This window comes from Rhodomicrobium sp. Az07 (genome assembly GCF_018619475.1).
In the GTDB taxonomy this organism is placed as follows: domain Bacteria; phylum Pseudomonadota; class Alphaproteobacteria; order Rhizobiales; family Rhodomicrobiaceae; genus Rhodomicrobium.
This window is the reverse complement of record NZ_JAHFZG010000004.1, coordinates 113,999-170,140: the sequence shown is the minus strand read 5'-3', so window position 1 is coordinate 170,140 and position 56,142 is coordinate 113,999. Positions and strand designations below refer to the sequence as shown.

52 protein-coding genes (2 of these 52 only partly in view) are annotated in these 56,142 nt (G+C 63.5%); 29 read left to right on the top strand and 23 right to left on the bottom strand.

Annotated elements, in window-relative coordinates; all coding sequences use genetic code 11:
- The 3 genes in view from pufL to pufC are tightly spaced (at most 12 nt apart) and all read left to right on the top strand, a layout consistent with a single transcriptional unit that may run on beyond the window.
- Positions 1–365 carry the final stretch of a photosynthetic reaction center subunit L gene (pufL, locus tag KKP04_RS04645; protein WP_215027457.1) on the top strand. The gene continues 460 nt to the left of window position 1, outside the view, so the window shows 365 of its 825 coding nt (coding positions 461–825); its start codon lies off the left edge, out of view; the stop codon is at positions 363–365.
- 12 nt (positions 366–377) lie between these two features.
- Positions 378–1,355 carry a photosynthetic reaction center subunit M gene (pufM, locus tag KKP04_RS04640; RefSeq protein WP_215027455.1) on the top strand — a complete coding sequence of 326 codons (978 nt, stop codon included), beginning with the start codon at positions 378–380 and terminating at the stop codon, positions 1,353–1,355.
- Entirely contained in the window at positions 1,352–2,416 is a 1,065-nt protein-coding gene (gene pufC, locus KKP04_RS04635; protein WP_215027453.1) for a photosynthetic reaction center cytochrome PufC, read from the top strand. The genes pufM and pufC overlap by 4 nt, the downstream gene beginning before the upstream one ends.
- 449 nt (positions 2,417–2,865) lie before the next feature.
- Here the strand turns inward: pufC and proB are convergent, their stop codons facing one another.
- The 4 genes from proB to KKP04_RS04615 form a co-directional block, all read right to left on the bottom strand.
- Positions 2,866–4,035, bottom strand: a complete 1,170-nt coding sequence (proB, locus tag KKP04_RS04630) for a glutamate 5-kinase (protein ID WP_215027451.1) — start codon at positions 4,033–4,035, stop codon at positions 2,866–2,868.
- Between the two features lie 34 nt (positions 4,036–4,069).
- The gene (locus KKP04_RS04625) at positions 4,070–4,570 is read right to left on the bottom strand and encodes an Lrp/AsnC family transcriptional regulator (RefSeq protein WP_215027449.1); all 501 of its coding nucleotides are present in this window, start codon (positions 4,568–4,570) and stop codon (positions 4,070–4,072) included.
- A 110-nt stretch (positions 4,571–4,680) separates the two neighbouring features.
- A complete protein-coding gene (locus KKP04_RS04620) occupies positions 4,681–5,424 on the bottom strand; it encodes an MBL fold metallo-hydrolase (protein WP_215027447.1) in 744 nt (247 codons plus the stop codon).
- 7 nt (positions 5,425–5,431) lie between these two features.
- On the bottom strand, positions 5,432–6,043 hold the full coding sequence (locus tag KKP04_RS04615; RefSeq protein WP_215027445.1) for a glutathione S-transferase: 612 nt from the start codon (positions 6,041–6,043) through the stop codon (positions 5,432–5,434).
- 164 nt (positions 6,044–6,207) lie between these two features.
- Here KKP04_RS04615 and KKP04_RS04610 point away from each other — a divergent pair, with 164 nt between their 5' ends.
- Positions 6,208–7,722, top strand: a complete 1,515-nt coding sequence (locus tag KKP04_RS04610) for a HAMP domain-containing sensor histidine kinase (RefSeq protein WP_215027442.1) — start codon at positions 6,208–6,210, stop codon at positions 7,720–7,722.
- Between the two features lie 52 nt (positions 7,723–7,774).
- On the opposite strand, the gene KKP04_RS04605 is transcribed toward KKP04_RS04610, so the two are convergent.
- Positions 7,775–8,704 carry a PRC-barrel domain-containing protein gene (locus tag KKP04_RS04605; protein WP_215027440.1) on the bottom strand — a complete coding sequence of 310 codons (930 nt, stop codon included), beginning with the start codon at positions 8,702–8,704 and terminating at the stop codon, positions 7,775–7,777.
- 96 nt (positions 8,705–8,800) lie between these two features.
- On the bottom strand, positions 8,801–9,394 hold the full coding sequence (locus KKP04_RS04600; RefSeq protein WP_215027438.1) for a hypothetical protein: 594 nt from the start codon (positions 9,392–9,394) through the stop codon (positions 8,801–8,803).
- Between the two features lie 401 nt (positions 9,395–9,795).
- Between KKP04_RS04600 and KKP04_RS04595 the strand changes: the two genes are divergently transcribed.
- Positions 9,796–10,218, top strand: a complete 423-nt coding sequence (locus KKP04_RS04595) for a dihydroneopterin aldolase (RefSeq protein WP_215027436.1) — start codon at positions 9,796–9,798, stop codon at positions 10,216–10,218.
- Positions 10,219–10,281: 63 nt separating this feature from the next.
- Positions 10,282–11,073, top strand: a complete 792-nt coding sequence (locus KKP04_RS04590) for a hypothetical protein (RefSeq protein ID WP_215027434.1) — start codon at positions 10,282–10,284, stop codon at positions 11,071–11,073.
- A 196-nt stretch (positions 11,074–11,269) separates the two neighbouring features.
- Here the strand turns inward: KKP04_RS04590 and KKP04_RS04585 are convergent, their stop codons facing one another.
- A complete protein-coding gene (locus tag KKP04_RS04585) occupies positions 11,270–12,958 on the bottom strand; it encodes a hypothetical protein (RefSeq protein WP_215027432.1) in 1,689 nt (562 codons plus the stop codon).
- A gap of 425 nt (positions 12,959–13,383) precedes the next feature.
- Between KKP04_RS04585 and KKP04_RS04580 the strand changes: the two genes are divergently transcribed.
- The 3 genes from KKP04_RS04580 (at position 13,384) to KKP04_RS04570 (ending at position 16,511) form a co-directional block, all read left to right on the top strand.
- Positions 13,384–14,577: an FAD-dependent monooxygenase gene (locus tag KKP04_RS04580; RefSeq protein WP_215027430.1), complete on the top strand. Its 1,194-nt coding sequence runs from the start codon at positions 13,384–13,386 to the stop codon at positions 14,575–14,577.
- A 173-nt stretch (positions 14,578–14,750) separates the two neighbouring features.
- Positions 14,751–15,650 (top strand): lysophospholipid acyltransferase family protein, encoded by a 900-nt coding sequence (locus tag KKP04_RS04575; RefSeq protein WP_215027428.1) that lies wholly within the window; start codon positions 14,751–14,753, stop codon positions 15,648–15,650.
- Positions 15,651–16,082: 432 nt separating this feature from the next.
- The gene (locus KKP04_RS04570; protein ID WP_215027426.1) at positions 16,083–16,511 is read left to right on the top strand and encodes a DUF2267 domain-containing protein; all 429 of its coding nucleotides are present in this window, start codon (positions 16,083–16,085) and stop codon (positions 16,509–16,511) included.
- Positions 16,512–16,583: 72 nt separating this feature from the next.
- Here the strand turns inward: KKP04_RS04570 and KKP04_RS04565 are convergent, their stop codons facing one another.
- On the bottom strand, positions 16,584–16,922 hold the full coding sequence (locus tag KKP04_RS04565) for a hypothetical protein (RefSeq protein ID WP_215027424.1): 339 nt from the start codon (positions 16,920–16,922) through the stop codon (positions 16,584–16,586).
- A gap of 346 nt (positions 16,923–17,268) precedes the next feature.
- Between KKP04_RS04565 and KKP04_RS04560 the strand changes: the two genes are divergently transcribed.
- Complete coding sequence (locus tag KKP04_RS04560; protein WP_251133901.1) at positions 17,269–17,652, top strand: arsenate reductase ArsC; 384 nt, start codon at positions 17,269–17,271, stop codon at positions 17,650–17,652.
- Between the two features lie 135 nt (positions 17,653–17,787).
- Here KKP04_RS04560 and KKP04_RS04555 read toward each other — a convergent pair whose 3' ends face one another.
- Both KKP04_RS04555 and KKP04_RS04550 read right to left on the bottom strand, forming a co-directional pair.
- Entirely contained in the window at positions 17,788–18,684 is an 897-nt protein-coding gene (locus KKP04_RS04555) for a transglutaminase family protein (protein WP_215027420.1), read from the bottom strand.
- On the bottom strand, positions 18,681–21,242 hold the full coding sequence (locus KKP04_RS04550) for a circularly permuted type 2 ATP-grasp protein (protein ID WP_215027419.1): 2,562 nt from the start codon (positions 21,240–21,242) through the stop codon (positions 18,681–18,683). The genes KKP04_RS04555 and KKP04_RS04550 overlap by 4 nt, the downstream gene beginning before the upstream one ends.
- Before the next feature lie 231 nt (positions 21,243–21,473).
- Between KKP04_RS04550 and KKP04_RS04545 the strand changes: the two genes are divergently transcribed.
- The 3 genes from KKP04_RS04545 to bluB all read left to right on the top strand — a co-directional run bounded on the left by KKP04_RS04545 (position 21,474) and on the right by bluB (position 23,208).
- Positions 21,474–21,890: a TIGR01244 family sulfur transferase gene (locus KKP04_RS04545; protein WP_215027417.1), complete on the top strand. Its 417-nt coding sequence runs from the start codon at positions 21,474–21,476 to the stop codon at positions 21,888–21,890.
- Positions 21,891–22,027: 137 nt separating this feature from the next.
- Positions 22,028–22,549 carry a TIGR01244 family sulfur transferase gene (locus KKP04_RS04540; RefSeq protein WP_215027415.1) on the top strand — a complete coding sequence of 174 codons (522 nt, stop codon included), beginning with the start codon at positions 22,028–22,030 and terminating at the stop codon, positions 22,547–22,549.
- A gap of 5 nt (positions 22,550–22,554) precedes the next feature.
- Positions 22,555–23,208 carry a 5,6-dimethylbenzimidazole synthase gene (gene bluB, locus KKP04_RS04535; protein ID WP_251133900.1) on the top strand — a complete coding sequence of 218 codons (654 nt, stop codon included), beginning with the start codon at positions 22,555–22,557 and terminating at the stop codon, positions 23,206–23,208.
- Positions 23,209–23,256: 48 nt separating this feature from the next.
- On the opposite strand, the gene purL is transcribed toward bluB, so the two are convergent.
- Positions 23,257–25,470: a phosphoribosylformylglycinamidine synthase subunit PurL gene (purL, locus tag KKP04_RS04530; RefSeq protein ID WP_215027408.1), complete on the bottom strand. Its 2,214-nt coding sequence runs from the start codon at positions 25,468–25,470 to the stop codon at positions 23,257–23,259.
- 236 nt (positions 25,471–25,706) lie between these two features.
- Positions 25,707–26,114 (bottom strand): hypothetical protein, encoded by a 408-nt coding sequence (locus tag KKP04_RS04525; protein WP_215027406.1) that lies wholly within the window; start codon positions 26,112–26,114, stop codon positions 25,707–25,709.
- Positions 26,115–26,189: 75 nt separating this feature from the next.
- Here KKP04_RS04525 and KKP04_RS04520 point away from each other — a divergent pair, with 75 nt between their 5' ends.
- Positions 26,190–26,444, top strand: a complete 255-nt coding sequence (locus KKP04_RS04520) for a hypothetical protein (RefSeq protein WP_215027404.1) — start codon at positions 26,190–26,192, stop codon at positions 26,442–26,444.
- On the opposite strand, the gene purQ is transcribed toward KKP04_RS04520, so the two are convergent.
- From purQ to purC, 3 genes are read right to left on the bottom strand one after another with little or no spacing between them, the layout of a single operon-like run.
- A complete protein-coding gene (purQ, locus tag KKP04_RS04515) occupies positions 26,441–27,124 on the bottom strand; it encodes a phosphoribosylformylglycinamidine synthase subunit PurQ (protein WP_215027402.1) in 684 nt (227 codons plus the stop codon). The two genes, KKP04_RS04520 and purQ, sit on opposite strands and share 4 nt — an antisense overlap.
- Complete coding sequence (purS, locus tag KKP04_RS04510; protein WP_215027400.1) at positions 27,121–27,360, bottom strand: phosphoribosylformylglycinamidine synthase subunit PurS; 240 nt, start codon at positions 27,358–27,360, stop codon at positions 27,121–27,123. Before purS ends, purQ begins: the two co-directional genes overlap by 4 nt.
- Before the next feature lie 29 nt (positions 27,361–27,389).
- On the bottom strand, positions 27,390–28,166 hold the full coding sequence (gene purC / locus KKP04_RS04505) for a phosphoribosylaminoimidazolesuccinocarboxamide synthase (protein ID WP_215027398.1): 777 nt from the start codon (positions 28,164–28,166) through the stop codon (positions 27,390–27,392).
- 282 nt (positions 28,167–28,448) lie between these two features.
- On the opposite strand from purC, the gene KKP04_RS04500 reads away from it, so the two are divergent.
- A complete protein-coding gene (locus KKP04_RS04500) occupies positions 28,449–28,772 on the top strand; it encodes a DUF1476 domain-containing protein (protein WP_215027396.1) in 324 nt (107 codons plus the stop codon).
- A 64-nt stretch (positions 28,773–28,836) separates the two neighbouring features.
- Here the strand turns inward: KKP04_RS04500 and KKP04_RS04495 are convergent, their stop codons facing one another.
- Together KKP04_RS04495 and KKP04_RS04490 are read right to left on the bottom strand one after the other, a co-directional pair.
- Positions 28,837–29,910: an NAD(P)/FAD-dependent oxidoreductase gene (locus KKP04_RS04495; protein WP_215027389.1), complete on the bottom strand. Its 1,074-nt coding sequence runs from the start codon at positions 29,908–29,910 to the stop codon at positions 28,837–28,839.
- Positions 29,911–29,924: 14 nt separating this feature from the next.
- A complete protein-coding gene (locus KKP04_RS04490; RefSeq protein WP_215027387.1) occupies positions 29,925–30,245 on the bottom strand; it encodes a 2Fe-2S iron-sulfur cluster-binding protein in 321 nt (106 codons plus the stop codon).
- Positions 30,246–30,691: 446 nt separating this feature from the next.
- On the opposite strand from KKP04_RS04490, the gene KKP04_RS04485 reads away from it, so the two are divergent.
- Complete coding sequence (locus KKP04_RS04485; protein WP_215027384.1) at positions 30,692–33,784, top strand: hypothetical protein; 3,093 nt, start codon at positions 30,692–30,694, stop codon at positions 33,782–33,784.
- Between the two features lie 466 nt (positions 33,785–34,250).
- Positions 34,251–36,200: a DUF4139 domain-containing protein gene (locus KKP04_RS04480; protein WP_215027382.1), complete on the top strand. Its 1,950-nt coding sequence runs from the start codon at positions 34,251–34,253 to the stop codon at positions 36,198–36,200.
- Positions 36,201–36,345: 145 nt separating this feature from the next.
- On the opposite strand, the gene KKP04_RS04475 is transcribed toward KKP04_RS04480, so the two are convergent.
- Both KKP04_RS04475 and KKP04_RS04470 read right to left on the bottom strand, forming a co-directional pair.
- Complete coding sequence (locus tag KKP04_RS04475) at positions 36,346–37,746, bottom strand: hypothetical protein (RefSeq protein WP_215027380.1); 1,401 nt, start codon at positions 37,744–37,746, stop codon at positions 36,346–36,348.
- Between the two features lie 185 nt (positions 37,747–37,931).
- Positions 37,932–38,717: a methyltransferase domain-containing protein gene (locus KKP04_RS04470; protein WP_215027378.1), complete on the bottom strand. Its 786-nt coding sequence runs from the start codon at positions 38,715–38,717 to the stop codon at positions 37,932–37,934.
- Positions 38,718–38,805: 88 nt separating this feature from the next.
- On the opposite strand from KKP04_RS04470, the gene gloB reads away from it, so the two are divergent.
- From gloB to KKP04_RS04445, 5 genes are all read left to right on the top strand, one after another.
- Positions 38,806–39,609 (top strand): hydroxyacylglutathione hydrolase, encoded by an 804-nt coding sequence (gloB, locus tag KKP04_RS04465; RefSeq protein WP_215027376.1) that lies wholly within the window; start codon positions 38,806–38,808, stop codon positions 39,607–39,609.
- 51 nt (positions 39,610–39,660) lie between these two features.
- Entirely contained in the window at positions 39,661–40,722 is a 1,062-nt protein-coding gene (locus KKP04_RS04460) for a DNA polymerase III subunit delta' (RefSeq protein ID WP_215027374.1), read from the top strand.
- A 48-nt stretch (positions 40,723–40,770) separates the two neighbouring features.
- Positions 40,771–42,342: a methionine--tRNA ligase gene (metG, locus tag KKP04_RS04455; RefSeq protein ID WP_215027372.1), complete on the top strand. Its 1,572-nt coding sequence runs from the start codon at positions 40,771–40,773 to the stop codon at positions 42,340–42,342.
- A gap of 91 nt (positions 42,343–42,433) precedes the next feature.
- A complete protein-coding gene (locus KKP04_RS04450; protein ID WP_215027370.1) occupies positions 42,434–43,243 on the top strand; it encodes a TatD family hydrolase in 810 nt (269 codons plus the stop codon).
- A complete protein-coding gene (locus KKP04_RS04445) occupies positions 43,240–44,040 on the top strand; it encodes an MBL fold metallo-hydrolase (protein WP_215027368.1) in 801 nt (266 codons plus the stop codon). Before KKP04_RS04450 ends, KKP04_RS04445 begins: the two co-directional genes overlap by 4 nt.
- Before the next feature lie 21 nt (positions 44,041–44,061).
- On the opposite strand, the gene KKP04_RS04440 is transcribed toward KKP04_RS04445, so the two are convergent.
- Together KKP04_RS04440 and KKP04_RS04435 are read right to left on the bottom strand one after the other, a co-directional pair.
- Positions 44,062–44,529: a MaoC family dehydratase gene (locus KKP04_RS04440; RefSeq protein ID WP_215027366.1), complete on the bottom strand. Its 468-nt coding sequence runs from the start codon at positions 44,527–44,529 to the stop codon at positions 44,062–44,064.
- 163 nt (positions 44,530–44,692) lie between these two features.
- Positions 44,693–45,655, bottom strand: a complete 963-nt coding sequence (locus KKP04_RS04435) for an L-threonylcarbamoyladenylate synthase (protein WP_215027364.1) — start codon at positions 45,653–45,655, stop codon at positions 44,693–44,695.
- A gap of 475 nt (positions 45,656–46,130) precedes the next feature.
- Between KKP04_RS04435 and KKP04_RS04430 the strand changes: the two genes are divergently transcribed.
- Positions 46,131–50,924, top strand: a complete 4,794-nt coding sequence (locus tag KKP04_RS04430; RefSeq protein WP_215027362.1) for an NAD-glutamate dehydrogenase — start codon at positions 46,131–46,133, stop codon at positions 50,922–50,924.
- Positions 50,925–51,009: 85 nt separating this feature from the next.
- Complete coding sequence (locus KKP04_RS04425; RefSeq protein WP_215027361.1) at positions 51,010–51,396, top strand: Rid family detoxifying hydrolase; 387 nt, start codon at positions 51,010–51,012, stop codon at positions 51,394–51,396.
- Positions 51,397–51,469: 73 nt separating this feature from the next.
- Here the strand turns inward: KKP04_RS04425 and KKP04_RS15480 are convergent, their stop codons facing one another.
- Positions 51,470–51,679 carry a hypothetical protein gene (locus tag KKP04_RS15480; protein ID WP_251133899.1) on the bottom strand — a complete coding sequence of 70 codons (210 nt, stop codon included), beginning with the start codon at positions 51,677–51,679 and terminating at the stop codon, positions 51,470–51,472.
- Between the two features lie 154 nt (positions 51,680–51,833).
- Here KKP04_RS15480 and KKP04_RS04415 point away from each other — a divergent pair, with 154 nt between their 5' ends.
- The 4 genes from KKP04_RS04415 to trxA all read left to right on the top strand — a co-directional run bounded on the left by KKP04_RS04415 (position 51,834) and on the right by trxA (position 55,721).
- A complete protein-coding gene (locus tag KKP04_RS04415) occupies positions 51,834–52,319 on the top strand; it encodes a hypothetical protein (protein ID WP_215027357.1) in 486 nt (161 codons plus the stop codon).
- A 34-nt stretch (positions 52,320–52,353) separates the two neighbouring features.
- Complete coding sequence (locus KKP04_RS04410) at positions 52,354–52,779, top strand: hypothetical protein (protein ID WP_215027355.1); 426 nt, start codon at positions 52,354–52,356, stop codon at positions 52,777–52,779.
- Between the two features lie 248 nt (positions 52,780–53,027).
- Positions 53,028–55,202, top strand: a complete 2,175-nt coding sequence (locus tag KKP04_RS04405) for a murein L,D-transpeptidase (protein WP_215027353.1) — start codon at positions 53,028–53,030, stop codon at positions 55,200–55,202.
- A 189-nt stretch (positions 55,203–55,391) separates the two neighbouring features.
- Complete coding sequence (gene trxA, locus KKP04_RS04400; RefSeq protein WP_215027351.1) at positions 55,392–55,721, top strand: thioredoxin; 330 nt, start codon at positions 55,392–55,394, stop codon at positions 55,719–55,721.
- Between the two features lie 163 nt (positions 55,722–55,884).
- On the opposite strand, the gene KKP04_RS04395 is transcribed toward trxA, so the two are convergent.
- Entirely contained in the window at positions 55,885–56,040 is a 156-nt protein-coding gene (locus KKP04_RS04395; RefSeq protein ID WP_215027349.1) for a hypothetical protein, read from the bottom strand.
- A gap of 18 nt (positions 56,041–56,058) precedes the next feature.
- Between KKP04_RS04395 and KKP04_RS04390 the strand changes: the two genes are divergently transcribed.
- Positions 56,059–56,142, top strand: partial view of a Do family serine endopeptidase gene (locus tag KKP04_RS04390; RefSeq protein WP_215027347.1) — the 5' portion only. 1,509 nt of this gene lie beyond the right edge of the window; only the first 84 of its 1,593 coding nucleotides appear in the window; its start codon is at positions 56,059–56,061; its stop codon lies off the right edge, out of view.

The window sequence follows — 56,142 nt, the reverse complement described above, 5'->3', positions numbered from 1 at the left end:
ATCTAGATTGGGTATCCAACACTGGATATCAATATCTGCACTTCCACTACAACCCGGCCCATATGCTAGCGATCGCGTTCTTCTTCCTGACGACGCTGCTTCTGGCAATGCACGGTGGTCTCATTCTCTCGGCCCTCAACCCGGGCGGCCGCGATGTTGTGAAGACGCCCGAGCATGAGAACGCCTTCACCCGCGATCTTCTGGGTTACTCCATCGGCACCATCGGCATTCACAGGCTCGGCGTTTTCTGCGCGATCATGGCGGTTCTCTTCAGCGCCCTGTGCATCGTGTTGAGCGGACCCTTCTGGACCAAGGGTTGGCCCGAGTGGTGGAACTGGTGGTTCAATATCCCAGTCTGGCGCTAGGGGAAACAGACCATGGCCGAATATCAAAATATCTTTACGCAAGTTCAAGTTAAGGGGCCGGCCCATCTCGGCGTTCCCCTCTACCGCGACCAATACGGCCGCACCGGCAAACCGTTCCATGTCTATCTGCTCGGCATCATCGGTGACGCTCAGATTGGCCCGATCTACCTCGGTTTGACCGGCGTTGCTTCGCTCATCTTCGGGTTCATCGCTATCGAGATCATCGGCCTCAACATGGCCGCCTCGGTGGACTGGAGCCCGGTGCAGTTCGTGAAACAGCTCCCCTGGCTCGCGCTTGAGCCGCCGGCGCCTGAGAACGGGCTCAAGATCCCGCCGTTGAACCAGGGCGGCTGGTGGCTCTGGGCTGGCTTCTTCATGACGGCGTCCGTGATGCTCTGGTGGGCTCGCACCTATCTGCGCGCTCGGCAGCTCGGAATGGGCACGCATATCGCCTGGGCGTTTGCCGCCGCGATCTTCCTGATGCTGTCGTGCGGTCTTTTCCGCCCGGTGCTCATGGGAACGTGGGGTGAAGCGGTTCCGTTCGGTATCTTCCCGCACCTCGACTGGACGGCGACGTTCTCCATCCGTTACGGGAACCTTTACTACAACCCCTTCCACATGCTCTCGATCGTCTTCCTGTACGGCTCCACGCTTCTTTTTGCGATGCATGGCGCCACGATCCTCGCGGTCAGCCGCTTCGGCGGTGAGCGCGAAATCGAGCAGTCGACCGATCGCGGCACGGCGCTTGAGCGTGCTGGTCTCTTCTGGCGCTGGACCATGGGCTTCAACGCTTCCATGGAATCGATCCATCGCTGGGCTTGGTGGTTTGCGGTTCTTTGCCCGATCACCGGCGGTATCGGCATCCTTCTGACCGGAACTGTCGTCGATAACTGGTATCTCTGGGGCATCAAGCACGGTTTCGTGCCGGTTTATCCCGAGACGCTGCCCGTCATCGTTGACCCGGCCCTTCTTCCGGGAGCTCCCAAATGAGTTACAAGCAACGAATCCTGACCCTTGCCCTTGCGGGCGCGGCACTGGCGGTCTTTCTGGTCGTGTTTGCCTACTACACGCTGCAGCGCCCTACGGTTGAGTGGCTGCAGTGGGGGTATCGCGGAACGGGCTTGGTCCACCTCGTCAACTCCCGCGACATCCAAAACCAGCAGCGGGAGGGTCTGCATGCCGTTCCCGCCGCGGATGAGACAATCGATCCGGCTGGCACGAAAGCTTCCGAAGTGTATCTGAACGTCAAGGTTCTCGGCGATCTCGACTCGAACGAGTTCCTGCGGTTCATGACGGCGATCACCAAGTGGGTGGCGCCGGTGCAGGGCTGCGCATATTGCCATAATGAGGCGGATTTCGCCGACGAGAATGTCGTTACAAAGATCGTCTCTCGTCGCATGATCCAGATGACTCAGGATCTCAACGCGAAATGGAAATCTCACGTTGCGATCAATGGCCAAGGCGTGACCTGCTACACCTGCCATCGTGGTAATCCGATCCCGAAGAACGTCTGGTATACCCCGGTCGAACCCCGGTTCTCGCAAGCTCTGCTCGGCAATCTCGCCGGCCAGAACCAGCGCGCTACCGCCGTCGGCCTGACGTCACTGCCGTTCGATCCCTTCACGCCCTTCCTAGTGAAGAGCGATCAGATCCGCGTGGTGGGCAAGACCGCTCTGCCGACGACGAACCGTATGTCGATCAAGCAGGCGGAATGGACCTATGGGTTGATGATGTCGATGTCCAAGTCGCTCGGCGTCAACTGCACCTACTGCCACAACTCCCAGAACTTCCAGTCTTGGGGAGCGAGCAGCCCGCAGCGTGTGACTGCCTGGTACGGCATTCGTATGGTGCGTGACATCAACAATAACTACATCAACCCGCTCACGCCGCTTTATGCGAACGTTGCCGGCCGCAAAGGTCCGGCTGGCGACATCGCGAAGGCGAACTGCGCAACCTGCCATCAGGGCGCTTTCAAGCCCCTCTACGGCGTAAGCCAGCTGAAGGACTACCCGGTGCTTGCGGGTCCCTCCAGTGCGGTGAAGACGCAGTAACTTTGAGAGCGGTGTCGGCGCCTGGTGCCGACACCTTTTGCCATTGCTCGAACAGGAACCCCCGCTCCGGCGGGGGTTTTTGTTTTACAGCCTCGTAGGTGTTTGTTGTCGATCAGTTTTTCTACTCAAATCGTGTCCGATTAAAAGGCAGGCTGATCTAAGCCTTGGTTCAACGCCCGCTACTCAACCGGAAACCTCCCCGCGCATGCGGAGCGGAGGGCGTTCAGGGCGAAACAGGGCCGCAGGGTTTTGAAATCTCCCCGCGCATGCGGAGCGGAGAAGTTGCGCGTCAAGTTCTGCAAAATCGCCCGGCCATAGCTCGGAATGTTTCCTAGACTACAGCCCGTTCCGATCCGATTGAATCGCAATCAGATCGGTAAAACGGTCTCTTCTTGACGTTTAGAGCCGGATCCGATCAGGTTGGGTCAACCTGATCGGTGGATCCGGGTCTAGTCCAGCTCGTGCAGGAACGCCAAATCGTCGCGATGAATGAGCGCCGCCCGCCCGGCATAGCCGAGCGTCGCCTCGATTTCGTGGGAACTGCGCCCGGCGATGCGCGCGGCTTCGTCGGCGCTGTAGGCGATGAGCCCGCGCCCGATTTCGCAGCCGTGACCGTCGCGGATGATGACCGCCTCGCCGCGCTCGAATGCGCCGCTGACGCCGGTGACGCCTGCGGGCAGGAGGCTGCGGCCGGAGCGCAACGCACGCGCCGCGCCGTCGTCGATGAGCACGACGCCCTTCGGTTCGAGCGTGCCCGCGATCCAGCGCTTGCGGGCCGCGACCGGGTTCGCCGAAGCGAGAAACCATGTGCAGCGCGCGCCGTTGGCCAGCGCCCGCAGCGGATGAAGCTCCTTGCCGCTCGCGATGACCATATGCGTGCCGGCCGAGACGGCCAGCTTCGCGGCGGTGATCTTCGTCACCATGCCGCCGCGCGAAAGCTCGGTGCCCGCGTCGCCCGCCATGGCCTCGATTTCAGGCGTGATCTGCGTGACAACATCGATATGGCGCGCGTCGGGGTTCTTCGCGGGCGGCGCGGTGTAAAGACCGTCGATGTCGGACAGGAGAACGAGGCAGTCCGCCGTCATCATGGTGGCGACGCGCGCGGCAAGGCGGTCGTTGTCGCCATAGCGGATTTCGGCGGTGGCGACGGTATCGTTCTCGTTCACCACGGGAACCGCGCCGAGCTTCAGAAGCGTCGCGATGGTGCTGCGAGCGTTAAGATAGCGGCGGCGCTCTTCCGTGTCGCCCGGCGTCACGAGGATCTGCGCGGTCGTGATGCCGCGCTCGCGAAACACGGTCTGATAGGCATGCGCGAGCGTCACCTGCCCGACGGCGGCCGACGCTTGCGCCTCTTCCAGCTTGAGCGCACCGGGTGCCAGCCCAAGCGCGCGGCGGCCGAGCGCGATCGCTCCCGACGACACGAGAATGACCTCGCGCCCTTGCGCCTTGAACTCCGCCACGTCATCGCCGATGGCTTCGAGCCACGCCTTTTTCAGCGTGCCGGTTTCGCGGTCGGTCAGGAGCGCCGAGCCGATCTTTATCGCGATGCGGCGCGCGTTCTGCCATTCCGGCCTGGAGTCGAGTGCCGTGCGCGCGCGGTGTGGGTCAGTGAGCGTCATGATGGCGTTGAAAAACGCCGAATTGGGGCGTCCGTCAAGCCGGTTGCTGTTGCGGCCGTTTCGACGCCGCGCCGATGGCGAAGGACAGCGGCAGCGCCGTCGTGAACTTGATCTGCTCCATCGCGAAGCTGGAGCTGACATCCGTCAGGTCGATCTGCGAGATGAACGCCTTGTAGAAGCGGTCGTAGCTGGCGATGTCCGGCACGACCACGCGCAGCTGGTAATCCACCGCGCCGCTCATACGGTATGCCTCGACGATCTCGGGGAAGCTCGCCACCACCTTCTGGAAGCGCTCGAGCCAGACGGCATTATGCTGGTTCGTCGTGATGGCGACGAAAACGGTGACACCGGCGCTGACGCTCTTAGGGTCGAGCAGCGCGACGCGCTTCTGGATGACGCCGTCCTGTTCGAGCTTCTGGATACGCCGCCAGCATGGCGTCGTCGACAGGCCGACCTTCTTGCCGATTTCGGCGACAGGAAGCGTGCTGTCCTCCTGCAAGATCGTGAGAATTTTGATGTCCATAAGGTCGAGCATGAGCGAATCCAGTAAATTCTTTCCGCAATGCGCATGCCTGCGCAACGGCTTCCCACACTACATTCGCTGAACGTTCTTGCACAGAATAATATTTCTCAGAGCCGCCTGCGTTAAATGGTCACCTTCAAACCGTCCGCGGCCGCCATGCAAATGCGCGGATCAATGCGATCCACCGCCGCGAGCATTTCGTCTCCCATATGCGTGAGAAGATAACGCTTTGCGCCAATGGAGGAAAATTTCGCAGCAAGCCTCTGATAGTCGAGATGCATGTCGACCCTGGTGCTGTAGGTCGAACACTCGACGAGATACAGGTCCGCCCCCCGGCCTGCCGCGATCACGCCGCCGCAGAACCCGCTGTCCCCGGAGAAACTGAACTGCTTGTCGCCGTCGCAAATCGACAAGGCCAGCGAGGGCGATCCGGAGAAGTGGTCCACTTCGAACGCCTCGACGAGGAGGCCGCGCCATTCGATGGTAAAGCCCGGATGAAGGTCGCGGAAGATAATTTCGAACGGCTTCCTCGCGCCGAGAATGCCCGGATAGACGCTCTCCATCAGGCTTTCGAACCGACTTTCGATGCCCGGCGGTCCGAATATTTCCATCGGCTTCTCGGTCCTGTCGATGAACATGCGGTCGAGAACGAGGGACGGCAGGCCGCCGAAATGATCGCCGTGGCAATGCGAGATCAGGATGGCGTCGACAGCCGAGATGCGGACGCCGGCGCGCTTCAGCGCATGCGGCGACGTCGCACCGCAGTCGATCATGAGCCTGCCATGCGATGTATCGAGCAGATAACAGCTGTTGAACCGGCCGCCGGAGGCGAAAGCGTCGCCACAGCCGATGACTGTCAGTTCCATGCGAACCTCACGCTTTGGAGGAAGGGCGGGCGGTGACTTCGGCATGCCAACGCGCAAAATGCGGCACCCCCTCCGGCACGGCAAGCCGGGCAGGTTTCATGAAATCGGCGGCAATCATGGCTGTGATATCGGCGACGGAAAAGCGCTCGCCCGCGAGATAGCGCGCTTCGCCAAGGCGCCGGTCGAGGATGCGAATGATGTCGGAAACGCGCGGCTTGTTGGCTTCGGCCCATGCGGCAACCTGCGGCACTTCGAGGCCCGCCATCGCAGGGTGGCTATGGCGGAAACACTGTGCGACCGGGAACAGAAAATTCAATTCCGCGATCCGGTTCCACATTTCGACGGTGGCGATTTCGAGCGGCGTCTGCCCGAAAAGCGACGGCTCGGGCTGCAACGCCTCGAAGTAACGGCAAATCGCGATCGATTCAGAAATCGACGTCCCGTCGTCGAGAACGAGAACAGGCACGCGCTGCACGGGGTTGAGACCAGAAAACGCCTCGGATTTGTGGGCGCCGGACATGATGTCGACGTTCTCGAAGGGGACGGCGATGGCCTTCTCGGCCAGAAACACACGGACACGGCGCGGATTTGGCGCGCGCTTCTCGTCGAGTATCTTCATTTGTTTACCAGGCTTCGCGATTGTCTCGAGTGTCGCGGAACAGAAACGACCTTTCAAGCGGATAAACAAATATCAACGCAATATTAGCACTTTCGAGCGATCCTGCATGAGGCGCGTGCCGGGGCAGCAGAGCGCAGAACTCCTCCAAAGTGGATGATGGGTTGATGAGTACCGCTCGTTCCTTGAGATGGCGCCGGTTCAAGCATAATACGAGCAACCCAACCCCGCACCCGAGTGATAACTCTGCGGTCAAGCACGATTTCGCCTACGACCTGCTGGTCATGTTCGTAAGGAACGAAACCGTCGCGGCGCTAACCGTTCCGATCATTGCCATTTTTGTTGCCGCCACCATGCTGAACTGGGCGACTGAGCCGCGTCAGCTTCTCCTATGGCTCGCAACGATCTTCATTTCCGAGGGCATCCTCCTTGCGCTGTGCCGCCAGTTCAAGCGGCAGCCGCGCGAGACGGTCGATCTCGTGCAGTGGCGGCGCAACCTCGCGGCAGCCGAGTTCCTCTACGGCGTCTGCTGGGCGGCTGTGGCGTTCACGCCCTTCATGGTGCAATCGCAGGCGGCGTTCTTCTTCCTGTTCGCGGCGCTGACCGTGGTCACGGCGATCCGGATGCTGTTCGCCGCTTCGGTGATGCACATCCTGCACGCTGGGACGGCTCCGGTGACGGCCGCGCTGGCCTTGCGCTTCCTGATGACGGGCGAGCCGTTCTACTGGGCGCTCGCGGTGGTCGCGGTCGGGATTCACTTCTACTTCGTCTTCCTCGTGAAGAACCTTCAGCGGACGGCGCTCTCGATGCTCGACTACCGCGCGGAGAAGGACCGTCTCATCGAGGAACTTGAGAAGGCGAAGGCCGTCTCCGACGAAGCGCGTGTCAGGGCGGAGGCGGCCAATGTGGCGAAGTCGAAATTCCTCGCCAACATGAGCCACGAACTCCGCACGCCCCTCAACGCGATCATGGGTTTCTCGGAGATGATCAAGGAAGAAGTTCTCGGCCCCATCGAGAACGAGAACTATCGCTCCTATGCCGCCGACATTCACGAATCGGGCAGCCATCTTCTGAAGCTCATCAATGAGATCCTGGACCTGTCGCGCATCGAGGCCGGGCGTTACGAGCTGACGGAAAAACCCCTCGACGTGGCCGAGACGGCGCTCGAAAGCCTGCGCCTGATGCGCATCGATGCCCATCAGAAGAACCTGCGCGTGGTGACGGACTTCCGCCCCGACATGCCGCGCATCATGGCCGACGAGCGCGCGCTTCGCCAGATCTGCCTCAACCTTCTCTCGAATGCGATCAAGTTTACGCCCGATAACGGCCTGATCGCGGTCCGGGCGGGCATCCTGCCGAGCGGCGAGGCGGTGCTTTCGGTTCGCGATAACGGCCCCGGCATCCCGGAGGAGGAAATCTCGCAGGTCTTGCGGGCCTTCGGACAAGGGTCTCTCGCGCTCAAGACGGGCGAAAGCGGGACTGGCCTCGGACTTCCCATCGTAAGCGGTCTTGCCGAGCTTCACGGTGGACGGTTCGAACTCCGCAGCAAGCTCGGTGTCGGCACCGAAGCGTCTCTCATCCTGCCGAAGGCGCGGGTTTTGCCCATCGTGCCCCAGCCGCGCAAGCCGGTGCCGCAGCCGGTTCCCGCCGAAGTACCGTATCTGATACGCGGCGCCGCCTGACGCGAGAAGAATGGCCGGTTCAGCCGGCCATTCGTCCGCAAGCGGCGGCGCTTCATTTCCCCTGTTGGCCGCCGCGCGCCTCGGGAAGCTTCCGCACCTCATCGCTGTTCATGCGAAGCTTGATGCGGTCGGCCATCTGCTGAAGTTCGTCGGACGTGATCTTCACGACCTTTTCGCCGAGACCGAGAAGGCGGCCAAGTTCGATCGTGACCGACTTGATACTGCCGTCCGAACCCCGGTCGATCTGCACCACCTTGCCGAGGTTTACGCCGTCCGAACTGTAGACCGGCATGCCGCGCATGTCGGGCTTGCCGGACTGCGCTTGCTGTTGGCCGGACGCCGATTGCTGGCCGTTATCGGCCGACGCCTGGCCGGATGCGCCGTTCATGCTTCTCGCCGACGCCATCATGCCGGGATATTGCCGCGCTGCGGCGACGATAATCTGACATGACGGCGGCAGCGAGGAAACCTTCTGCCCCAGACAGGCGTCGCGGTCGTCGGAGTCGCCGCACTGCTTGCGGATCGCGGCGTGGCAGGAATCGGTCACGTCGCGCACAGCGGTCTGCATATATCGCGACACGCGCCTCAGCGTGAAACGGCAACGGCGGCTCAACTGATCGGAATAGGCTTTCATGCAAGCCGCGACGCGCCCGCCCCCCGGCGTGACGTCGCCGCAATAGCGGTCGATGTCGTCGCCGCAGGCATCTTCGATCCGCCCCATGGCCATCGCCACACGGTCGCGGAGATCGGAGCGGGACAGACGCTCGAAAACGTCGCCCGAAGAACCGGAGCCGGAACGGTCATCCGCGCCGTCGCGATCGCCTGACCCGTCGGCGCGCTGCGTGGCTCCGCCTCCGGCGCTTCCCGGCTTGTCCATCTGCTGGTCGCCGCCACTCTGGCCTCGCTGCTGCGGAGCCTCCTCGCTCAACGCGGGAAACGGCGTCAACGCGAGCGCTGCTACGAGAAACATTGCTTTTTTCATGGTCGTCTCCGTGTTGTTCCAAGACCGGCCCCGCCCGCCCACGCCTTCGACCCCTCCCTGTCGGGGCCTCGATCAGCCCTGCAAGAAATCGCCGCTTCAGAGTTTCTTGCCGTCGCCACTATCGTCATCGTCTTCATCGTCATCGGTTTGGGCAGCGGCCGGTTCCTGAATCCGCGCGATCAGAAGGGCTACCTCTCCGTCGTTTCGAAGCCTCTCAAGAATAACTTCGCGGATGTCGTCGCTTCGGTCGGCCGCGCGGTTCGACCGGGTGCGCTCTTTCGTGCCACTCTGGTCGCGCATGGCGCTTCGGTCCGTACAATCGCCGCCGCGATCCATCATTCCGGCGCGGTCGCCCATGCGATCCATCATGTCATCGCCCCGGCCGCCCCAGCGGTCGGACATTCCGCCACGCATGCCGCGTTCACGCGTGGCCTCGGCCAGCATCGCCCGAATTTCCGCGCGGCCTTCGGGGTCGGCCAGCATTTCGCGAAGCGCGGCCCGCCGCTCGCGGCGTTCGTAATCGTCGTCGCCTCGCATGCGATCCTTGAGACGGTCGCTCCAGTCGCTGGCGCGTCCGGAAGAGTAGTCCGACGCGCCCCATCTGCCAGCTGACGCGGGCGCAACCGGCAGACACAATGCGAAGGCGGTGAATAGAAACGCGCCCCCCGATAGCATCGATTGCCAAGTCATGGTTGTTTTCCTCTGCTACTAAACTGCGTTGATGCAATTTAGGGCAAAAAGCGCCTTGAATGTCTACGGCACTAGGAAGAACATTGCGGAACGTGCGGGACTTAGTGTAATATTGTATAATAGAGTATTTCCGTTATTTTCGATTTTCCGATATATTTGCCGTTTATATTATTTTCCGCAAAACCTTGTGCGATGCGCCCACGGGAAGCAGTGCTCGCCGGCGTGGAAAGCCTCGACATTTGCCTCGGTCGTGGATATGCGATGACCCGGCGCGATTGAAAAAAGCGATGGCCGCGTTCGCCTTCACCCGTGCTGTCGCTATGAGCGATGCTTCGAGCGAACTATGTAAAGCGCTCGTGTCATGCCCTTGACCTAGGGAAGGGTGAATCAGGAAAAATCCAATGGCGACGACATATTCCCTTCAAAACGTTCTCGCGCATGAAATGGGCGATACGCGCCAGCGCCCGTACGACCGCGTGCTCGTGCGCGACCTCGTATTGCCTGCCCGCATCGGCATCTGGAGCGAGGAAAAGGGCATCGAGCAGCGCGTGCGCTTCACGGTGGAGCTTTCGGTGTTGCCGGGCGTGCATCGGCCGGGCGATCTGTCAAGCGTCGTGTCTTACGATTTCATCATCGACGGCATTCGCGACGCGGTGGCGTCCGGGCATGTGCTCCTGACCGAGACGCTGGCCGAGCGCGTCGCCGAGCATTGCCTCTCGCATCGTCGCGCGATGGAAGTGCGCGTCGTTGTGGAGAAGCTCGACCGTGTTCCCGGCGCGTCGCTCGGCTGCGAAATCATCCGCTTTCGTCCACATCAACCTTGACGCGCGCAATGGATCAAGTCCGCCACCTGTGGTAGAGGCTGAAACCGTAACGGGGGACGACCGATGACCGACGCTGGCGCGCAGATCACACTGAACGTGTTTTCGAATTGCTCGGAGGTTGACGTCCGGAAAATCCCGGTGAAAGAGACGGTGGAGAGTTTCTTCGCCTGCTTCGGCAGCGATGCCGTGGCGCGCACCGTTTATTTCATCGATCCCTTTCCGTTCAAGCGGAGTTATGACGCGCTGTGCCGTCGCATTTCGGAGTTTCACGCGCCGCTTGGGCCGTTCGAAATCCATTACACCTACGGGCTCGCCTTCGGTTATCGCAAGAGCATCGTTCTGAGCGAGACGGAATACGCTTTTCAGCTCGAACATGACTGGCGTTTCAACGGGGCTTCGATCCGTCACTCCATCGAAAATCTCGTCGCGGCCATGAAGACGGGCGGCATCGACCATCTGCGCTTCAATCTGCATTCGAACGCCGTTAATCGGTACGATGTCGAACTGGAAGAGACGAGCTTCGCGTCCGTGCCGATGCTTCGGACGCCGATGCGATCCAACAACCCGCATCTGATCCACATCCCCACCTATCGAGAGAAGTGGCTGCACCTGATCGATCCGGCACGGGGCAAGTCGAAAGGCGTCGAGGAAAATCTGTGGCGCGTTCCGAACTCCGCCATCTACGGACCTCTGAACTATCCCGCCACGATCGAGCATAATGACGGTCGAGAACGCCTGCGCCAGCTCGGCAAGACGCTCGGAAAGCCGACGTTCAATTTCCTGATCCGCAGCGGTGCCATGGAGGCGGCCTTCCGGGCCGAGAATTTCCTGAAACGTCGCCTGCGCCGCGCGTGAACCCGAATCGCAGAGTGGCTGACGCTCACGGTAAACGTTCTCTTTTTGCTTGTTCGAAGCCGTAGAACGCCAGCCGGAAGCGATGGAGCCGATGTTCGCGCGACGCCCGCGATCGCAATGCAAGCTCGCTCGTGTCCGTGAAGTCATGAAAGCCACCCTTGAGGGCGGCTTTCATGCATTTGAGGCGATGAGCGTTTCAGAACTTCAGACGCGCGCCGGTGTAGAAAGCATCCCAGTCTTCCGGCGCGCGGCGCTCCGTGTTGTTGAAGCCGGTCGTCGCGGGGGCACCGGTGGCGCTGGTCACATAAGATGTCGACGTCGTGATGTTCGCGTTGAAGTGAAGGTAATTGCCGTAAATTTCCATCGCCGCGCCGTCGAACGCCTGCGTCACGCCGATACCGAAGCGGTCCACGTTCGAATCACGGATACGCGTCGTGCTGAGAGTATTGCCGTTTTCGGCATTCCATATCTGGAAGTACACGGCGACTGAACCGAAGTCGTCGAAATTGCCATACTCCGCATAAATGGTGGACGCGCCAACTTCAAAGATGCGTTTCGTGATACCGACCTGCGTGTACCAATAAGCTGCATCCTGATTAAGCGCTTCCACCGGCGAATTCTCGATATGGCGTATGCCGCCCACGATAGTGCCGTACAGTCCTGTCGGCAGGTGCATGGCTGACAGATTGCCTTCCACGACTTCGATCCTGGAATTCACTCGGTAGCGGGTACCACCAAACGAATTGCTCGAATTGGATATGAGTTGCGAGCTTGCCACGCCGCCGCTCGGACCGGCGGCCGTGTTGGGCTGATTGGTTTGATCGCTGCCGAAAAAGATCGCGTTTGCCGCCCAGGGAGCACCCTGAGTCAACGAGCGCTCGCCCCACCACTGATAGCCGACGCCGCCCGCGACGCGGATGGTGTCGAACTCCTTTTGATAGCGAAGCGCCGCGTCCCAGAAATCGTTCTGACCCCAGGCGAACGAAGCGATGAAGCCGCAGATTATGGGCGAGTCGTATCGAATGACTTCCTGACGCTGGCTGTCGAGCGCGTTCGACAAATTGTTCCAGACCAGACCGCCGACGCTGTAGGCGGCGATCGTTCTCACGGTATTGGTTCCCGTCGAAACCTCTCCTCCGGGGCCCGTAACCGTTATCGTGTTGTTGGTGCTGGTGATGGTGGGAGCCACGGTCCGCGTCGAATTCGGCAGCGCACCCGATGTCGGCCCGGTGGTCACGAATGTATTCGTAGTGGTATTGAACCAGGAGCTTGTCGGCAGTGTATTGTCGCGGATGTAGAAGCTTGTAGCGTGATAGTTTTCCGTATTGCTGAAGCCGCCGCCGAGGTTTATGAGTGTCAAATCCTTGGTCGCGGTGTTCTGCATTCCGAGCGTAACGCGTCCGAACGTTGCATTTTCAATGAAGAAATTCTCTTGCCGGATACGAAGCGCCGTTTCGATGTTGCGATTCTGTTCCGTGAGCTGATCCACAAGGTTGGAAGACGAATCCCGAAATTCGTATTCCATGAGAAAGCCCGCCTTCCAGTCGGGCGCCATCTGTCCGACGCCTTTCATGCGGAAGCGTGTGGAGGCAAAGTTGTTGTCCGCAACGTAGATATCGCTCTGCTTGCCGTCGTTCCAGAAAAGCAGGATCTTGTCCACCCAGCCCGAGAGCTCCAGCGAGACCTTGCGGTTCCCTTTGCGGACGGTTGTCAACTCGAGTTCCGCGACGCGCTCTTCGAGATCCGCGCAGCAGTCGCCGCCGAGGGCAGATTTCGATTTCGACCCGGTATCGGCCGCCAACGCAGAAAGCGGCCAGAAAATCAACGCAAAACCCAGGGTTGTTGCACACGCAAGGCTCGTTCTGCTCACGAGTCCGCCGATCATCTGTATCTCCCCTTCGACCCATGCAAACACGGGTTGGTGTTCTTTCTGGCGGGAGAGCTTGCGCCACCGCCTCCTTTCGAGCCGACAGGCTCCACTCGGTGCTGATACAAATCCGGTCGGCCGTTTGCGCGATGGCCGCTCCACCTGTGGTTGCTAAACGAGTCTTACCCAATGGTAAACAACACCACTTAAAATTGAATTTAACTTGCAGAGGTTTGTTGCGCACCGGCAACGAAACAAACCCGAATCGTGGATTCGCGACTGCCGGATTGCGTCCCGGTGGGAACCACCCGAAACGGGTTTCGGTTTAGCGGATTGTTTCGGAAGGGATGCTCGCGCAAAGATGATCGCGAGGGCGTTCCCGATACCGCGGCAGGTGCTGTAAGCTGCATCGCGCAGCGGTAACGATAGAGCTGGGGGGGCAGATGAGCACACAGAGGGCCGATGTCATCGTGATCGGCGCAGGCCCCGCCGGCCTCGCGGCGGCGTTGGGCTGCCACGACGCCGGCATGACCGCTACCGTTGTCGACACCTCACCCGCCGCGTCGGCTCATGCCGCAACCGGGCGCAGTGCAGCGCTTTTCAATACGACCATCGCCTTTCTCACGCGGCTTGGCGTATGGCATCGTTGCGCTTCGCATGCCGAGCCGCTTCGCGCGCTGCAATTCATCGACGACACGGGGCACCTCCTTCGCGCGCCCGACGCGCTGTTCAAGGCGTCCGAAATCGGCGAGGAAGCCTTCGGCTGCAACATCGCCAATGCCGATCTTGCGAGGACATTAAGAGACGTCGCGGAAGAAAAAGGTATCGCGATTCTCACGCCGGGTCCGCTGCGCACGTTCCACGAGTCTGCCACGCGGGCGATCCTCACCTTCGAGAACGGCACCGAACTTTATGCGCCGCTCGCGGTAGCCGCCGACGGCCGGAACTCGGCAACCCGCGAGGCGGCGGGTATTCGCGCGCTATCGTGGCCTTACGAGCAAACCGCGATGGCGGCGAGTTTCAGCCACGACCGCCCGCATCGCGGGTTGTGCATCGAATTTCACCGGAAAGCCGGGCCGTTCACCCTCATACCGCTGCCTGGCAACCGGTCGAGCTTCGTCTGGACGGAGCGCAAGGCCGATGCGGCGCGTCTGATGGCTCTCGATGATGCCGCCTTCGCGCGCGAGATGGAAACGGCGTCGCATTATGCGCTCGGCCGCATCTTCGACCTCAGTCCGCGCGGGGCGTTCCCGCTCTCTGCCCTCATGGCGCGCGAATATGGCCGCGCCCGTGCCGCGCTTGTCGGCGAGGCGGCGCATGCCGTGCCGCCCATCGGCGCGCAGGGGCTGAACCTCGGCTTCCGGGATGTGGAGGCGCTGCTCGGCCTTCTCGTCGATGCCAAGGCGGCGAATGCGGATCTCGGCGGCGAAGACCTGCTGCGCGATTATTCTGCGGCGCGCCGCGGCGACATCGTGAGCCGCACGCTCGGCGTAGACCTGCTGAACCGCAGCCTTCTGTCCGGTTTCCTCCCGATGCAGGCGGCGCGCGGGCTTGGGCTTTATGCGCTGGGCGCGATCGGGCCGCTGCGGCGGGCCTTCATGCGGCGCGGCATGGCTCCCGCCAGCCCGGTGCAGTGAATTTTATATTTAATCAATCCGCTGAGGTGCTCGTGCTCTTGAGGCGCAGGCGTTTGCTCCGAACCTGCGGCGAGGTGCGCCAAACGTATGCGCCAGAGCGCGCGTTTAGGCTTGACGGCGGGGGTTGCGCTTGCAAGACAGGCGCAGGCTCCCGCAACGCACAGTCCCCGATAATGTTTCTCGATCTCCGGCAAAGGCTGGAATACGGCGCTGTTCTGGCCATCGCGGCGATCATCCGCGCCATGCCGCTCGACAGGGCTGCGGCGTTTTCCGCGCGCGCCTGGCGGTTCCTTGCGCCGAAGACCCATCGTCAGGCCCGCGCGCTACGCAATCTCGCCAAGGCCATGCCGGAGACGACGCAAGCCGAACGCGAGGCCATCGTCGACGACATGTGGGACAATCTCGGGCGCGTGATGGCGGAGACGTTTCTGCTCGACCGCCTTCTGAAAGATCCCTCGCGCTTCACCATCGAGAACCCGGAGTTGCTCGAACGGTACCGCAGCGAGATGGGGCCGCTCGTCGTCGCCGCGCCGCATATGGGCAATTGGGAAATCGCGATCCTGCCGCTTCGCACCATCGGCGCGAATACGGCGGGCGTGTACCGGCTCGTCGAAAACCCCTATGTGGACCGCTACATTCGCAACAAGCGCGCGCAGCTTTATCCGGGCGGCCTGTTCGCCAGCAAGAGCAACGAGGGGCTTGCCACGATCATGCGGATCGCAACGCATGTGCGAAGCGGCGGCGCACTCGGCATGCTGGCCGACCTCGCCGACTGGCACGGCGTGCAGGTGCCGTTCTTCGGCCATCCGATGTGGGCGACCGTCGCGCCCGCCTGGCTCGCGCGGCGCGCGGGCTCGCGGCTTGCGGTCGGCCGTTGCATCCGCATCGGCAAGGAGTCGCGCTTCTCCATCGCATTCAAGGAACTGGAAGTCCCGCGCACCGACAATGTGAATGAGGACATCAAGGCGCTGACCGCCACCATCCAGCGCGAATTCGAGGCATGGATTCGCGAGCATCCCTCGCAATGGATGTGGTCGAACAAGCGCTGGCGCGAGAACGAATTCGATACCTAGAGCCGGAGAAAAGAGACCGTTTTACCGATCTGATTGCGATTCAATCAGATTGGAAGTCGTCAATTCGACGCGGAGAATTCTGGTAACGATGCATCGTTCGAAAACGAGGCCGGGGGAGGAGTGTCAATCGAATATTTCATCAAGGGCGGAACACCCGCGCGCAGCGTCCGTTCATCGCAGCATAGCCCCTAGTGGTCCGATTCCTTGATTCTAGTGGAGCTTCTGAATTTGACATTTGAGCGAGAGCTTTCAGCAACCGAGGACTCAAATGTCAAATTCGCTCCACTAGTGGTCCGATTCCGACATTTGCATCCGTTTGCAGCACCCTCGCAAGCAAATGCCGGAATCAAAGGACTCCACTAGTTTTATTGGCCCGCGAGAAGCCACGCTTTACCGCGGTCCATCCGAGCGTTGTGACCGACGAGGCATGCAATGACGACAACCGGACTTGAAGTCTTCGACAGGACGGTGCAGACCACGAATACTTGGCTTAATGAGATCGCCGAGGAAATCGGGCCTGACCGGCAGCGCTGCTATCAGGCGCTCCGCGCGGTGCTGTTTATCCTGCGCGATCGTCTGCCCCCGGACGAGGCGGCGCATCTCTCGGCACAGCTTCCGCTCCTCGTGCGCGGCATCTTCTACGAAGGATACCGGCCTGCCGGCAAGCCGGACCGCATTCGCTCTCGCGACGAGTTCCTGCAAAGGATCGGCGAATATCTGGAGCAGACCCGGCCCCTTGGGGCGGATGAAGCAGCGCGCGCTGTGTTCAGGGTGCTCGACCACAATGTCGATGCTGGTGAGATGAGTCAGGTGAAGCAGTCATTGCCGCAGGACATTCGCAGTCTCTTTCCTGCACAATAATGCGGCGACAGTTGAAACCTCGCCGTTCACCATCGGCGTTGGCGGGTCAAGCTCCACGTTTTGATGCGATAATCACTTGCATTTCTTCGAGCGCATCGCGGTGGTAACGGCAATTTCCTCGCCCTTCAGGCGGGCGATCTGGCCCTTGACGTCGGCGGCCTGCGAACCGGCTTTCCCGGCTGAAACGGCGGCGATGTCGTCCGAAATCCGCGCCTTGTCGCCCGCGAGCCTCTCGCAACTGAAGCCCATATAAGGCGCGTGATTGACCTTCGCCGGTTCGATCGCCGTGACCCTTTCGGCGGAGATCGGCTCGGAAGTTGTGCGTGTCCCACCGGTCGCAAGGCGTGTGTCGCCGCCCGTGGCGCATGCGCCGAGCGCGAACGTAATCATGATGACGCCGATTTTCCGCAACGTCCCCTCCCTTATTTGGCGCAACGTTGACCGCGTTGCCAGTCCTTTGTCTTCTCCATACGAATGACCGGCCGCGCCATCAAGGAGATTTAAGGCGCATTCGGCTCCAGCGGCAACCTCGCATTCGTCGATGAAGGCCAGCCATGCCTCCACGCCTGCCCGCTTTTCTATCGGCAGCCCGAAAGCTATAACCACAGGGATCGCAGCGCGCAGGCTCGCCTTTGGCTTTGCTTGAAGACCGCCAGTCGGTCACTATCGTCTATCGGATGGATCCTTTGCGCAGCGACAGGAAGATTTGCCCCAAGCCGTACTTTTTGCGTGTAACTTCAATGCCATAAGGTCGCCGATGGCGGCGGCGATCCTGCGCTTCCTCGCGGGATCGCGGATCTATGTGCGCTCGGCGGGCGTTCGCATGGGCGAAATCGATCCTTTCGTGATTGCGGTCATGGACGAAATCGGCATCGACATCACTCACCATCAGCCGCGGACCATCGAGGATCTGGAGGATACGTCCTTCGACATCATCGTGACGCTCGCACCGGAGGCGCATCACAAGGCGCTGGAATTCACTCGTACCATGGCCGTCGATGTCGAATACTGGCCGACGATCGACCCGTCCGCCGCGACCGGCAACCGTGAGCAGATTCTGGAAGGCTACCGCGCCGTGCGCGATCAGCTTTTCGAACGGATCAAGAAGCGGTTCGACATCGCCGGCATGCCGCAAGCCTGAGCACCAGCAAAACAGCCGGTCAATCCGTCGGCGACGCCAAGGCGCCGCTCGGCCATAGCCGGCAACATCACGCCGCCAGCCGAGGTGAGCCGTTACGATCTATTGAAGCCTGATATTGAAGCCTGACGCTCCCTGTCAGCGCATCGCCCCGGCCCAGCCGTTGACGGGATTCACGTCGACGGCAACCTCGACCTCATGCTCGCCGCCGCCCAGGAGCACGCCGCTGACCGGACTCACATCCTGAAAGTCGCGCCCGATGGCAATCGCGATATGCTCCTCGCCGGGAATCATGTTGTTGGTCGGGTCGAAATCGACCCAGCCGATTTCCGGCGACCACACGGAAACCCACGCGTGGCTTGCATCCGCGCCGATGAGCTTCGGCTGGCCCGCCGGCGGATAGGTGAGCAGGTAGCCGCTCACATAGCGGGCGGCGAGCCCCATCGTCCTGAGACACGCGATTTCGAGATGCGCGAAGTCCTGGCACACGCCGCGCCTGATGCGAAGCACTTCCTCGACAGAGGTCGCGGCATCGGTTGCGCCGCTCTCATATTTGAAGTCGCGGTAGATGCGCGCCGTAAGATCCTGCACGGCTTCGAGCATGGGGCGCCCTTCGACAAAGCTCGCCCGCGCGAATTTGTGGATGTCGCGCGACGGCCGGATGAAGCGCGACGGGCAGGAATACTGGATGGCCTCGAACGTCTCCGGGCCGAGATTGGCGCGAAGCGTCGCGGCGACGTCGTTCCAGCTCGCCGTGCGGCTCGTATCGATGTGCATCGGCGCGAACACCTCCACCTGCGCGCGCGAATGGATCAGCAACTCGCGGTGATCCTGCTCGATGGCGATGAGCGAGACGGGGTTGCCGAAATCGTCGATCATCTCGGCCTTGGATGCGGGGGCGGGGTCGATCAGGAGGCTGTGCCGGGAAACCGTCTGGCGGTAGTGGGAGCGGGGCGTCAGGTGCAAGACGTGGTGAGATTGCGAAACCGGCGCGGAGTATCGATACGTCGTTCGATGGCTGATCTCGAAATTCATGAATGGCTACCGAAGCGGGTGTAGACGCGCCGAAGCTCTTCTTCGGTCAGGTTGAAGTAACGGCGCGTAATCGCTTCCGAAAGCTTCGGCAAGCCCGAAATCAGGGTGCCCAGCAACTCCTGTAGCTCGACGCGCTGGCCCGACGCGTCGGCATGCTCAAGGCTGGCGACCTTCGCGAGGCGCACCTTCGTCAGAAGCTCCAGGATAAGCCGCTGTTCCTCGTTGTGCGGGGCATGTGGCGAAGCCTGCGGCAGCGCCTGAAGATGATCCGTGATCGCGCAGAGCTGGAAGCCGATACCGCGCGGGTTCGCCTCGTCCACCATGAGCAGGTCGAGCACGAGCGAGAGGATGGGCGCGAAAAGATAGCGCTGGCGGAAGGTGATGGTGCTGTCCGCCACGTTCAGCACGAAAAAGAGGCGCGCCGTCTCGTCGTCCTCGCGCCGCACCTCGCCGAACAGCGCCAGCAGCAGTTCCGCCAGATTGTACGCGCGTTCGAGCCGCCGTCCGATGTCGGTAAAGCGCCAGCCGTAGTTCCGCGTCATGTTCTCGGCGGTCAGCCCGTTCAGCGACGCCAGGGTGACGATGCCCGCATTGAGCCGGTCGAGCAGCTTCACCGAGTCGGAGAGGTCGTTCGCCTGCGGAGACGCGATGTTCGAGAATCGGAGCAGCGTCTGCCACACCTCAAGCGAAAGGCGCTCGCGCACGATGCTGCCCACGCGCAACATGTTGCTTTCGAGGCCGGGCAGGCTGTGCGAGCGGCCGGGCGCCGTCATCAGCAGGCGCACCGATTGCTCGACGGCGTTCGGATCATGGCCGATCCCTTGCGACGAAGGCGGCTGATCTTTCGAGAGGATGAGTTCAAGCGCGCGCCGTCCGCCCGCGCCTATGGGCACCGCGCCGGAATCCTCGGAGCGGCTCAACGCGCCGCGCATGAGACGCATCACCCAATCCGCGCGCTCGCAATATCGGCCCAGCCAATAGAGGTTGTCCGCGATGCGGCTTCTGAGGCCGATGCCTGCGCGAAGCACGCGCGCAACCTCCGCGGCGGGCCGCATCAGCGTGATATGCGGCGGCATCACCTCGTCGTCGGAGGCAATCCACACATCGCGCGAATGGCCGTCGCGCGCCGACATGGCGACACCCGGCGTTCCGTCGAGCGACATGGCGAGGCCGCCCGGCATGACGCGGTAGTCGCCGTCGATGCCCACCACGAACAGGCGCATCGCGAAGCGGCGCGACGTCAGCCCGTCGGCGGTCCATGAGGGCGCATAGGCGCTGTCCGAGCGCTCCTCGGCGACATAGTCCTGTCCGTTCACGTCGAGCTCGAAACGAAGCGCGTCGAGCGCCTTCGGCGTCAGCGTTTCAAGCATGATGCCGATTTCCGCGCGGCCGGGCCGCCCCGTGCCCTCATGCGCATGGCGGATCACGAAGCGCTCGGGATGCGCGAACACATAGACGCGCGATTCCATGTCGCCGAGCCAGCGGCGATGCGTGTCCTGGAGCACCAGATCCTGCCCGAGAAGCGCGCGGCTGATGTCCGGCAGAAGAGGCGCAAGACCCCGGTTCTCGACGATGGACGAGCCGAGAAAGTTCATCATCAGTCGCGGATTGCGCCTGAGCGCCTGCACGAGACCCACCGGACCGGCAAACCCGTTCGGGTCGAGTTCGAGCGGATCGCAATGCGAACCTTCCACGCAGCGGATCATGAGATCGATGGGCTTCAGCCCTTCGAGCGTCTTCATGTAGACGCGGCTGCCGATCACGCGCAGGTCGCCCCCTTCCACAAGCTGGAAGCCGAGATAGCGCGAAAGATAGGCGTGGCTGAAATAATCTTCGTGCTGCGGGCCGGGGGTCAGCAGCGTGATGAGCGGATCGTCGCGCTCGATGCGCTGAAGAAGCTCGGTCTGGATCTGCTGGAAATGCGAGGCGAGGCGAACGGCGCGACAGTCTCGAAACACGTCGCCCATGAGCTGGCCGTGCAGCAGCCGATTCGCGAGCGCGAACCCCACGCCCGCCGGTGTCTCGGCATGCACGTCGATGATGCGCCACTCGCCGCTCGCGTCGCGAATGAGGTCGGCGGCGAAGAAATTGATGAGGTGCGCCGTATTCTTCGGCTCCCGGCATGCGCGAAGGAAAGCGGGATCGCTGAACACGAGGCGCGGAGGCACGCGGCCCGAGCGAAGCAGCGTTTGCGCGCCGTAGAAGTCGTTGACCATCATGTCGCAGAGCTGCACGCGCTGGATGAGGCCGCGCTCAAGGACCGCCCATTCGGCCGCCGAGATCATGATGGGAATGAGGTCGACGGACCAGGGTTGCCGGCTCCCGGGCTCGGCGAAGAGGTCGTGCGCTATGCCGTTCTCGGCGACAAGGCGGCGAAGCCTTTCCTGACGCTGTGCCTGTTCCTCAAGTGGAATTGCGCCGAACGCCTGTGAGAAGGCGTGCCATTGCGGCCTGATCGTCCCATCCGCGCCGATTGCTTCGTCGTGGCCGACAGCGGGCGGCCTATAGGCGGCAAGCAGATCCCGCGGCATGATGATATTCTGCACCGTACTGTTCATGGCCGCGCTAGGCTCTCCCCGGCAAAGCCGGCGGACACCATCCGTTTCGGTCGATCATTTCGCCCCCAAGCGGCCGTGGAATGCTTCCAGATAGATCCAACTGTAACATTCCTTCTCCGGCTCCGCCAGCGTGGCGGTCGAAAACGCCTTCAAGACGGTTGAGCTAGAGACAGACAGAGCATATGTTTTCCTTCCGACTCCAAAGCCGGTGGATGAAAGGAAAAATATTGCATGGAAATCCATAAGATCACGGACGATCTACAGGTGGCGGGCCAGATAGGGCCGTCGGACATTCCGGAACTCGCCTCGAAAGGGATAAAGACGATCATCTGCAATCGCCCGGACAGCGAGGCGCCGGGTCAGCCGTCTTTCAGCGAGATCGAGAGACTTGCGGAAGCCGAAGGCATCAAGGCGATCTATCACCCGATCCGCGCGCCTAACGCGATCAGCGATGCCGACGCCGAGATTTTCGAGAAGGAGATGGCCGATGCCGAAAAGCCAGTGCTCGCATTCTGCCGCACCGGCACGCGCAGCGCGTTCCTGTGGTCGCTCTCGCAGGCCGGCAAGCTCCCTGCGCAGGAAATCGCGCTGAAAGCCATGCGCGCCGGATACGACATCAGCCCGGTCTTGCAGCGGCTCGAAAAGTAGGGTCTGACAGTCGGGCGACAGCTTCGCGGTACACGTGGAGCGACGGCCCAAACCGCGCCAGAACGCAGCCTTTCGCTGTGGTCGCTTCATCAAAGTGCGCTATATAAGGGCTACCGTCATCGCAAAGGGAGTTCCCCGTGATCTGTGAAGCCTGTTTAGGTATCTACCTACTTTCGACCGTGGCTCAGGCCGACCTGGCGCGCCCCGCCGACGTCCTTCTCGTTGCGGACAAGGGCGTTTCTGTCCCGGCAAGACAGTTGACGGAAAAACTCTCGGTTGCGCCGCAAATCCGCGTTGAAGACATCCCGGCCTACGCCGCGCAAGGCATCGAGACCATCATATCGAACCGGCCCGACGGCGAGACACCCGACCAGCCGACCTTCGCGGAAGTAAGGAAAGCCGCCGAGGCAAACGGCATAAAGGCCATCCACATCCCGATCACGAGCGCGAGTTCGATTTCAGACGCGGATGCGGCGGCGTTCGGTAAGGCGCTCGACGAGAGCAAAGGCAAGACGCTGGCGTTCTGCCGCTCCGGCACGCGCGCCACGCTTCTCTGGTCTCTCTCTCAGGCCGGGAAGCGTCCGACGCAGGAGATCATGCAGACAGCGGCGGAAGCAGGCTACGATGTCAGCCCGATCCTGACGCGTCTGGAGAAGTGAGGCGAATGCGGCCGGACATGGGAGCGGCGCCTGTTTTCGACGAGGACTTCCGCGCCAGGCTTGAGGAACTCATCGTGTGGCGGCGCGACGTGCGGCGCTTCCGGACCGACCCGCTGCCCGCTGGCGCAGTCGAGCGCCTTCTTGGCCTTGCCTGTCTCGCGCCTTCGGTCGGCCTCAGCGAGCCGTGGCGCTTCGTGCTCGTGGAAAGCGACGACAAGCGCAGGCTTGTCGCCGCCAATTTCGAGGACGCAAACGCGGAGGCCCTTTCGTCGTACAGCGGCGAACGCGCATCGCTTTACGCCTCGCTGAAGCTGGAAGGCATTCGCGAGGCCCCCGTTCAACTTGCCGCTTTCGCTGAACCGGACCCGGAAAAGGGCCGCACCGTGGGCCGTCGCACCATGCCCGAAACCGTCGCCTATTCGGTGGTCGCCGCGATGCACACGATGTGGCTTGCGGCGCGCGCCGAGGGCATCGGCATGGGCTGGGTATCGATCCTCGACCCCGTCCGCGTGGCGCGCGATCTGGACGTGCCGCCGCACTGGCAGTTCATCGGTTATTTCTGCATCGGCTACCCGCTGGAGGAGGCGAGCAGTCCAGAACTTGAGCGCGTGGACTGGGAGCGGCGCACCGACCCCGCGACTGTCGTCGTTCGACGCTGAATCGGCTCGCGTTGGGGGCGATCCGGCGTCGCCCGCGAGCCTGCCGCGCTAACGCCTTCCGCTCATATAGGTCGGGAACCAGTCCTCATGGAGACGGCCCAGGTCGGTGAGCGCCACCGGCTTTTCGCCGCCGATGGCGATGGCATCGCCGCCGACTTCGGCCACGATGCGCGCGGGAATGCCGTCCGCCTTCGCATCGTCGAGCACGCGCGCCGCTTCACCGCGCGACAGGCCTACGAGATAGCGGCCTTGCTCTTCGCCGAAAGCGGCGGCGTGAGGTGCGAGCCACTCCGCCCGCGCATAGGTCAGCCCGCGCTTGCCTGCGAGCGCCATCTCGGCGAGCGCGACGAGCGTGCCCCCGTCGGAAATGTCGTGAACCGTCGACGTGACGCCTGCCTCGACAAGGCCGCGCACGAAATCGCCCGCCTTCTTCTCGGCGGCGAGATCGACGGGCGGCGGCGCACCTTCGACGCGGCCGGTCGCCTGCTGCTGCCAGAGCGATTGCCCGAGATGGCCTGTTTCCGCGCCGACCAGCACCACGATTTCGTCGCCGGGCTTCAACGCCACCGTGGCCACGCGCGAGACATCCGCGATGAGACCGACGCCGCCGATTGCGGGCGTGGGCAGGATGCCTTCGCCGTTCGTTTCATTGTAAAGCGACACGTTGCCGGACACGACCGGGTATTCCAGCGCGCGGCAGGCTTCGCCCATGCCCTCGATGGCGCGCGCGAATTCGGCCATGATCTCCGGGCGCTCGGGATTGCCGAAATTCATGCAGTCGGTGATCGCAAGCGGCTTGCCGCCCGCTGCCGTTATGTTGCGCCACGTCTCGGCGACGGCCTGCTTGCCGCCCTCGAACGGGTCCGCGTAGCAGTAGCGCGGCGTCACGTCGGTCGTGAGCGCAACGGCTTTGTTTGTGCCATGAATGCGCACGACGGCGGCGTCCGAGCCGGGGCGGACCACCGTATCGTCCATCACCATGTGGTCGTACTGCTCCCAGATCCAGCGGCGCGACGCGAGGTGCGGCGAACCGATGAGCGCGACGAGCGCATCGCCGAGGCTGTTGGGCGCGGGCACGTCCTCCGCGGGAACGATGGCGGGGACGGATTTCGGCGCGATGGGCCGATTATACATCGGCGCTTCGTCCGCGAGAATGCCCGTCGGCAGGTCGGCGACCAAGGCGCCCTTGTGGCGCAGCACGAGGTGGCCGGTGTCGGTCGTCGTACCGATGACCGCGAAGTCGAGTTCCCATTTGCGGAAGATGCGCTCGGCCAGCGGCTCCGAGCCGGGACGCAGCACCATGAGCATGCGCTCCTGGCTCTCGGAGAGCATCATCTCGTAGGCGGTCATGCCTTCCTCGCGCTGGGGCACGAGGTCGAGGTTCAGTTCGATGCCCGAGCCGCCCTTCGCCGCCATCTCGACGGACGATGAGGTGAGGCCCGCCGCGCCCATGTCCTGAATGGCGAGGATCGCGTCTTCGGCCATGAGTTCGAGGCAGGCTTCGAGCAACAGCTTCTCGGCGAAAGGGTCGCCGACCTGCACCGTTGGGCGCTGCTCCTGCGAATTGTCGTCGAACTCGGCGGACGCCATGGTTGCGCCGTGGATGCCGTCGCGGCCGGTCTTCGAGCCGACATAGACCACGGGATTGCCCGCGCCCGCCGCCGCCGAATAGAAGATGCGGTTCGCGTCCGCGAGGCCGACGCACATCGCGTTGACGAGGATATTGCCGTTATAGCGCGCGTCGAAATTCGTCTCGCCGCCCACGGTCGGCACGCCCATGCAGTTGCCGTAGTCGCCGATGCCTGCCACGACGCCCGCCACGAGATGGCGCGTCTTCGCGTGGTCCGGCGCGCCGAAGCGCAGCGCGTTCAGCAGCGCGATTGGCCGCGCGCCCATGGTGAAAACGTCGCGCATGATGCCGCCGACGCCCGTCGCCGCGCCCTGATAAGGCTCGATGAAGGACGGGTGATTGTGGCTTTCCATCTTGAAGATGATGGCGTGTCCGTCGCCGATGTCGATCACGCCCGCGTTCTCGCCCGGCCCGCAGATGACGTGCGGCCCGGTCGTCGGGAGCTTCTTAAGCCACACGCGCGAAGATTTATAGGAGCAGTGCTCCGACCACATCACCGAGATGATGCCGAGCTCGGTGAGGTTCGGCGCGCGGCCGAGCTTCTCGCAGGCGAGGCGGAATTCATCCGCGCCCATGCGGTGGGCGGCGGCCAATTCTTCGGTGGCGATGATTGAGGTATCGGTGGCGGGCATCGAGATGATCCTGTACGCGGGCCGCTTGACGGCGCAACCCATCTCCCCGCTGGGCGGGCATGCCCGGACTGGAGGCGAGGTCTCTTCTTCCAACGTGAGACAACCCGCACCCAACGGAGTGGGCGGTTGTCCGCAAAGACACAAATCGCCCCGACGCATTTCGCCCGGACGATCGAAGCATGACGCATGGCCGGGGACGAGCCCGGCCATGAAGGAGGCAATCCGCGTGGCAGGCGTCAGACGGCGCGTTGCTCGCGGTCGAGTTCATATTCGGCGACGCCGACCTTCAGCATGTCATAGGCATCTTCGAGGAATTCCTCCTCGTCCATGTATTCGACATAGCTCGGGAAATAGCCCGTATCGTCTTCGTCGTCCGCGTCTTCGGAGGCGCCGGCCGCCTGAAAGGTGATGCTGCCGTCCTCGTGGATATAGACGTTGGCAAGCGTCTCGCTGTCCGGCTTGTACTTGATCTGAACGATGGGATCGCCCTCGGCTTCGGCGAGAACAAAGTCCAGCCGCTTCGAGGCGATCTGCTCGTTCAGGCGCTCGACGAGTTTCGCGGCGGTTTCGCGGCGAGCCTCGGGGTCGAGCTTGGCGGTCTGCATCTCGCGCTTCACTTCATCAACTTCGTCGTCGAAACTCATGATGGCGATCCTTTCGCTGGAGCGGTTGACCTTGGACGCAAAAGTTCTGGCTCGCTAGAGCCGGGTCCGGTCAGGTTGACCAACCTGATCGGTGAATCCGTCTCTAAACTTCAAAGAAGAGACCGTTTTACCGATCGGATTGCGATTCCTCAGATCGGAACGGGCTCTGGTCGAGCGAATTCGATATTTGAGTCCAGCCTGCCACACGCTCGCTCTCAAATGTCAAATTCAAAGCTCCACGAAAAACAAATTCTTGCTGGCGATCTCTTGATTCCGGCATTCGCTCTCGAACTCGCTGCTGCGTTTGGCATACCGGAATCGGATCGCTAATTCAAAGTCCGTGTAAGGGATTCGAACAGTCGGCGGCCATCGATACCGCCGAGCGCGGCATCGGCTGCGCGTTCGGGGTGCGGCATGAGCCCCATGATACGCCCGGAGCGGTCGATAAGGCCGGCGATGTCGCGACGGGAGCCGTTCGGATTCCCGCTTCCGCCATCGGCGTCCGGCGCGTAGCGAAAAACGACCTGTCCTTCGCCCTCGATCCGGTCCAGCGTCTCGTCGTCGGCGAAATAGGAGCCGTCCTTGTGCGCGATGGGGATCGTAACGCGTTCGCCTTGCGTGTAGGCGTTTGTAAACGTCGTGTCCGCGCGCTCGACCGTCAGGTCCACATTGCGGCATATGAAGTTGAGGCCGCTGTTACGCATCAGAGCGCCGGGAAGAAGCCCCGTTTCCGTGAGGATCTGGAAGCCGTTGCAGATGCCGAGCACGGCGACGCCGCGCGCCGCTTCGGCCTTCACCGCGCGCACGACGGGCGACTGCGCCGCCATCGCGCCCGAGCGGAGATAGTCGCCGTAGGAAAAGCCGCCCGGCAACACGATGAGGTCGACCTTCGGCAGGGCCTCGTCGCCATGCCAGACCATGGCGGGCTTGACGCCAGTCACCGCTTCGAGCGTAACGGCGGCGTCGCGATCGCAGTTCGAGCCGGGAAAGACGATGACGGCGGCCTTCATAGAAGCTCGACCCTGTAGTTTTCGATGACGGGGTTCGCGAGGAGCTGGCGGCACATCGCGTCGAGTTCGGTTTTCGCCGCCGCCTCGTCCGCCGCCTTCAGCTCCACTTCGATGAGCTTGCCCTGACGAACGTCCTCGACGCCGCCAAAGCCGAGCGAATGAAGCGCGTTCGCAATGGCGCGCCCCTGCGGATCGAGCACTCCGTTCTTGAGGGTTACGGTGATGCGCGCTTTCATTTCGTCTCCGCCATGGTCTTCAAGTTTTGCTATTTCGATTGCACGAGCACCGGGCCTTTCGGCTTCGGCGTGGGGTTGTCGACGAGAATGCCGAGCCGCCTTGCAACTTCGGAGTAGGCTTCGAGAAGCCCGCCCAGGTCTTGACGGAAGCGGTCCTTGTCGAGCTTGTCTTTCGTCTCGATGTCCCAGAGGCGGCAGCAATCGGGGCTGATCTCGTCGGCGAGAACGATGCGCACCTGCCCGTCGGGATCGTAGATGCGGCCGAACTCGACCTTGAAGTCGACGAGGCGGATGCCGATTCCGAGGAACAGTCCGGAAAGGAAATCGTTGATTCGAAGCGCGAGCGCCATCATCTCGTCGATTTCCTGCGGCGCGGCCCAGCCGAACGCGGTGATGTGTTCTTCCGTCACCATCGGGTCGTTCAGCTTGTCGGCCTTGTAGTAGAACTCGATGATGGAGCGCGGAAGCTGCATGCCCTCTTCGAGACCCAGGCGCTTTCCAAGCGATCCGGCGACGACGTTGCGCACCACGACTTCGAGCGGGATGATCTCGACCTCGCGGATGAGCTGCTCGCGCATGTTGAGGCGGCGGATGAAGTGCGTCGGCACGCCGATTTCGTTCAGGCGGCTGAAAATATACTCGGATATCCGGTTGTTCAGCACGCCCTTGCCCTCGAAGCGCTCGTGCTTCTGGGCGTTGAACGCGGTTGCGTCGTCTTTGAAGTGCTGGATAAGGGTGCCGGGTTCCGGCCCTTCATAAAGAACCTTCGCCTTTCCTTCGTAGATGCGGCGGCGGCGGTTATTCATGGGAGACCCCCTTCTCGTGAAGGAAATTATCAAGGCGGATGTCATTTCGGTACTTCAAGCGCATATTCGATGCGTTGTCACGCGTCCACACGCAAAGGGCAGGCAAAACGCACCGAGGCCCGAATCCAGATCGATTCCAATTTCTGCGGGTGGCCATGTTGACTTCGAGCCAACGGACGCTATCCATGCTACAGTAATTCACGCAAGGCATTCATCAAAGATGGCTTCGCGGGCGCCACTGTTAAAGGGCCTCGCAAAGTGGCCGAGGGAGGCATCCTGACCATGACGACATTCGACGACCGCGAAAACGCATTCGAAGCCAAATTTGCCCGCGACGAGGATCTGCGCTTCAAGGCCACGGCCCGGCGTAATCGCTATCTGGGCCTCTGGGCGGCGGAACAGCTCGGGCTTTCCGGCCCCGACGCCGACGCTTACGCCAAGGACGTGATCCGCGCCGACTTTCTCGAACCGGGCGACGAGGACGTGATCTCGAAAGTTCTGACGGACTTCAAGGCGAAGGGCGTGGCCGTGGACGACAAGGCGCTTCGCCGCAAGCTTCTCGAACTCACGGGGCAGGCGCTCGCCGAGATCGAAGCCGGGAAATAGGCTCCCAAGGCCGGACCACATCGAAACGCCAAAATGTCCCGCGAGAGATCGCGGGACATTTTTATTAAATGACGCCGAGCTTCCGCTGAAGGCTCGACGATGACGTCGTATACTGGAAAACCGAACGCTTGCCGGGAAAGACGATCTTCTGCGCCGCCTGCGCCATGAGCGCCGCTTCGTGAAAGCCGGACAGGATGAGCTTCAGCTTGCCGGGATAGATGTTGATGTCGCCGATGGCGAAGATGCCCGGTTCAGATGTCTCGAACCGCGCCGTATCGACGGCGATCTGGTTTTCGTCGAGGTTCAGCCCCCAATTGGCGATGGGCCCGAGCTTCATCGTCAGCCCGAAGAACGGCAGGAGCCGCTCGGCCTCGACATCGTATTCCAGCTCGACGCCACCCACCGGCCCGCGGATCGTGACCGAGCGCAGCGCGCCGCCATCGCCGTTCAGCTTCGTGAGTTGACCCTGGATGAAACGGATCGAGCCGACCGCGAGAAGCTCGCGCAGCTTGTTCACCGAATCCGGGGCGGCGCGAAACTCGTCGCGGCGGTGGATCAGCGTCACGCTCTTCGCCACCGGCTGAAGGTTCAGCGTCCAGTCGAGCGCGGAGTCTCCGCCGCCAGCGATCACAACCGCCCTGTCGCGGAATGCGTCGATCTTGCGGACGGCGTAAAAGACCGACGCGCCCTCGTAAGCCTCAATCCCCGCGAGGGGCGGGCGCTTCGGCGTGAACGAGCCGCCACCCGCCGCGATAACGACCACCTTCGCTCGAAACCGGGTGCCGAGGTCGGTCTCGACCTCGAAGCCGTCGTCGGTCTTCCTGAGCGATTCGACCCGCTGGCCGAAATGAAACGTGGGTTCGAACGGCCGCGCCTGTTCCAGCAGCCGGTCCGTGAGCGCCTGCCCCGTGATCGTCGGATGTGCCGGAATGTCGTAGATCGGCTTCTCGGGGTATAGCTCCGCGCACTGGCCGCCGGGCTTTTCGAGGATGTCGATCACATGCGCCTTGATGTCGACCAGTCCGAGTTCGAACACGGCGAAAAGGCCGACCGGTCCGGCGCCGATGATGAGCGCGTCCGTCTGGATTTCCGCCGGCTCACCGCCCGCGCCCGTGCCGACAAACATATCCAACACCATTTCCCCCGCCTGCATCAATTCTGGAATTCTGGAATGCGCACGACAAGTCCGTCAAGCTCGGGCTTGAGCCGGATCTGACAACTGAGGCGGCTCGATGCCCGCACGTCGAACGCGAAGTCGAGCATGTCCTCTTCCATTTCGGAAGGTCCCCCCGTCTTCTCCTTCCACATGTCGTCGACATAGACATGACAGGTCGCACAGGAACAGGCGCCGCCGCATTCGGCCACGATGCCCGGAACGGCATGCTTGACCGCCGTCTCCATCAGCGTCTGGCCCGGCTCGCCGTCTACCGTGTGAACCGTTCCGTTATGTTCGATGAACGTGACCTTTATCATGCCCGCAAAATCCCTTGGCGTGTTCTTCTGTGTAGGAGAGATGGGTAAAGATTTTCGGCCGCCAATCGCGCTCATGAGCCTTCGTGCCGCAATCCGACGCTCAAGGTCGGAAGGTTGTCTTCCGCCCTAAAAAAACCTGTGGTTTTCTCGCGCGCAGCGCATCGGTGTTCATCCTGGCGGCTCGAATCGCACTATGACACTCGATAATTCGTGTTGTTTCGGTGGAAAAGTTTCCATTCGCGACTAAAACTGTGTCTCTTCAGGTAACCTTTTTTTAGCCTCAAAAGTCCGTTAGCCAAGCTACTGGTTAGAATTTTGTGACGCTTATTCGGAGCGTTTTGAGGGGCTATGACGATCTGCCTGGAGTTGATGCGTAGCGTCGTAAGTTGTGTTTTTTGCGACGCAGGCGGAATCTCGATCACACCATATGCTGTCAGGACGGCCTGATGAGTCAAAAACAAGCGATCTCTCAGACGCCCATCGACCTCAAGCCTGAGGACGAGGCGAACGAAAAGGTCACCGGCGGCAACGCTTCCGACAAGAACACGGCTGCCCACGGCGCGGATACCAGGCCGCCGAACCGCGACGGCCAGCAGCCTGTTTCCCGAAGCGGTCAGCCGCGCCGTATGCAGCCCGATTCCGACGACAATACCGTCCACATCGCTTCCAACACGCCTACTCGCACAGGCGGCGGAAAGCGCGTCGCTGCGCGTCCGGCCAACGACGACATGCCGTCCATCGGCGGTCTCATCTATGCCCTGCAACAGCGTCCGTCTCGCTCTCCCTTCGTGATCGCGCTCATCGCGTCGGGCGTGTGGTTCGCGCTCGGGATGCTCGTCTCGTGGGCCGTTTTCCAGAAAAGCTTCGACGGCGCGGAAACGACGGCGGACATGATCGCCAATCCGGCCGTCTTCGGCGTGGTTGCCACGGTCGTCATTCCGATCGCTCTGTTCTGGTTCCTTGCCATCCTCGTCTGGCGCGCGCAGGAACTTCGTCTCATGTCGTCGGCGATGACCGAGGTCGCGGTGCGGCTCGCCGAGCCCGACCGCATGGCCGAGCAGTCGGTCGCCTCGCTGGGCCAGACGGTCCGCCGTCAGGTCGCGGCGATGAACGACGCCATTTCCAGGGCGCTCGGCCGCGCCGGCGAACTGGAAGCCCTCGTCCATAATGAAGTCGCGGCGCTCGAACGCTCCTACACGGAAAACGAGAACCGTATCCGCAACCTCATCAACGAGCTTGCGAGCGAGCGCGAGGCGCTGGCGAACAACAGCGAGCGCGTCAGCGAAGCGTTGCGCGGCATCGGCTCGCAGGTGACGCGAGAGATCACGGCGGCCAGTGAAAAGGCGACGCAGTCGCTCGGTCACGCCAGCAACACCATGACGGAGGCCTTCACAACCCGGGGCCAGAAGATCACGGCCGCTGTCACGGCAGCGGGCGTTGCGATCGACGAGAAGCTTGCCGAACGCGGCGCGCGCATCACCGACCAGCTTACGAAGCATGGCGCGCAGGCTGCGGAAGCGCTGCGCATTTCCAGCCTCGAAGTCACGCGCGCGATTCAGGAGACGTCCGACCGCACCGCGGCTGCGATTTCCGCCAAGGGCAACAGCCTTGTGACCTCGGTCATCGGCATGAGCGAGCGCGTCGGCCGCGAAATTCCCGTACTTCTCGAAAAACTCGGCACGGAACAGACGCGCCTCAGCGGCATCATCGACGGCGCGACTCGGAACCTCGCGGCGCTCGAAACGGCACTCGCGGAGAAGACGCAGTCTCTCGATGCCACGCTGACAGACAAGACCTCCGTTCTCCAGACCGTGTTGAGCGAGCATTCGCGCTCGATCGACACGACGCTCGCCGAGCGCATTCAGGGCCTTGAGACGATCCTTTCGCGTCGCACGCACAATTTCGAGGTCAACCTGTCGGAGCGCGCCAAGCAACTCGACCAGGCGCTCGCCGCACGCACACAGGCGCTCGAAACTTCCGTCGGCAAGCATTCGACGAATATCCGCGAGACGCTTGACAAGCACTCCGGATCGATGGAGCACATGCTGGCGCGGCAGGCTTCGTCAATCGAGCGCGCGGTCACGTCGAGTTCGGTCAATATCCAGCGCGCGGTCGAAGAACTGGCGGCTCGCTCGAACACCGGGTCCGAGGCTCTGTCCAATCAGGCTCGCGTGCTCAAGGAAGTGTCCGCCAACCTCGTTTCGCAGCTTGGCGGCCTGACGAAGCGCTTCGAGGATCAGGGCAACGCGCTTGCCACCGCATCGCGCACCTTCGAAATGTCGAACGCAAAAGTCGACACTATGATGGAGCACCGGCAGGTCGCCTTCACAAAGCTGATGGAGACCCTCTCCACCCGCGCGACCGAACTCGACCGCATGATGAACAGCTACTCCAACATGCTGGAGCAGTCTCTCAGTCAGGCGGAGCTTCGCGCCCGCAAGGTGACCGAGCTGCTGGCCAAGGATTCTGCGGAAAAGTCTCAGGTCGCCATCCGCGAAATCGAGCGGCTCCGCGTCGATGCTCAGGAGCATACTCAAAAGGCGGTGTCGGAGTTGCAGGCCAACTTCACGTCGCTTTCGGATCAGGTTTCGAGTCAGCTTACCGCGCTGTCGTCGAAGTTCTCCGATACGACGCGCGTGGTTCGCGACAACACGCGGCGCGCGTCGGTCGATCTCGAAACGGCTCAGAACGAGCTTCAGCGTCACGCCAAAGGTCTGCCGGAGACGGCCAAGCAGAGCGCGGGCGCGATGCGGCGAGCGCTTCAGGATCAGCTTTCAGCGCTTGACGCGCTCTCCGATCTCGCCAATCGCCATGCCTATGCCAGCGCGGTATCCACACCCGAGCGGCGCGAACCGGTTCAGCAGCAACTGCCGCCTCAGCAGGATCCCTCTTTTGCAGCGCCACGCCAGGGCTACGACTACGGTCAACCACCGGCCGAGAAGGCGCTTTGGTCCGAGCAGCCGCCCGTGCGGCAGCCACTGCCCGACCCCGCTCCGGTGCAGCCGCAGCCTCAACCGCAGCCGGTCCAGACCGTCTATCAGGAGCCCCCGGCGAGCGAGCGGCGCGGCAACTGGAGCCTTGGCGACCTGCTGGCGCGCGCTTCCGAGGACGACGGCAGCTATTTCGACAAGGACGAACAGGCGGAGCTTCCCGGATCTTTCGCACCACGTCCCGCAGCCGCTCAACAAGCTGGAGACTTCGGTTCCGACTTCACGATGACCGACATCGCGGCGTGCATCGACGAGCGCCGCGTCATGGAAGTGTGGCAGCGCCTGAAGCGTGGGGAAACGGACATCCTGAAGCAGCGCGGCTTCTATAGCCGACCCGCTCAGGGCGTCGTAGACCGCGTTCTGAGGCGCTACGAGACGGACACGACCTTCCGCTCCATCGTCGAACGCTACCTCGGCGATTTCGAGAAGATGCTTCAGGATTTGAGCCGCAGCGACCCGCGAGGCGGAAGCGTACAATCGAGGCTGGCTTCGGAGGAAGGGCGCATCTACTTCGTGCTGTCGCACATCAGCGGCCGCCTCGGCGGCTAGAGAGCGCCAGCGCGCCACGACCAGGCGGCGCCAAAGTGAAGTCAGTGAGACTTGTTCGGCGCGGTGGCAGACTTTCTTTCCAGCCTGATTTTTAGGGTGCCGGACGCCGCGCAGTAACGTGGTGCGATCCGGCATCGGACTGTTCGCAGCGCGATTTTCGAAAACCTCGGCAGATCAGCCTGCCTCCGGTCGTGCCCGATTTGACGCGGGGAAGCTGTCCGCCCCCCGCAACTCCGGCACGCCACGTCCGACGTGTGGCACCGCGCTGGAAGCTTCGCCTTCTGCCCCTGCGTCCGAAGCCGGCGGGCCTCCCCGAACGTCACCAAAACGCCGCTCCCTTCCAGCGTTTCGCCCCAGTCGCACCCGATTTGCGGAGCATCCTTGGCGCCGCGTTCTTCTGTGCAATTGCTGGATAGAAAAGATGAAACCGTTCTTCGTAGCTGCGCTATTTGCAGGACTTTCAACCATGGCGGAAGCGTCGGAACTGCCCTTGAAGCGCGTCGTGCTGTCTTCCAGCGGGCTCGCCCAATTCACACACGCGGGCGAGGTCGCGCCCGGCGCGGCCTTGACGCTACCTGTCCGGGTCGATCAGGTCGACGACGTGCTGAAAAGCCTGACGCTTTTTACCGCACCGGGCACGCTCGGCGCCGTCAGCCTGCCAGGAAAGACCCCGCTCGCCGAACTCTTCCGCGACCTGCCGTTCGATCAGTCCGCGCTCGCGTCGCAAGCCGCGCTCCTCGATGCGCTTGTCGGCGCGGAGGTCGAGATCGAAGGCAGCGTGAACGCCACGGGCCGCATCTTCCGCGTCGAAGACGAAACGGCGCAGCTTCCGAACAATGGCGGCGTCGTCAGACGGCATCGCCTCACCCTCCTGACGCCGAAAGGGATGGTTCAGGCCGTCCTCGAAGACCTGACCGCGCTGCGCTTCGCCGACCCCGCCACGCGCGCGCAGGTCGACAAGGCGTTGACCGGCCTCGCGGGCAACCGCGCGAAGGATCTGCGCACGCTCTCGATTTCGCTGACGGGCGATGCGAAGGCGGCGGCGTTCAGCTACGTCGTCGCGGCGCCGGTGTGGAAGACGGCCTATCGCCTCGTGCTGCCGAAGGATGGCGGCAACGCGCGTCTGCAAGGCTGGGGCGTGCTCGAAAATCTCACCGGCGGCGACTGGAAGGATGTCGAATTGACACTCGTGTCGGGCAATCCCGTCGCGTTGAAGCAGCAGCTTTACACCGCCGTGTTCGTCGACCGGCCGGAAATCCCTGTCACCGCCGGGGTGCGGATCGTGCCCAGGAAGGATGAAGCCGAGGCGCGGAAATCGATGCGTGCGGGCGCTCCGGCTTATCGCGCCGCGCCCGCGCCGATGGCCGCCATGGCGAAAGCCGATGGCGAGGCGGACGCCTATTTCGCGCAGTCGCTCGGTTCAGCCGCGAAGGCTCCCGATGCGGAGGAAGCGGCAACGCAGGTGCTCTATCGCTTCCCCGGCAAGGTGACGCTCGCCTCCGGCTCCACGCTGATGGTGCCCTTCGTCGATGCCGATGTCAGCGCATCGCGGACCTTCATCTATCAGCGCGATACGAACGAGCGTCATCCGCTGGCCGCGGTGCGCCTCACAAATGACGGCGCTTCGGCGCTGCCGGGTGGCATCATCACGGCATTCGAGACGGGCGGCGACGGCGCGGCGAATTTCGCGGGCGATGCGCAGCTTCCGCTTCTGCCGAAGGGAGCAACGCGCTTTGTGACCTTCGCGCTCGACGGTCGTACCGACATTCGCCGCATCGATCATGGCGTGAAACGCGCGCGGCTCGGACGGGCGGTCGCGGGCACGCTGACGCTGACCACCAAATCGCGCTGGGCGATCGATTATGAGATCACGCCGCCCGCCACCGAGGATCGCGAAGTGGTCATCGACGAACCGCGCGCCGATGGCTGGAAGCCGCTGGATGCGAAGGACGTCGAGGAGACCGCGACCCGGCTTCGCCAGAAGGTGAACGCGCCCACAGGCAAGACGACGCGGACGACGCTCTCGCGGGAGCGTGTCGATCAGGAAACCGTCGTCCTCACGTCGCTTTCGCCCGACGAGATCGTGGCCATGCTTTCAGGCCTTGAGAATGCATCGCCAGCGCTGAAGGATACGGTTGCGAAGCTCGGCTCCGTCGTCGACACCCTCGCCAAGCTTAACAACCGCAAGGAGGAGATCGATGGCGAGCGCAAGAAGATCGCCGACGATCAGGACCGCATCCGCAAGAATCTCGCGAGCGTGGGGCAGGGAACAGACCTCGGCCGACGCTATCTCGATCTTCTGAAGACTCAGGAGGATCGGCTTGCGGCGTTCTCGACGGAAGAGCGGAAAATCGAAGGCGACATCGCCGCCGCAAACCGCAAGGCCGAGGAGATCGCGGAAACGCTGGTGCTGTAAATCCATCCCCGCGTCGGCCAGGTAAACACGCCGCCAGATAGCCGGAGCCTTTCGTTTCGCGGTTCGCTCGAAAGGCTCCGGGTCCGGAACGTGCAAGGGCCGATGCTGCGCCGGGCTTCAGACGACGCCTGGCCGAGGCGGCGCATCAGAACCAGCCGCACCTGCCATGGCTCCAGGACGTCGCGCACAAAGCGGCATTCGACAGGAATGACCCCACGGGAGCGTGCATGAGCGAGAGAAGCGCGCCCGTCCCCATGATGATCGCTACCGTCGCCGCAGCCGCTACGAGATACCAGAGCCGCGCGAGAATCAGCGTGATCTTCACCGGCCCCTGCTCCTGCTCGGTCAGGCTCACCTCGGGGTGATCCGAAATGCTCTGCGCCACCGTCCGCGCGCCGGGCGTGAAGCGCGCCAGCACACCGCTCAACCCGACGATGAGATGCATCGCCGCCGGTACGAGGGGCGTCATCAGCATGCCGGTCACGAACAGGCCTTCCGACCACGGCGCATAAAGTGCCTTGTTCATCAGCGCTTCCCAGTTGAAGCGCGGCAGATCGGCGGAGGTAAGCGCGAGGTTCAGGACTTCGAGCGTGTTGGGCAGAAGCAGCGCCAGAACGATCATAAGCAGCGCGCCCGACAGGAACGTCCCGGCGATCACGGCGAACACCGTGAACCGGCCCTTCAGGCTCGGTTCGGCGGACTCTTCCCTGCCGATGAGGGTTCGCGTCGCGGCCCAGGAGAGCCAGTCAACCGATGCGTTCGTAATCGGAAGCAGGATGAAGAAAAGGAACAGGAGAAAGGTGAACTCGCTCGCGAAAGCGAGCGCCGCGCCTGCCAGAAGCGCGACCGTGATCGAGAACAGCGCAGCGCCCGCCAGCGCGAACGCCATGGTAAGCCCAAAGGCGAGCGCGAATCCGCCTGCCATCGCCCCCAGTACAGAGGTCGCATTGTTCTGATGCCCGGAAAAGGCGGACGCCACCGCGAAGGCGATGGAAAAGGCGATCATGAAGGCAAAGCCGCCGAGCATCACGCGCGAGATGGTCTGCGCGAGCGCGCTGTCGCCGCCGAATGTGGTCCAGGCGTGCTCGATCAGGCGCACGAGGTTACGGAAGGCCACGAGGATCACCGACGCTATCACCGTGAAGGCGGCCGCGAAGACGAGCACCTCAAGCAACGAGATGCGCTCGATCGCGATCCCGTTCGTGAGGAGCGCGAGGGTGAGAAGCGAGATCGGGAAAATGAACGCGATGGCGAGGCAGCGCTCGAAGGACTGCCCGCTGAACGGCGCGCCGAACCAGTCGTCGAGCCATTCTCCCAGCCGCCGGACGGTCACCAGCCAGGCATTGAAGGGAGACGCCGCGCCAAGGCGATCCTTGAGCGCCATGCGGTCGGGATAGCTCGCAAGCTGGCTCGACAGCGAGCGGTCGGGAAACGGCAGGAGCCACGCAAGCACCGTTGCAAGCAGCGCTATGAGCGCGGCCATAACGGAGATCACGCCCCATCCCTGCCAAACTGCCAGAGAAACGCCTGCGTCTGCCGGTTGCATGCGTCCGTCCCCTCTGTTGCCCCGCGTTTTCGTTAGCAACCCGCAAGGCCCGGCGCAAGCTACGCCTGCGCTTCTCGCAGCTTATCTTCGCGGATGATGTCGGCGCGCGTCTATCGGCATGGCGGACGCGCGCGGGGCGGCCTTCGCCGCCGCCATAAAAGGCGCACAGGCGGTATGGAAGGCAGTCAATCGGCCGGCAGTTCGACGTGGAGGCCCGGCGACCGAGGCTTTCGGTCGGGATGGCGACGGGCCGGACTCAGCCCGTTCAGCGCGGGAATCGCCCCGAAGGCGGGCTTCTTCACCGAAACGCGCACCTCGGCATAAGCCATCTTCACCGCTTCGACGATCAGCACGCCCGCGAAAGCCGGCCAGAGCCGCGCGCCGACGCGCTCCCACCCGCTCGCGGCGAAGGGCAGATAGCGGGCGCGAAGGGGCGGCGCGAACAGGCACGGAGTTACGCCCGCCGGCTCGAACAGCGCATCGCGCAGCAGGTCTTCGATCTGGCGGAGGCTGTAGGGTCGCCCATGCCCGAACGGCGTCGATTCGAAGCGCGCCCACGCGCCGCGACGGTTCGGCGCGACGAGGATCAGGCGGCCTTGCGGCATCAGCACGCGCCAGATTTCGCGCAGATAGTCGTGCCGGGCGTCGACATGTTCAAGGCCGTGAACCACGAGCACGCAATCCACGGACTTGTCCCGCATCGGAAGCTCGGTGTCGGACACAAGCGCCGCGCGGAAAGGCCCTTCGCTCGGCCATTGAACGGCGCCCTGCCGATATGGCATCAGCGCGGCCGTGGTCCTTGCTTCCGCAGAAAAAGCGCGAAGGTACGGAGCGGCATAGCCAAGCCCCACGATATCGAGTCCGCTCACATCATCCCATCGCGCGCGCAAGCGATGGTCGATGATGCGGCGCGCGAGCTGGCCGAGGGGCGAGGCGTAAAAATCCCTGAGGTGCGAGACATCGTCATACATAAAATCGAACCAGCATTTCGTCTAACCGGGTTTAACGCGCGGGTGGCTTATCCTAAGTGTTGGTGATCCATATTGATCAGGTGCAGCAATGTCTCATCTCGAAGTTCGACTGTTTCCCTGTCTAAGCGACAATTTCGGCGTTCTGATCCACGATCCGGTCACGGGGGTCACCGCTTCCATCGATGCGCCCGACGACGAGGCCGTTCGCGGGGAACTCGAAAACGCGGGTTGGACGCTGACGCATATTCTCGTTACGCATCATCATTGGGATCATATTCAGGGACTTCAAGCCCTCAAGGGGGAGACGAATTGCACGATCTACGCCCCCGCGCGCGAAGCCGCCGAAATCCCCGTCCTCGATGTCGAGGTGCATGAGGACGACCGCATTCCCTTCGGACGGTTCGAGGTGGAGGTGATCGAGACGCCGGGGCACACGCCGGGGCATGTCGCCTATTTCATCCCCGACGCCATTCAGGCCGAGATCGCGGGACAGAAAAGCGGGCTGGCCTTCGTTGGCGACACGCTCTTTTCGGTCGGATGCGGCCGCGTGAACGACGGGCGCTATTCCGACATGTGGCATTCACTCGAAAAGCTGATGCGCCTGCCCGAGCGCACCCTCATCTATGTGGGCCACGAATATACGCAGTCGAACGTCAAGTTCGCGCTTTCCGTCGAGCCGGAGAACATCGCGCTGCACAAGCGCAAGGAGGAGGTCGACCGGCTGCGCGCGGACGGCAAGCCGACGCTTCCGGTCACGCTCGCCAGGGAGTTCGAGACGAATCCGTTCCTGCGCCCGTTCAGCCCCGAAATCCGCAAATCTCTCGGCATCGGCCCGGACGCTTCCGACGAATCCGTTTTCGAGGAGCTGCGGCGGCGCAAGGACCGCTTCTGAGGCAACGCACCGAGGCGCGTCCGTCGGCGCCGACAGGTTTCGAAGGGCACCATGGCAAAGCGCAAGGCTGGCGAAAGCGAAGCCGACGCGGGCGATCCGCTGCACCCGAGGCTTGCCGGCGAGCTGTTCGGTCACGATGAGGCCGAAGCGATGGTCCTGCGCTCGTTCAACGCGGGCGCGCTGCATCATGCCTGGCTCATCACCGGCGAGCGCGGCATCGGCAAGGCGAGCTTCGCGTGGCGCGCCGCACGGTTCCTCCTGAGCCGCGACGGCGAGGGCGGCGCAGCGGATCGCGCCCCGGCAACCCGCCTCGACGTGCCGTCGAACCACCCGGCCGCGCGGCAGATCGCGGCGGGCGCACATTCCTCGCTGTTTTCGCTGGAGGCTGGCGGCGCTTCGGCCATCGGCGTCGACGAGGTGCGAAAGCTTCGCGCTTTCTTGAGCCTCACGAGCCCCGGCGGATGGCGCGCCATGATCGTCGACCCCGCGAACGATCTCACCATCGCGTCGGCGAACGCGCTGCTGAAAGCTGTGGAGGAGCCGCCGCCGCGCACGGTGTTCTTCCTCGTCAGCCACGGCGCCGCCTCCGTGCTGCCGACGATCCGCTCGCGCTGCATCAAGCTCGCGCTGCGCCCGCTCGACGCCGCGCCGTTCGCGTGCGCGGTGGAAGCGGCTTGCGCCCGCGCCGGTCTCGATGCGCCGGACACGGGGCAGATGCAGCGGCTCCATGCGCTTTCGGGCGGCTCGGCGGGACGCGCGCTCAACCTCATCGGCGGCGGCCTTCTGGCGCTCGCGGACAAGCTTGAGCGGGTGATGGACAGGCTGCCCCGCCTCGACCACGCCGCCGTTCACGATCTCATCCGGTCGGCGAGCGGCGCCAAGAACGCCGAGACCTTCGCGAGGCTGTGCGACCTCATTGAAGAACGCATCGAGGCGCGCGCGAAAAGCGCGGCGCAAGGCGCGGGCTGCAATACAACGGAAGCCGCGCTGTGGGCCGTCGCGTGGCAGGGCTTCCGCGAGCGTCGCCTCGAGACCGATGTGCTCAATCTCGATAAAGGAGCCTTTCTGTTGGCGGCATTTTCCGATATGGAACGTATTGCCAGAAAGGCGTGAGCTTCCGCCATTCAACGTGCTTTCCCCGCCATCCCCGACCATTGCGCCATGACAGAACACCAAAAACCGCATTACACGATCACGACGGCCATTTCCTACCCGAACGGCGAGCCCCACATCGGCCACGCCTACGAGGCGGTGGCGACTGACGCGATGGCGCGCTTCAAGCGGCTGGACGGGCACCCCGTGTTCTTCCTGACGGGCGTGGACGAGCACGGCCTCAAGATGAAGCAGACGGCGATCAAGGAAGGCATCACGCCGACCGAGCTTGCCAACCGCAACACCGCGAAATTCGTGGAGATGCTCGACCAGCTCGACGTATCCCACGACGATTTCATCCGCACGACAGAGCCGCGCCACTACGAAGCCGTGGCGGAGATCTGGCGGCGCATGGAAAAGGCGGGCGACATTTATCTTTCCGGCTATCAGGGCTGGTATTCGGTGCGCGACGAGGCTTTCTACGCCGAGAGCGAGACTGTGCTTGGCGGCAACGGCATCCGCCTCGGGCCGCAGGGCACCCCCGTCGAGTGGACCGAGGAACAGACCTACTTCTTCCGTCTGTCGAAATACGAGAAGAAGCTACTGAAATTTTACGAGGACAACCCCGGCTTCATCATGCCGCCGGAGCGGCGCAACGAGGTGGTGAGCTTCGTCAAGGGCGGCCTGCAAGACCTGTCGATTTCGCGCACGACACTCGACTGGGGCATCCCGGTCCCGGGCGCGCCGGGCCACATCATCTATGTCTGGGTCGATGCCCTGACGAACTACATCACGGGCGCGGGCTTTCCGAAAATCCGCTCGAAAACATGGAAAGAGCGCTGGCCCGCTCAGGTGCATGTCATCGGCAAGGACATCACGCGTTTTCACGCGGTCTACTGGCCGGCGTTTCTCATGTCCGCGAAGCTGCCGCTGCCGGAGCGCGTCTTCGGCCATGGCTTCCTGTACAATCGCGGGGAGAAGATGTCGAAATCGACCGGCAACGTCGTCGCGCCGAAGGATCTCGTCGACGCTTACGGTGTCGATCAGGTGCGCTATTACTTCCTGCGAGAAGTGCCGTTCGGTCAGGACGGCAACATCACGCATGAGCAGATGGTGAATCGCATCAACGCGGACCTGGCGAACGACCTCGGCAATCTGGCGCAGCGCTCGCTCTCCATGATCGCGAAGAATTGCGCGGGCGCGATCCCGGAGCCGAGCGAGCCGGACGCCGCCGACGAGCCGATCCTCGCCGCATCCGCCGCGCTTCTCGAAGCGAACCGCGACGCCATCGACCAGCAGGCGCCGCACAAGGCGCTGGATGCGATCTGGAAGGTGGTCGCCGACACGAACAAGTATTTTGCGGTTCAGGAGCCGTGGGCGTTGAAGAAGACGAACCCGGCGCGCATGGGCACCGTGCTGTGGACGACGGCGGAAATCGTGCGGCGCGTGGCCATTCTCGCGCAGCCTTACATGCCGTCGTCGTCGGCGAAGCTGCTCGACCAGCTCGGCGTCGCGGCCGAAGATCGCAGCTTCGATGCGCTGGCGCGTCCGCTGACGGCTGGGACGAAAATCGCCACTCCACAAGGCGTCTTCCCGCGCTATGTTGAGGAAGAAGCGGCGAAGGCCGCAGCCGCAAGCTGATCCGTGAGACCGGCGCTTCTGCCGCTCTCATTCGACAGCATGCGTCGGCCGCGCCCGGCGTGGCCCGCAGCGGCAAGGACGGGTCAGGGACATGCTTGTCGATAGTCATTGCCATCTCGATTTCCCGGAATTCGAACCGCAGCGCGACGAGGTCATCGCGCGCGCCACGGAGGCGGGCGTTGGCCATATGGTCACGATCTCGACGCGGGTGCGGAAATTTCCCTCCGCCGTCCTGCCGATTGCCGAGCGCTACCCCGAGGTAACGTGCTCCGTCGGCACGCATCCGCATTACGCGAGCGAGGAACGCGGCATCCCGCTGCCCGACATCGTCGCTTTTGCGCGCCATCCGCGCGTCGTTGCCATCGGCGAAACGGGCCTCGACTATTTCTACGACAAGAGCGCGCGCGACGATCAGCACACCGTCTTTCGCAAGCATATCGCGGCGGCGCGGCAAACCGGCCTGCCGCTCGTGATCCACACGCGCGATGCCGACGAGGATACCGCCGCGATCCTCACCGACGAGATGGCGCGCGGGCCGTTCAAGGCGCTGATGCATTGCTACACGAGTGGACGCGCGCTCGCCAAAACCGCGCTCGAACTCGGCTTCTCCATCTCGTTCTCAGGAATTCTCACCTTTCCGAAGTCGGGCGAATTGCGCGAACTGGCGGCGTCCGTGCCGCTCGACCGCCTGCTCGTCGAGACGGACTCGCCCTATCTCGCGCCGCCGCCCTATCGCGGCAAGACGAACGAGCCGTCCTTCGTGAGGTTCACGGCCAGGGTGCTCGCCGAGACGAAGGGCGTGAGCGAGGCGGACCTTGAGCGCGCGACCACCGAAAACTTCTTCCGCCTGTTTGCGAAGGCGAAGGTCGCGGCGTCGCAAGTCGGGGACGGGGCGCCATGACGCTGCGCTTCACCATCCTCGGATGCGGCTCGTCAACCGGCGTGCCGCGCGTCGGCAACGACTGGGGCGCGTGCAATCCCGCGAACCCGAAGAACCGGCGGCGGCGCAGTTCGCTGCTCGTGGAGCGCATCGGCGAGAGCGGGCGCACCGTGGCGCTGATCGACACGTCGCCCGACATGCGCGTGCAACTTCTCGACGCGGGCGTGAGGCAGCTCGATGGCGTCGTCTACACGCACGACCACGCCGACCACACGCACGGCATCGACGACCTGCGCATGCTGTCCTATATCCAGCGCCGCCGCATCGACCTCTGGGGCGACCGGCGCACAATCGCCCTCTTGCGCCAGCGCTTCGACTACTGTTTCGAGACGCCGCACGGTTCGAGCTACCCTGCCATTGTCCAAGGTCACGTGATCGAAAATCACGCGCCGGTGACTATCGACGGCCCCGGCGGCCCGATCGTCTTTCAGCCTTTCCGGCAGATCCACGGCGACATCGACTCGCTCGGCTTTCGCGTCGGCGGCCTCGCCTACTCCTGCGACTTGAACGACCTGCCGGCCGAATCGCTGCCCATCCTTCGCGATCTCGACGTGTGGATCCTGAACACGTTGCGCTACACGCCGCATCCCAGCCATCTCACGCTGGAAAGGGCGCTGGCGTTCATCGACGAGATGAAGCCGAAGCGCGCGCTGCTGACGCATCTCCACATCGATCTCGATTACGACGATCTGGCGTCGCGGCTTCCCGCGAATGTGGAACCGTCGGTCGACGGCATGGTGCTGGAACTGGAAGGCTGAACGCGCGACAGCGACCGGCGCTCACCTGTCTCCCGGCGCGTGGCCGCGCTTGAACGCGAGGTTCTTGGTCGTCAGGATCTGGACGGTTTCGCTTTTCTGGTTTGTCGTCTCCATGCGAAACGTGATGATCCCCCGGTTCGGCTTCGAGGCCGATGGCGTCACGTCGATCACCTCGACGACGACGGATAGTTCGTCGCCCGGGCGCACCGGCCTCGTCCATGAGACCTCCGCGCCGAAGCCGACCCAGCCGCCCGCCATCGCGGGGCCGTTCTCGACCAGCAGGCGCATGGTGAGGCCGATCGTATGCCACCCGCTCGCGGCGAGCCCCTTGAAAATGGTATGCTTCGCCGCTTCCGGGTCCGTGTGGAAGGGTTGCGGATCGAATTCCTTGGCAAACGCGACGATCGCTTCCTCGGACACGCGTATCGGCCCCGCAGAGAATTGCCTGCCAACATGGAAATCTTCCAGATAAAGCAACGTATCAGGCATCGTACGTTCTCCCCGCCCTTCATTTGCCCCGGAAAATAGACCGGTCATCCGCGCGCAGCAACCGGCGCGGCTCTTTGATTTGTGGACCGCGCAAAAAAGGCATCACATCTGCGGAGCCGGGTTCGCTGCGGAGTGCGCGACGGGCGGAACTGTCCAGAGGCTTTCAGCTCTCCGGCGCGGGCGCGGGTTTGGGGGCGGCTGCGCGGCGGAGACGGTCGTTGATGGCCTCGCCAAGCCCGGTTTCGGGGATCGGCATGATGGCGATGCGGGCGGGGTTCTCGGCGTCGAGCGCGCGCAGGCAGGCGAAGAGGTTCGCGGCGGCCTCGCGCAGATCGCCCGCGCGGCTGAGATTGGGTGCGCCCTCCGGCGCGGCGGGGCCGAACCCCAGCAGGGTTTCACCGGGCCTCGCCTCTCGCGCATTGAGCCGCACGCTCGCATTCGGCGCGTAATGGCTCGCAAGCTGCCCCGGCGCGGTGACGCCGTCTCCCTCGGCACGATCCGCGAGCGCCACGCCGAGCGCGGCCTCCACATGCTCCCGCGCGACGGCGCCGGGCCGCAGCAGCGTCGGGCGCGGCTTCAGCGCGACGATGGTCGATTCGAGCCCAGCTTCCGCCGCGCCGCCGTCGAGGATCATGTCCACGCGTCCGCCGAGGTCTTCGGCGACGTGCGCCGCGCGCGTCGGGCTGATGCGCCCGGAGATGTTCGCGCTCGGCGCAGCGACAGGGACGCCCGCCGCTTCGAGGAGCGCGCGCGCGACCGCGTGGCGCGGCACGCGGATCGCCACCGTATCGAGCCCCGCCGTCACGAGATCGCTCAACGGCTGATCCGCGTCGCGCCTCATCGGCAGCACCAGCGTCAACGGTCCCGGCCAGAAGCGCGCGGCCAGCGCTTCGGCTTCGGCGTCGAACACCGCGAAACGCCGCGCGGCGGCTGCGTCCGGGACATGCACGATCAGCGGATTGAAGCGCGGGCGCCCCTTCGCCTCGAAGATGCGCGCGACCGCCACGCCGTTCGTCGCGTCCGCCCCGAGGCCGTAAACCGTCTCCGTCGGGAATGCCACGAGGCCGCCCGAGCGAAGGATGCGCGCCGCCTTCTCGATCGCCGTTCCGTCGGCGTTCTCGATCATCGTTGTTACCTTGTTCTGGAGCGACGCCTATCAGGCAATGGCCGCAGCCTCTCAGAGATTGATAGTTCATGCCGTCCTCGTTTCATACGAGGCGAGGGCAATTGCACGCGTTCAAACCGTTTTCTTCCCGATGGATTGGGGAATCAGCTCGTCGGCGTCAAGAAAACGCCGCCCTGATGGCGCCCACCTGCAACAAGTACGAGACGGACCTCACATAATAAATGCTGGATGAGACCGGCAAGGAGAGCCGCCGACGGCGCTGGCCGGGCTTCGCAGCGCCGCCGCCGCCTTTTTTGCCGCGCCTGCGCTTTCGGGAACGCGGGCCTCGCTCAACCATTGGAAAGAGCCGTGCCGCCGCCGATGTAGATAACGCGGCACAGGCAATCGCACCGCCGTCAACAAATTTGCGAAAAATCAAACTGTAGTCGGCTTGCTGCAAGCCCCGCGCGGTCTGATTTCGTCCATGGAGACTTCGATGGCACAACAGGCAGACCGGAGGGGCGCAGAATCTCTCCCTGCACGGCCGCGTTCGCTCGCGTTCGACGATCCGGCCGCCCGCTTCGCCGCGCACCTCTTGGCCGAGTCCGGGTGCTCGGATCTTGCGTCAGATCGAGCCGCCGACTTTTCGGCCCTCGCGACGGAAGCTTTCGCGAACCTGTGCCGCCGCCAGTCGCGCGCGCCGGAGATTTCGGTCCGCGCCGCCTCGTCGCATGAAGGCGAGCGTATCGTCGTCGACATCGCGAACGACGACATGCCGTTTCTCCTCGATTCGGTGCTGGGCGAGTTGCGCGAGCTTGGCCTTGTTCCCTTCATCGTGGCGCATCCGATCTTCGAGGTGGAACGCGACGGCAATGGCGTACTGACCGGGCTCGCGCCCGCCGCGCCGGAGCCGAACGGTCACGCCCGCGAAAGCGTCATTCATCTTGAGATCGCGAGGCCCGGCATCGCGCCTTCGTTCGAAACCATCGACCTGGCACTGCGTCGCGTGATCGCGGAAACCGCGCTGGTGGTGGGCGATTTCCACCCGATGACCGACCGCCTTCATGCCGCGATCGCCGATATCGAGCGGAACCCGCCGCCCGCGTCCCCGCAAACCAACGCCGAGGGCATCGATTTTCTGCGCTGGATCGCCGAGGACAATTTCACCTTTCTGGGCGTCCGCGAGTTCGCCTACGATGCCCTCGCCGGCGAATTGATTCCGCAAAAGGAACGAAGCCTTGGCCTCCTGCGCAATCCCGAGCGGATCGTGCTCCGCGTCGAGCCAAGCCGCGTGCTGACGCCCGAAAGCCGCGCCTATTACCTCAACGCGCCGCCTGTGGTCGTCATCAAGGCGAACGCGAAATCCACGGTGCATCGCCGCGCGCATATGGACGCCATCGCCGTCAAGCTGCACGACGCCGAGCGCCGCGTGACGGGCCAGATCGTCTTCGCGGGGCTTTTCACCGCCAGCGCCTACAATCTTTCGGTCCACAACATTCCGATCCTCCGCCGAACGGTGCGCAAGGTGCTTCAGCGCTCGCGCCACCCGGCCGAGAGCCATTCCGGCCGAGCGCTCATGAACGTCCTTGAGACTTTCCCCCGCGAAGAGCTGTTCCAGATTTCGCCGGAGCGGCTTTCCACCATATCCGAGGAAATCCTGAAGACCGAGCTTGCGCCGCGCCCGCGCGTGCTGGTGCGCCGCGACGAGTTCCGGCGCTTCGTCACGGTGCTCGTCTATGTGCCGCGCGAGAAGCATAATACAAGCGTCCGCGAGCGGATCGAGGCCATGCTCGCGGAGGCCTTCGACGGGCGGTTCGAGCAGACGACGCCATATTATCCCGAGAGCGCGATGGTTCGGCTTCAGGTCGAGATCTGGAAAGCAGGCGGCGACCTTCTCGATCCCGACGAACGCGATCTGGAAGCGCGGGTCGAGGACATCATCACCACCTGGGCGGATCGGTTTTACGCGCGGGTGCTCGCCGAACGCGGCGGCGACGGTCAGGCGCTGATCGAGAAATATCGCGATGCGTTTCCGGCGGGCTATCAGGAGCGAAACGACGCCGAGCGCGCGCTCAAGGACATCGAGCGCTTCGAAAAGCTGACGGACGAGCACAAGACGGGCATCGACCTCTATCGCGCGGACGACGCGGAGCCCGGCGCCGTGCGCGCGACGCTGCAACAGCTCGACGAGCCGCTGACGCTGTCGCGGCGCGTGCCGATCCTCGAAAATCTCGGCTTCGACGTGATTTCCGAGCGCACCTATCTGCTCACGCCGAAGGCCAACGGCGGGGCGCGGCGGTTCTATCTGCACGACATCGACCTTCGCCTGCGCGAGGGCGATACGGCGACGTTCTGCGAGCGGCGCGAGGCGCTGGAGGACGGCTTTCTTGCCGTGTGGGCCGACGCCGTGCCGAACGACCGCTTCAACGGCGCCATCCTCGCGGCGGGGCTCGACTGGCGGCAGGCGGCGCTCATCCGCGCCTATGCGGCCTATTACCGACAGACGGGGGCGACCTACAGCGCCGCTTACATCGCCGAAACGCTCGCCAAGCATGGCGCTATCGCCGCCGACCTGTTCCGTCTGTTCGAGGCGATGTTCGACCCGGCGAAGCGCGGCGACGTGGAGCGAGAGGCCGCGCGGGCCGAGATTTCGGCGCGCATCGTTGCCGCGCTCGACGCCATCCCGTCGATGGAAGACGACCGCATCCTGAGGCAACTCGCCTCGCTTATCGGCGCAACGCTTCGCACGAATTTCTATCAGAAGGGGGCAGACGGCCGCGCGCCCGAGGCCATCGCGTTCAAGCTTCGAAGCCGCGACATCGAATGGCTGCCCGCGCCAAAGCCCCATGCCGAGATTTTCGTTTCGTCGCCGCGCTTCGAGGGCGTGCATCTGCGCGGCGGACTCATCGCGCGCGGCGGGCTCCGCTGGTCGAACCGCCCGCAAGACTTTCGCACCGAGATTCTCGGCCTCGCCAAGGCGCAGCAGGTGAAGAACGCCGTCATCGTGCCGCAAGGAGCGAAAGGCGGCTTCGTGCCGAAAGCGCCGGGTGGCGTGACCCGCGACGCGACCTATGATGAGGGCGTGGCAGCTTATGAGGGGTTCGTGTCGAGCCTTCTGTCGCTCACCGACAATCTGGTGAAGGGCGAAATCGTGCCTCCCGCCGACACGGTGCGCCGCGACGGCGACGACCCGTATCTCGTCGTGGCCGCCGACAAGGGCACCGCCACCTTCTCCGACTTCGCGAACGAGATCGCCACCAAACGCGGCTTCTGGCTCGGCGATGCGTTCGCGAGCGGCGGCTCGGCGGGCTACGATCACAAGAAGATGGGCATCACGGCGCGGGGCGCGTGGGAAGCGGTGAAGCGCCATTTCCGCGAGATGAACGTCGACATCCAGACGAGGCCGTTCACGGTGGCGGGCGTGGGCGACATGTCGGGCGATGTCTTCGGCAACGGCATGCTGCTCTCGCGGCAGATCCGGCTCGTGGCGGCCTTCGATCACCGCGACATCTTCATCGACCCCGAGCCGGACCCGGAGACGAGCTTCGAGGAGCGGAAGCGCCTGTTCGAGCGCCCGCGTTCGAGCTGGCAGGATTACGACCGGGCGAAGATTTCGGCAGGCGGCGGCGTCTACAGCCGCAAGGAGAAGTCCATCGCCCTTTCGGAGGCGGCGCGGACGCTGCTCGGCGTCGGCGCGCAGGCAACGCCGCAGGATGTTATGGCCGCGATTCTGCGCGCGGATGTGGATCTGCTGTGGTTCGGCGGCATCGGTACCTACGTGCGCGCGAGCAACGAAACGGATGCGCAGGCGGGCGACAAGGCGAACGACGCGATCCGCGCGGCGGCGAACGAGCTTCGCGCGAAGGTGATCGGCGAGGGCGCGAATCTCGGCGTCACGCAGAAGGGCCGCATCGAATTCGCGCTTGCGGGCGGGCGCATCAACACCGACGCCATCGACAATTCGGCGGGCGTGAACACGTCCGACGTCGAGGTGAATATCAAGATCGCGCTCGGCCGCGCGGTGGCGGATGGCACAATCGACACGCCCGAGCGAAACGAGATCCTCGCCGCGATGACGGACGATGTCGCCGCCGCCGTGCTCGCCAACAATTACCTGCAAACGCTCGCGCTCAGTGTCGCCGAGAGCGACGGCCTTGCCGAACTCGGCTTTCAGCAGCGCCTCATCCAGCGCCTTGTGAAGGACGGCCGCCTCAACCGCGCCGTGGAAGCGCTGCCGACCGACACCCAGCTTGCCGAGCGCGCGGCGCAGGAAAAGCCGCTGACGCGCCCCGAACTCGCCGTGCTCCTTGCATACGCGAAGATCGTGCTCGAAGACGACCTCGTGAAGACGACCGTGCTGGACGACCCGTGGCTTGCCCGCGAGCTTCCGGCGTATTTCCCGCCCGCCATGCGCGAGCGTTTCGCCGCCGAAATCGACGCGCATCCGCTGCGCCGCGCCATCATCGCGACGAGCCTCGCGAACGACATCGTCAATCGCGGCGGTCCAACCTTCGTTGTGCGGCTGATGGACGAGACCGGCCAGCCGCCCGACGCCGTCGCTTGCGCCTTCGCGGCGGTGTGCGCGATCTACGATCTGTCGGCGATCCATGGCGGGCTCGATGCGCTCGACGGCCGGATCGACAGCGCGGAGCAGCTTCGGCTATATCGCTTCGTGCGCGACCTTCTCCGGCGGCAGAGCGGCTTTTTCCTCCGCCATCACCGCTTCAGGGACGGGCTGGAAAAGGGCATCGCGCCTTACGCGCAGGGCATCGCAGCCCTCTCCGCCGACATGGCTGCGCTGTTGCCGGAAAAGGCGGTCGCGCGGCTTGGCGAGGCTGAGGAGCGGCTTTGCGGGATTGGCCTCTCGCCGGACTTCGCAAGCCGCGTCGCGGCGCTCGAACCGCTGGCGCAGGCGCTCGACATCGTGCGCGTGGCCGGCGACATGGAAGCGCCGGTCGAAGACGCCGCGCGCGTCGTGTTCGCCATCCGCGACGCCTTCCATCTGGACGACATCGCGGCGGCGGCCGAGGCGCTCGCGGGCGGGGACCATTTCAACCGTCTCGCCGTGGATGCAAGCCTCGCGGGGATCGCTTCGGCCCAGCGGCGGCTCGCGCGCGCCATCCTCGCGCAATCGCCGCGCCGAGCGGACTTTGCGACATGGCGCGCCCGAAACGAAGGGGCGGTGAGCCGCATAGCGGAAGGGCTCGCCGAGGTCCTTTCGGGGCGCGGGCTGACGCTCGCGAAGCTCACCGTGGCCGTCGCGCAGTTCCGCGACCTGTCCGCGCCGTAACGCCCAAACGAAGGGCGCGAACCCGCTTCCACGCCGGAGCGCGGTCGTGTATCCCTTGGCCGAACAGGCGATTTCGGAGGATGCAATGACACGTCGCGCCATTATCGATGCACCGGGCCTTGGAAAGGCGCTCGGGCCATATTCCCGTGCCGTCTGGGCAGGCAACACGCTTTTCCTGTCGGGTCAGCTTGGCACCGACGCGGCGACGAACACCCTCGTCGAGGGCGGCGTGGGTCCGGAGACGGACCAGATCCTGAAGGGCATCGCCGCCGTCCTGAAAGAGGCGGGCCTGACCCTCGACAATGTGGTGAAGTCGACAGTGTACCTTACCGACATGACCACCTTCGCGACCATGAACGCCGTCTATGAGACGCATTTCACCGCGCCCTATCCGTCGCGCACGACCATCGGCATCACCGCGCTTCCCGGCGGCGCGCATGTCGAGATCGAAGTCGTCGCGGTGAAGGACTAAAACCCGGGGTCACAGCAACTCGCGACAAGGGCTGCTGTGACCGCACGACCGAACCATTTCTCGGATCGGCACCTTACAATTCGCTGACATCGGATTTCAGTGAGCCGTAATTCTCCGCGCTGCATAGTGGATGTGCAACAAAGGAGAACGGACCATGTTCACCAAACGCATCGCGCTTTTTGCAGCAGCTGTCGCCATGCTCGTGTCTGCGGATGCGGCCTTCGCCCAGCGCTACGGCCGCGGCCCGGTCGCAACTTTCTGCGCGGCTGACATCAACCGCCATTGCAATCGCCTGCACCATGGCCGTGGCGAGGTTCGCGCCTGCCTGCAATCGAATTGGCGCAGGCTGTCGCAGGATTGTCGATCGGTGTTGAGGAACTCGGGCGGCGGCCAGCGCCGGAGGTAGTCAGCGGGTCGGGTGACCGAAGGAGGCCGTCATGAGCAGAACTGCAATTTGTCTTTCCGCCGCGTTCTTCGGACTTGCGGCGATTGCTGCTCCTGCGCTCGCGCAAAAGGGAACGGGCGAGTCGTCGGGCGTCGCGCGGCAGGGCCTGGGACTTCCGATTGAGGCCATGTCGGGGACCATCGAGGCCGTCAAGGTCGGACGGTGCGAGAAGACGACGGGGCGCTCCGCCGAGGGCGCTCATCTCATCGTGCAGATGCCGGATGCGAAGACGATCAACTTGCACCTGGGGCCGACATTCGCCCTTCGCGACGTGCTAAAGCAGCTCTCCGTGGGGCAAAACATCTCGTTCGAGGCTTTCCGAACCGAACGCATGCCGAAGGATGCCTTCATCGCCAAATCCGTCAAGGCGGGCGACAAGGTCTTCGCCTTTCGGAACGACAGTCTACGCCCGGTTTGGGCGCGCGGTCGCGGACGCGAGCAGCCGAAAGAGCGCGGCGGCGAAAGCTGCTGGTGGTGACGAATCTGAGCGGCGATCGCAAAAGGGGGACACAATGCGAAAAACAGTTCTTGCTGCGGTGATGCTTTCAGGTCTTGCCGTCGGCGCGAGGGCCGAGGACAATCGAATTGCCCTCGACCTCCCGCCCGACATCAAGGCGCAATTCCTTGAGCACATGCGCACCCATATGAATGCGCTCAACGACGTGATCCAGCTTATGGCTGCGGGCAAGGTCCGCGAAGCGGGATCGGTCGCACGTAGCGAAATGGCAATCGGTAAAGGACGGGGCATCGGGCGCTTCATGCCGCCGGAGTTCAGGGAAATGGGCTTCGATTTTCATCGCAGCGCCGACGATTTTGCCCGTCTGACCGCCGAGATTTCCGAACCGATGAATGCAGCGGGTTGGGAGAAAGCGGTCGGCGGCGTCGCTCAGATCACGGCGCGATGCTCGGCATGTCACGCGAATTTCCGCGTGAAGTAATGGCGACGGCGACCAAGCCGGGCCTGAAAAGCGACAGCGCGACAATGTTTAAGGTTGCGCTATCGTTAACTTGCCACGTCAGCTTTTAACGCATAATTTGTGCGGAACACGGGTGGGCGACTGGGACGCGTTCGCGAGAGCGTGTCTTCAGCTGCGCCTTTTCTGTGAGTATGGCGGTCTGTTCTGATGGCGCCGCGCGTTGGGCAAGCGGCGGAGTCTGAGGGCCTTGGGGCTGGAGAGGGTTGTTTATGAAGGTGAGTTTTACGTCGCGGCTGGCGCTGATCGCCTGTCTCTCGGCCGTTGTCCCGCAGGCCATGGCGCAGGAAGCCGATACCCGGCCGCCGCTCGCCGATCTGGACGCGCCGGCGACGACGGCACCCGAGCCCGAAGCTGCGCCGGAAAACGCCGCCCCCGCGCCCGGTTCTCTCGACGACATCAAGGCGGAAGTGACGCCGCATGCAGCCGCCGCGCATGAGGAAAATCCCGCCGTCAGGAATGCGGCCGCGAAGCACGAAATAACGCCCGCCGATCCGATCGACTCCCCGCTCGAAAGCACGCTTCCCGATCCGCTCGCCCCGAAGGACGAGGACGGCCCGCCGCTCCTCGCGCCCGGCGCGCCCGCGCAGCCGTCGGTGGCTGCCGAAGCGCCCGCTGGCGATCCCGTTGCGCCGCTCGTCGTCGAGCGCGTGGCGAATGCGGGCGGCAAGGGGGATGCGCGTGACGACGTCGCCGCCGTAAAGGCATTCTACTCCGCGACCAAGGGCCAGCCTGTCTGGACCTCGGCCGAGGGCTTCACGCCCGCCGCGACGAAAGCCATCCGCGAGATCCGCGCCGCCGACAGCTACGGCCTCGATGCCTCGGCGTTCGAGCTTCCCGCAGGCGCAGGCACCACACCGGAAGAGCGCGCCGATGCCGAGGTGAAGTTGGGCCTCGCCGTGCTGAAATATGCGCGCCATGCGCGTGGCGGGCGTGTCGATCCGCCATCCATAAGCCCCGCGATGGATCGGAAGCCTCACATCTACGAGCCGAAATCCGTGCTCGAAGCCATCGCCGCCGCCGCAGAGGCAGATGCCTATCTGCGCGGGCTGCATCCGAAATCGGAGCAATTCAACCGGCTGCGCCAGGCGCTCATCGCGCTCGGGAAGACGCCCGACACAGGCACCTCATCCATCCGCATTCCGGCCGGGAAGACGTTCAAACCCGGTGACGACGACGCGCAGATCGCGCTTGTCAGGAAGCGGCTCGGCGCCGGTCTCGACGCGCCGCGTGACACGATATACGACGAGGCGCTCGTCGTGGCGGTGAACCGTTTCCAGAAGGAAAACGGGCTCGACGTGAACGGCATCGTCGACAGGAAGCTCCGCGCGGCACTGAACGCGGGCGCGACCGGCTCGGTCGAAGAAAAGAAGATGCGCCTCATCGTGAACATGGAACGCTGGCGCTGGATGCCGGACGATCTCGGCGATTTTCACGTGTGGAATTCGATCCCGGAACAGATCACGCGCGTTTTCGATCACGGCCGGGTCGCGTTCCAGGAGCGCATCGTCGTCGGCAAGTCCACGTCGCAGACGCCCTCCTTCTCGGCGCCCATGCAGTTCGTCATCTTCAATCCCGAATGGGGCGTGCCGAACGGCATCAAGACGAACGAAATCGCGCCGAAGCTCAGGCGCGCGGCGCCTCGCGGCCCGGCCGATGACTTCTTCTCATTCTTCGGTGGTGCGAGCGGTGGCGGTGGTGGCGGCGCTTCGACCGTTCTTCAGCGCCTCGGCGGTCTTCGCGTGATTTATAACGGTCGCGAAATCGATCCCGACTCCGTCGACTGGTCGCGCGTGGACGTGCGCCGCTTCAGCTTCATTCAGGGGGCGGGCGCGCGCAATGTGCTTGGCGTGGTGAAATTCCGCTTCCCGAACAAGCACGATGTGTACATGCACGACACGCCGGAGAAGAGCCTGTTCGGCTCGGCGACGCGCGCGTTCAGCCATGGCTGCATGCGCACGCAAAACCCGGTTCGCTTCGCGGAAGTTCTCCTTGCGCGCGACAGCGGGACGAAGCCCGAACAGATCCGTCGCATGATCGAAAGCGGGCAAACGCACGACATCAAGCTTTCGACGCCAATCCCTGTTCACACCGTCTATTTCACCGCCGCGCCGGACGACAAGGGAGAGGTTCGCTACTTCCCGGATCTTTACGGCCTCGACGCACGCGTGGCGAGCGCTCTGAAGGGCGAGACCTTCCGGTTTGCGGGCGATCCCGTCGTTGCCGTGGCGCAGGCATCCGCCGCTCCGCAGCGCGAGGCGCGGGACACGACCTCCGACCAGAGGCTCGATCAATACGGGCGCCCGGTTCGCGGTGCCGATCCTTACGGCCGCGAGCCTCAGCGGGGGTCGCGCGGGCGCGATGACTGGAGGCCGTTCGACTGGTAGCCCGGACGGTGTGATGTTGCAGCGAACCACCATCCCGGCATCCGTCAAGGTGGTTTTGCCCGCCGTCAATTCCCTGTGCGCAAGATCGGGGGATTCCCCGGACATCTTGACGCTGCGGGTCATGCCCTCCTACCTTTCGTGAGACTGAATCAGCGGCGTTTTGAACCGCGCAACACCGAGAGGCTTTCCATGGCAACGACTGCCGTGTCCGATGACTCCTTCGAACAGGACGTGAAAAAAGCCGACCTTCCCGTGCTCGTCGACTTCTGGGCGGAATGGTGCGGACCGTGCCGCACGGTCGCCCCGATTCTGGAGGAACTTTCCGAAGAGTTCGCGGGCCAGATCAAGGTCGTGAAGCTCGACGTCGAAAGCAACCCCGGGATCGCGCAAGCCTACAACATTCGCGGGATTCCGGCACTGCTTCTGTTCAAGAACGGCGAAGTCGCCGGCCAGCAGATCGGCGCGCTGCCGAAGCAGCAGCTTCGCGCATGGATCTCGGGCGCGATCGCGTCCGTCTGATCCGAAGACTGTTCGCGCCGTCTGCACAGCGCGCGGGCATGAACGAAAAACCGCCTCTCGCAGGCGGTTTTTTTGCGCGCGTCCGGCGTCCACCACCGGATGACATTAGCCTGCGTTTAATCGGTCTCGATTTGACGCAGAAAAGCTGATCGACAATAGAAACCTACAGCGTCGTGGCGCGTCTGATTTGCGGCACGAGGCTGTAAGCTTTCAGATATTTAATCGCAGATACGGCTTCACATTGCGAAGCTTCTTCCCAAATTCGCATCAGTTCAAAAGCGGCCGGTTGGCGAATAACCACGGTATAGGCCGCGTTCATGCGATCTCGGAGGCAGTGATGACGGAGTCTTCTCCCGAAGTCCGGACGAACACGGCAAAACGTCAATCTCAAATTTCTGTAATTCTTTCTCGTTTCGGTAAG

Coding starts and splice junctions, on each gene's coding strand:
- KKP04_RS04490 (WP_215027387.1), bottom strand. CDS start 30,245: ATGATAAAGGTCACGTTCATCGAACATAACGGAACGGTTCACACGGTA.
- KKP04_RS04470 (WP_215027378.1), bottom strand. CDS start 38,717: ATGTATGACGATGTCTCGCACCTCAGGGATTTTTACGCCTCGCCCCTC.
- KKP04_RS04430 (WP_215027362.1), top strand. CDS start 46,131: ATGGCACAACAGGCAGACCGGAGGGGCGCAGAATCTCTCCCTGCACGG.
- proB (WP_215027451.1), bottom strand. CDS start 4,035: ATGACGCTCACTGACCCACACCGCGCGCGCACGGCACTCGACTCCAGG.
- KKP04_RS04620 (WP_215027447.1), bottom strand. CDS start 5,424: ATGGAACTGACAGTCATCGGCTGTGGCGACGCTTTCGCCTCCGGCGGC.
- pufC (WP_215027453.1), top strand. CDS start 1,352: ATGAGTTACAAGCAACGAATCCTGACCCTTGCCCTTGCGGGCGCGGCA.
- KKP04_RS04405 (WP_215027353.1), top strand. CDS start 53,028: ATGAAGGTGAGTTTTACGTCGCGGCTGGCGCTGATCGCCTGTCTCTCG.
- KKP04_RS04485 (WP_215027384.1), top strand. CDS start 30,692: ATGAGTCAAAAACAAGCGATCTCTCAGACGCCCATCGACCTCAAGCCT.
- pufM (WP_215027455.1), top strand. CDS start 378: ATGGCCGAATATCAAAATATCTTTACGCAAGTTCAAGTTAAGGGGCCG.
- KKP04_RS04585 (WP_215027432.1), bottom strand. CDS start 12,958: ATGATCGGCGGACTCGTGAGCAGAACGAGCCTTGCGTGTGCAACAACC.
- KKP04_RS04440 (WP_215027366.1), bottom strand. CDS start 44,529: ATGCCTGATACGTTGCTTTATCTGGAAGATTTCCATGTTGGCAGGCAA.
- KKP04_RS04615 (WP_215027445.1), bottom strand. CDS start 6,043: ATGAAGATACTCGACGAGAAGCGCGCGCCAAATCCGCGCCGTGTCCGT.
- KKP04_RS04625 (WP_215027449.1), bottom strand. CDS start 4,570: ATGCTCGACCTTATGGACATCAAAATTCTCACGATCTTGCAGGAGGAC.
- KKP04_RS04595 (WP_215027436.1), top strand. CDS start 9,796: ATGGCGACGACATATTCCCTTCAAAACGTTCTCGCGCATGAAATGGGC.
- KKP04_RS04395 (WP_215027349.1), bottom strand. CDS start 56,040: ATGAACGCGGCCTATACCGTGGTTATTCGCCAACCGGCCGCTTTTGAA.
- purQ (WP_215027402.1), bottom strand. CDS start 27,124: ATGAAGGCCGCCGTCATCGTCTTTCCCGGCTCGAACTGCGATCGCGAC.
- KKP04_RS04415 (WP_215027357.1), top strand. CDS start 51,834: ATGAGCAGAACTGCAATTTGTCTTTCCGCCGCGTTCTTCGGACTTGCG.
- KKP04_RS04450 (WP_215027370.1), top strand. CDS start 42,434: ATGCTTGTCGATAGTCATTGCCATCTCGATTTCCCGGAATTCGAACCG.
- KKP04_RS04560 (WP_251133901.1), top strand. CDS start 17,269: ATGGCGGCGGCGATCCTGCGCTTCCTCGCGGGATCGCGGATCTATGTG.
- trxA (WP_215027351.1), top strand. CDS start 55,392: ATGGCAACGACTGCCGTGTCCGATGACTCCTTCGAACAGGACGTGAAA.
- purL (WP_215027408.1), bottom strand. CDS start 25,470: ATGCCCGCCACCGATACCTCAATCATCGCCACCGAAGAATTGGCCGCC.
- KKP04_RS04425 (WP_215027361.1), top strand. CDS start 51,010: ATGACACGTCGCGCCATTATCGATGCACCGGGCCTTGGAAAGGCGCTC.
- KKP04_RS04545 (WP_215027417.1), top strand. CDS start 21,474: ATGGAAATCCATAAGATCACGGACGATCTACAGGTGGCGGGCCAGATA.
- KKP04_RS04495 (WP_215027389.1), bottom strand. CDS start 29,910: ATGGTGTTGGATATGTTTGTCGGCACGGGCGCGGGCGGTGAGCCGGCG.
- KKP04_RS04600 (WP_215027438.1), bottom strand. CDS start 9,394: ATGACTTGGCAATCGATGCTATCGGGGGGCGCGTTTCTATTCACCGCC.
- KKP04_RS04580 (WP_215027430.1), top strand. CDS start 13,384: ATGAGCACACAGAGGGCCGATGTCATCGTGATCGGCGCAGGCCCCGCC.
- KKP04_RS04460 (WP_215027374.1), top strand. CDS start 39,661: ATGGCAAAGCGCAAGGCTGGCGAAAGCGAAGCCGACGCGGGCGATCCG.
- KKP04_RS15480 (WP_251133899.1), bottom strand. CDS start 51,679: ATGGCGGTTGATGTCAGCCGCGCAGAAAGTTGCGACCGGGCCGCGGCC.
- KKP04_RS04575 (WP_215027428.1), top strand. CDS start 14,751: ATGTTTCTCGATCTCCGGCAAAGGCTGGAATACGGCGCTGTTCTGGCC.
- KKP04_RS04410 (WP_215027355.1), top strand. CDS start 52,354: ATGCGAAAAACAGTTCTTGCTGCGGTGATGCTTTCAGGTCTTGCCGTC.
- purC (WP_215027398.1), bottom strand. CDS start 28,166: ATGAATAACCGCCGCCGCCGCATCTACGAAGGAAAGGCGAAGGTTCTT.
- metG (WP_215027372.1), top strand. CDS start 40,771: ATGACAGAACACCAAAAACCGCATTACACGATCACGACGGCCATTTCC.
- KKP04_RS04550 (WP_215027419.1), bottom strand. CDS start 21,242: ATGAACAGTACGGTGCAGAATATCATCATGCCGCGGGATCTGCTTGCC.
- KKP04_RS04525 (WP_215027406.1), bottom strand. CDS start 26,114: ATGAGTTTCGACGACGAAGTTGATGAAGTGAAGCGCGAGATGCAGACC.
- KKP04_RS04480 (WP_215027382.1), top strand. CDS start 34,251: ATGGCGGAAGCGTCGGAACTGCCCTTGAAGCGCGTCGTGCTGTCTTCC.
- KKP04_RS04610 (WP_215027442.1), top strand. CDS start 6,208: ATGAGTACCGCTCGTTCCTTGAGATGGCGCCGGTTCAAGCATAATACG.
- KKP04_RS04500 (WP_215027396.1), top strand. CDS start 28,449: ATGACGACATTCGACGACCGCGAAAACGCATTCGAAGCCAAATTTGCC.
- KKP04_RS04555 (WP_215027420.1), bottom strand. CDS start 18,684: ATGAATTTCGAGATCAGCCATCGAACGACGTATCGATACTCCGCGCCG.
- KKP04_RS04590 (WP_215027434.1), top strand. CDS start 10,282: ATGACCGACGCTGGCGCGCAGATCACACTGAACGTGTTTTCGAATTGC.
- KKP04_RS04605 (WP_215027440.1), bottom strand. CDS start 8,704: ATGAAAAAAGCAATGTTTCTCGTAGCAGCGCTCGCGTTGACGCCGTTT.
- purS (WP_215027400.1), bottom strand. CDS start 27,360: ATGAAAGCGCGCATCACCGTAACCCTCAAGAACGGAGTGCTCGATCCG.
- bluB (WP_251133900.1), top strand. CDS start 22,555: ATGCGGCCGGACATGGGAGCGGCGCCTGTTTTCGACGAGGACTTCCGC.
- KKP04_RS04570 (WP_215027426.1), top strand. CDS start 16,083: ATGACGACAACCGGACTTGAAGTCTTCGACAGGACGGTGCAGACCACG.
- KKP04_RS04445 (WP_215027368.1), top strand. CDS start 43,240: ATGACGCTGCGCTTCACCATCCTCGGATGCGGCTCGTCAACCGGCGTG.
- gloB (WP_215027376.1), top strand. CDS start 38,806: ATGTCTCATCTCGAAGTTCGACTGTTTCCCTGTCTAAGCGACAATTTC.
- KKP04_RS04435 (WP_215027364.1), bottom strand. CDS start 45,655: ATGATCGAGAACGCCGACGGAACGGCGATCGAGAAGGCGGCGCGCATC.
- KKP04_RS04475 (WP_215027380.1), bottom strand. CDS start 37,746: ATGCAACCGGCAGACGCAGGCGTTTCTCTGGCAGTTTGGCAGGGATGG.